A 56,565-nucleotide genomic window follows, 5' to 3' on the forward strand; every position below is an offset into this window, starting at 1 on the left:
TCGCGCAGTACCGACTCGCCGGGGTCGAATTCGCCGGTGACCGGGTGCAGGCAGTAGCCACCCTCGGTGATGGTGAGTGTGACGATCCGGGTGGCCGGGGACGCCATCCGCTCGACGACCGCCTCGGGGTCGTCGGGCGCGAAGAGGTAGTCGACCAGCGAACCGACGACACTGGGCTCCAGCCGGCCGTCGGGGTGCTTGACCACGACGGTGAACAGATGGTCCTGAGCGTCGAGGACCTCCTTCATGTGACGGTCGTGCGGCAGCACGCCGACACCGCAGATGCCCCACTCGGGAACCGTCCCGGCGGACATCAGCCGGTCGAGGTAGACGGCCTGGTGGGCGCGGTGGAAGCTGCCGACGCCGAGGTGCACGATGCCGACGGTGACCGCCCTGCGGTCGTAGCGGGGAACGGGCACGGTCGCGGGCAGATGGAGCAGTGCCTCGGTGCTGAGCATCCGCACGCGCCGGTCCTCCCGGTTGCCTCCGGTCACGACGACACGCCGTCCGCCGCCCCTGTCCGGACCATCTTGCTACGTGGTTTCCAACGTGGTGAGCGGTTATGCGCACGTGCGCGCCGAGACCCGCGAGCGGGTGCAACGCGCGATCGACGAGCTGAAGTACCGGCCCAACGTCAGCGCACGCTCGCTGCGCCGCGGACGGACCGGCCTCATCGCGCTCGCGGTCCCGGAGATCGCCGCCCCCTACTTCGCCGAGCTGGCCAACCTCGTACAGGTGCAGGCCGCCGAACACGGCGTGACCCTGCTCATCGACCAGACCGGCGCCGACCGCTCGCGCGAGCTCCTCGTCCTCGACGGCTACCGGACCCACGTCATCGACGGGTTGATCCTGAGCCCCATGGCGATCACCGCGGAGGACCTGGCGGCGCAGCGGCTGGACATCCCGACCGTCCTGCTCGGCGATCGCCCGCACGGCGGTGGATCGACTGCTGGCCAGGTCGCCGGCGAAACCGTCACTCCCGAGGAGATCGTCTGCGGCTACGAGCTCGTCGTTCGCGTGAGCACGACCTCGTCGTCCGGCCGTCGCCGTACCTGACGCTCAGCGCCGTTCGGCCCATTGGTCGGGTCGTAGGTAGCGGCCGGCGAGGTTCGGTCGGCTTCGACCGCGGTGAGCAGACGGTCGACGCGAGGGAAACGGCGGAGCAGGTGCGGGGCTTTCGCAGCGGTGAAGGCCATAGCAGCGACCGGTAGAGGGCGGACGGCCATGACGACCGCAGCGATGACCCAGGGCGGTATGCCGGCCAGGGCACAAGCGAGCACGGCGGTGCGTGGCGGCCAGGGCAGCAGGGCCAGGGCGGCCAGGGCCCACAGGCCGTACCGGCGGATCTGCCCGGTGACGCCCGCGAGGGCGTCGGGGCCGCCACCGAGGGTGTCGAGCAGCCAGGGGTCGGTGGCCTGCACGGTGGCTGCCACCGCCAGCGCGCCGAGGCCGGCGGCGGTGACGAAGGTGATGGTCAGCGCCCCCCAGCGGCGGGGATGCAGAACGGCCAGGGTGGTGAGCAGGATCTGGTTGGGTAGTACGGGCGCGGCGTAGTCGCTGAGCGGGAAGACGCCTACCGCGGGCAGGAACCACCGTTGGTGCGCGGCCCGGTCGAGCCTACGGAGGACCCGCACGGTGCGGCTGGGGTGCTCGGGTGCGGTCACCGGGTCAGCCACGACGCAAGGTCCGGTATGCCAGGGCCGGTGCCAGCCGCAGCAACGCCGGCAGGAGCCGGGCCTTGCCGATGTACACCTCAGGAGATCCGCGGTGGATGCCAGCGATGATGGCCGTGGCGGCGGCGGCCGCGCTGATCTTGCCGTGGCCGCGTCCGCGGGTCATGTCGGTGTCGACCAGGGGCAGGATCACGTCGGTGACCCGGATGTGGGGGGCGGTGTCCTGGCACTGGTAGCGCAGGGCCCGCGTGAAGGTCCGTACCGCGGCTTTGGTGGCGCAGTACACCGGCGCGGACGCCTTCGGCGCCAGCGCGAGGCCGCTGGTGACGTTGACGATCGCGGCGGACGGCTGCCGTCTCAGCTGCGGCAGTAGACCGGTGCACAGTGCCACGACCGCGTCGAGGTTGACGGCGATCTCAGCTCGCAGGACCGGCCGCATGGCGGCGTCGTCGGCGAACAAGTCGGTGATCGTCTGCACACCAGCGTTGTTGATCACCATGGCCAGGGTGGGGTGCCGCTCAGGCAGTTGGCGCACGAGCACGTCGACGGCGTCCGGGTCCGCGAGGTCGACCGCCCAGGGGGTGACGCGATCGCCGTAGGTGCCGGTCAGGAACGTCAGCTGCTGATGGTCGCGACCGACGGCCACGACGTGCGCGCCGAGACCGAGCAACTGCTCGGTGAGTTCACGGCCGATGCCGCGGGTGGCGCCGGTGATGAGGACCGTGCTGTCGGCCAGATTCATGCCAGGGTCGCCTCTGCTGGTCGAAGGGTGCCGGTTGGCGGCGACGGCGGCGCGAACGCCGACCGGTAAGCCGCCGGAGTCATCGCGGTACGGCGTCTGAAGTCGCGGGTGAAGTGCGGCTGGTCGGCGTAACCGCAGGCAAAACCGATGACGCCCAACGGGTGGGCGGTGGTGAGGAGCAGGTCAGCCGCCCGGTCCGCGCGCACGGCACCGAGCAGCGCGGCGAAACCACCGGCGGGCCGGAGCTGCCGCTGCAGGCTGCGCACCGACATCGCTGTTTCGGCGGCCAGATCGCCAACCGTCCACCGCCGGACCAGGTCGGCGGCCAACACAGCCCGGGATCGACCGCCGAGACCTTCGCCGGTGACGGCAACGACAGTGCCTGCCGGCGGCACCTGCGACGACCACGTGAATCGCCATTGGGAAGTAGCGTGAGACGGTGGCGGCGCGGTGAAGACCCCATCGGCGAACACGACCAGCTCCGGGTCGAGGACAACCGTGAGTCCCCGTGCGCCGGTGTCGTCCACCAGCGCCGCCAGGACCCCGAGGACCAGCGCGTCCTCCGCCGGGTGCGGCGGTGAACCCGGTGGGCCCACATGCTCGGCGACCACGCACGTCGGGGCGGCGTGACGCACGACAACCCGGTGACGGGAGTGGCTGAACCGCTCCAACCGGCTCCACCGACGAAACAGATCGAGCGGGGTGTCGGCGGCCCGCAACGCGGTGATCACCGGGTGCGGCGGCAGCCTCGGCAGCGCCAAGCCGACCCGCAGCAGAGGCAGCAGACCATGGGCGTCGGCGACCTCGGCCAGCAACCGACGCTTGACCTCCAACGACACCAGCGCCCCGGACGGCGGCGACACGGCAGGCGCGAGACCCTCCTCGGCCAGGACCCCTCGCACCGCCGAGACCAGCACCGCACTGGCGAAGTCCTCCACCACCGCTCCCCTCGCCGTCGCGTCGCCCCCACGCTAGGCCGACCAGGGGCCAGCCGTATTGAACGAGTACGCCAAACCGAACCAGGCGTAACGGAAGAATTCACACGTTCGCGGACACCGCCGGGCGTGGCGTGCTGGCAGGATGGCCACGTGGATCTCGACTCCGGCGCCGGCCTGCTGCACCGGCTCACCTCGTACCGACCGGACCGCGAGTGGACCGTGCCCGCCGACGACCCGCGCGTGCGTCAGGACCTCGTTCCCAACGACCCGGCGACGCTGCCGTCGCCGACGAAGGCGTACACCCGGGGTCTGCCCGTCGTCGCCCTGCCGCGCGACCTGCCCGACCCCGGCGTGTCGGCGACGGCCGTGCTCGCCGGCGTCGCGGCCCCGGCCCGGCCGCTCGACGCCGCGCAGCTCGGCCGCGTGCTCTTCCTCGGGGCCGGCGTCGTCCGCACCGCCGAGCGCGACGGACGCCCGATCCTCTACCGCGCCTCCGGCTCTGCGGGGGCCCGCTTCCCTCTCGAGGTGTACGCGAGCACGCGTGGCGTCGCCGGTGTGCCGGACGGCGTGCACTGGTACGACGGGCAGCGACACGCCCTCGTCCAGGTCGCGCCCGCCGCTGTCGGGACGGCCACCACACTCGTCGTCACGGGCGTGCCGTGGCGGACCGGCTGGCGGTACGCCGAACGCGGCTGGCGGCACATCTACTGGGACGCCGGCACCCTGCTGTCCCAGCTGTCCGTCGCGGCGGCCAGCGCCGGCCTCGGGCCACGCCTGCGGTCGCTCTTCCCCGACGCTCAGGTGCGTGAGCTCGTCGGCGCCGACGGCGTCCACGAGTTCCCCCTGGCCCTGCTGAGCCTGGGCGACGGCGAGCCGACGGTCGGCCCCGGGGGGCCGGCCGCGGCCGGTGACCTGCCGCCGGTCGAGCTGCCACTGTGCACCGCCGCGCAACGGGCCGGCGAACGGACCGTCCTGGGTGACCCCTGGCCGGCGGGCGACCCGCTGCCGGAGGTCCCGCCGTCGGACTCCCTGGACGAGGTGGTGCGTCGGCGCGGTTCCCAACGCCGCATGGACCGCTCCGGGACGCTGCCCCGCCGCACCCTGGAATGGTCGATGAGCGCCGCCCTGCGCGGGGTGGCAGTCCCGCACTGGGTGGCGGTGCACGGCGTCGACGGTGTCTCCCCGGGCCTTTACCGGTGGCCGGACCTGTCGACCCCGCTGCGGGCGGGTGACCTCCGTGACGAGCTGCTGCGGGTATGCCTCGACCAGTCGCTCGCCGCCGACGCCGCGTACGTCGTCGTCGCCGCCACCCGGGCGTCCGACCTGGACGACCGCTCCTACCGGGACGCGCAGCTCGCCGCCGGGCTCGTCGAGGGCCGGCTGCACCTGGCCGCGTACGCCCTGGGTGCCGGCGCCTCCGGCATGACCTTCAACGACTCGGAGGTGCCGGGTCTGCTCGGTGAGCCGGACGACCTGGCCGCGCTGCTCTTCACGTGTGTGGGTGTGCCCGAGTACACGTCCCGGCCCGGCGGCCGACCGGGCGCACCGGTGGCGGTCCGCCCGGTCGTGCCCCGCATGGGCAACGCGTGACGGGTCAGCTGTAGCGGACGACGGAGGTCTCCGTCACCGAGGTGCCGTTCCGGGTCGCGTCGACACGCCCGGCTCCGACATGGATACGGTGGCACCGCGTGTTCAGCCACCTTCGCCGCAGTCTTCGACCTCGCGGGACGCGCCGGTGACGGTGCGCAACGGTTCGCCTGATGCGTCGCCCCAGGCGGAGATCTCACTGAGCGTTTCGCAGGTCAGTCGCCATTTCCCGCCTCGCTGTCGCGGTTGCACCTGACGCGGCCGGCGATCACGATCGGGGGCCTGGCGGCGCGGCGGTGACCACGCTGTAGTCGGCGCCGATGGTCGCCGGCAGCCAGGACCGGCATGCCGGGTCCCCTAGGCCTTGAGCCGGTTTCGCCATGACCTTGCTGGTCACGGCATGTGGGGGTAGCCCGACCACGATCGTGCAGGCCATCCTCGTCCTCCACCACACCGAGAACCCGAGCTACCCAGGATGAAATGGCTACAGCCCAACACCCACAGCCGGCTTGACCCTCACGCTGCGGGAGGCTGGAGGGTGGGGTGCATGAGTGACTACTACAACGCGTTTGAGATGAGTCCCGTGCCCGCCCCCGGCCCGGATGCGGTTCCGCCGGAGCCGTTTCGTGGCATCTATGGAATGCCCGCGTTCGTGACGATCCCCACGATCGATTTGGCGGCGTCGGTGGACTTCTGGATTCGTGGGCTCGGATTCTTCGAACTGTTCCGCATCCCCGGCAGGGTTGTGCATCTGCGCCGCTGGGCGTTCCAGGACGTACTCCTCATCCCGGCTGCGAGCGTCCCGGAGCAGACACCCGCGGTCAGCTTCAGTTTCGCGTGCGTGCTTGGCCAGCTCGATTCCCTTGTCGAGGCCTGTGGTGCGTTGCGCCCGAACTCGGTCGTTGGTCCACGGGACACTCCCTGGAACACCCGTGACGTGGCGGTGATCACCCCCGAGAACGCACGGATCGTTTTCACCGCGGCGAAACCCTGGGATCCGTCCAGTCAGGAGGCAGAGAACCTTGAAGCCGTCGGGATCAGCCCATCGGGCATCGGTCGCGACGACAATGACGAGCATGCCTGATGTCGCAGACGCCGATGGCCTGACCGTCGGTCAGGTCTCGGCGCGTCTGGGCGTGACAGTCCGCGCGCTGCACCACTGGGATGAGATCGGTCTGGCGCGACCGTCGCTGCGCACGGCTGCCGGGTACCGGCTCTACACCGCTGGTGATCTGGAACGCCTACACCGCATCGTGGTCTACCGTGAAATCGGTTTCGACCTGGACAGGATCCGGGCCGTCTTGGACGACTCGATTGTGGACGTGCCCGGCGCGTTGCGCGCGCAGCGCACCCAGGTTGCTGAACGGATCGACCGCCTCCAGCAGCTCAGCGCCGGACTGGATCGAATGATCGACGCCCACGAGCGCGGCCTGCTGCTGACCATCGCGCAGCAGGCCGCGATCTTCGGCCCCGGGTGGGACCCGGACCGACACGCCCAAGCTCATCAGCGCTACGGGGACACGACGCAATGGCGGCAGTACGCCGAACGTTCAGCCTCTCGCGGCCCGGAGGAATGGCAGGCCATCTCCCACGCCATTGCCGGCCTCGACCGCGCCCTCCGGGATGCGATGGACGCCGGCGTCACACCTGGCAGCCCAGCAGCGAATCAACTCGTCGAGCGGCACCGCGAAGTCTTTTCCTCGTACTTTCCCCTCACCAGGCAGATGCAGGTCTGTCTCGGTCGCAGGTTTGAGGCCGATCCGGCATTTGCTGCCCACTACGACGGCATCCGCGCCGGCCTTGCCACGTGGTTCCGTCGCATCATCGACGCCAGCCCTCGCGCCCACAGCATCGACCCTGACACCGCGACCTGGCAGTAGAGCGCGGTCCGGAAGGCACCCGCAGGTCGCGAGCCGGGGCTCGCTGATCATCATCCGTGACCGTCACAGCCAGGCCGCTGACGTCACCAACGGCGTCAGCGGCCGTGCCTCATTGCCGCCGTTCGTGCGCTCGGCCTGTTCACCGGCCGTCACTGTTGGGTGGGTTGCGTTGGATCTTCGCCGTAGAGGGCTGCGAAGACGCGGTGCCGGAGGATCTCGTACTGCTGGCGGCATCGCCGAGGTGGGCCCGGCGGGCGTTGCTGGACTTGACCGCCGACAACGACTTCCGGTGGCTGGAACTGGTCAGCGGTCAGGTCGACCTCGCGGCCATCGGCCAATCGATTCCAGTAGTGGTAGCCGACCTTGACGTCTCCGGCGAGGACCTTGCCGAGGATCAGCTCTCCGCCGAGCAGGTCCTGAATGATCAAGGCAGTCACCCCGCATTGGCCACGGGCTGGGTTGCCGGCGTGCCAGTCCTGCACATCGTGCGGGTCGCAGGTATCCGCTCCCCAACCGCCGCGCAGTACCGGCCGCAGCATCTCCAGGTCAATCGCGAGAGGGACTGATCGTTGATCGCGCTTTTCAGACGTCACGCAGGAAGGGTCAGCCCTCAACCGGGTCGAGAGTCAAGAAATACCCCCTTGGCGGCGGGCATGAGAAGGCTTCCGTCACTACAGCTGTGGGCGGCGGTATGCGTTCTTCGAGATCATGGTTGAAGTTCGAGGGTGAGCCGGCGCGTGTAGTGGGCTCGTCGGGCTCGGGCTTGATGCTGGCACCGCCAGCCTGACCAGTGCAAACGGAGGGCGAGGTTGCTGATCGGGCGGATGAGGCAGGCGTTGATCAGGCGGCGGACCTCGTTGACCGTGAGCTTGACCAGTCCGGTGTCGGCCGGGTCCTGGTCGGCGGCATCGCGGTATTCACTGGGAACCGCGGCGCAGATCGGCCACCTCAGCTGACGGCGTGAAGCCGGCCGAGGCGTAGGTAGCTACGGCGCCGACGTTGGCACTGAGGGGAAGACGTGCTGGCAGTTGGCGGAGGCAGGCCGGGTATGCCCGGCCGGACGCGATTCAACGCCTGTTGTACGGGCGGTGTGGGACGCCGACGCCGTCCGCGACGGCCTGCGGCAGCTGATCGCCGACCGGTTCGGTGCTCCGGACGCGGTCCTCGCCGTCGATGAGACCGGCGACCTGAAGAAGGGCAGCCACACATTGGCTACCTACCAGGCACGCCGAGGCCCACGTAGACCGCTACCAAATCCTGAACGTGGCAGTGACGCACCATGATGGAACAGTGGCGGAGAGAAAGAAGATTCTCAGTCTGGTACTGGCGTCGGTGGGCTCTGTCGGTCTGGTCGGGCTGACCTTGTTCCTCACCGTGGGCAGGCTGGACGCCGCGGACAAGTGGGCAAGTGTCGTCTCTGCGATCGTGGGGGTACTGAGCCTGTGCGCGAGCGCGGTGGTACTTCAGCAACGGAAACGCGGTTCCCCTGTCGCTGCCGACGCCTCCCATCAGGTGAGCGATCCGGCCGCTGTGCAGTCCACCAACGTCGCGGTGCCGGCGGTCCTGCGAACGCTCCCCCGCGCGGTCAGCGACTTCACCGGACGGCGGCAGGAGGTGGACGCGCTGGTCAAGGCGGTGCGCGACGGGGCCGGTAGCGGTCTGTCGGTCCACGTCGTCGATGGGATGCCCGGGGTCGGCAAGACCGCGCTCGTCGTGCAGGTGGCGCACATGGTCGCCGACCGCTACCGGGACGGGCAGCTGTTCGTCCGGCTTCACGCACACAGCCCCGAGCGGAGCCGGGCAGATCCCTGCGAGGTGCTCGGTCGGCTCCTCGTGGCGCTGGGCGTTTCGACCGAGCATGTTCCCGCGACCCTGGACGACCGCGCCACCATGTGGCGCAACTACCTGGCCCGTCGCCGGGTACTGATAGTGCTGGACGACGCCGCGACGCACGGGCAGGTCGAGCCCTTCCTGCCGAACTCTGCGGGCTGCCTCGTCCTGGTGACGAGCCGTCATCGGCTGACAGCCCTGTCCGCCACGGGAGTCCTCTCGCTAAGCCCCCTGAGCATGGAGGAGTCCAGGGCGCTCTTCGCCCGTGTGTCGCAGCGTGCCGTCGGACCCGAGCAAGCGGAGTCAGTGGAGCAGTGGGTGGCGTTCTGCGGGTACCTGCCGCTGGCCATCTGCATGGTCGCGAGTCAGTTCCGTCATCACCCGTCCTGGCAACTCGGCGACCGGTTGCACGTCATGCGCGCTGCCCGCGACCGGTCGGCCGTCCTGCGGACGGAGGACATCACGGTCAGCGCGGTTTTCGAACTCTCGTACCGTGACCTTCCGCTTTCCAGGCAGCGCTTGTTCCGGCGGATCAGCCTGCACCCGGGTACAGATTTCGACGCCGGCGCGGTAGCCGCTCTGTGCGACGTTCCTGTCGAGGAAGCAGCCGAGGATCTGGAGATGCTCAGCAACGAGCACCTGCTGCAGGAGCCCTCTGCGGGCCGCTACCGCTTTCACGACCTGCTCCGTGCCTACGCGCAGGCCCGCGCCGCCGAGGACCCCGCCGCAGAGAACCGGAGGGCGGTACGCCGCCTGCTGCACTTCTACCGCGATGCCGTCGTGCGGGCCAACGACCGCATCGCCGCCGCCCACGGCCCGGAGAAGGACGGAGGCGATGGCGGAACAGCATCCTCAGGACCCGGAGAATCCGTCGCGTGGCTGACGGCCGAGCACGCCAACCTGCTCAGCTGTTTCCGGTACGCCCAGGACGAGCGGCTCGATGATCTGGTCATCGACTTGGCCGCAGCCCTGTCCCGGCACCTCGAGTCCGCCGGACCGTGGGAACGGGCGGCCGACGTCCACCGAGCGGCGGTCGCCGCGGCGGAACGGACCGGCGATCATCCGGCCCAGGCCCAAGCCTGGAGCGAGCTAGGCATCATTCTGCGCCTCCGCGGCGAACTCGAAGAGGCCAGCGCAGTACAGCAGCGGGCGTACGAGCAGTTCACGGCCCTCGGCGATCGACAAGGACAGGGTTACGCGCTCAATGAGCTGGGAGTGCTACGCCGTTCGGCCCATGAGTGGACGCAGGCCCAGGCGTTCCTGCAGCGCGCGTACGAGGCGTTCGACCAGGTCGAGGATCGGCGCGGCGCCGCCTATGCCCTCCACGAACTGGGTGTGGTGATGCGTCTCGAAGGTCGCCTCGCCTACGCCGAGTCCTGCTTCTCCCGGGCGCTTTCCATGTTCGAGTCCCAGGGTGATCGTCGGGGCAGCGGATACGCCCAGCACGAGCGGGGAATCCTCCACCGGCTGAACGGTGAGTACCCGCAGGCGAAGGAGGCCTTCACCGCGGCTGTCGGCATCTTCGCCGACCTGGGTAACCGCTCGGGTGAAGCGTGGGCCCGGCACGAGTGGGGCGTCACCTGCCGCCACTCGGGGGACAACATCGATGCACGGAGCAGCCTCGAACGCGCCGCCGCGATGTTCGACGAGCTGGGCGATCGATGTGGCCGGGCCTGGGCGTTGCACGAGCTGGGAATCGTTTCTCGTTGCCTGGACGACTACATGGCTGCGATCCGTGCGCACACCGACGCGCTGGGCCTGTTCACGACGCTCGGAAACGCCGACGGATGCGCCTACGCTTCTCAGGAGTTGGGCATCGCGTTTCGGTGCACGGGCGACATCGATCGCGCCGGCCTCTGTTTCCGCCGCGCCGCCAAGGCGTTCGCCGAATCGGGCGACCGGTCCGGCCACGCCTGGGCGTTGCACGAATCGGGGATCACGTGCCGTTCCGAAGGTGACTACGCGGCCGCGGTCTCGGCGCATACAGCTGCCCTTGCTGTCTTCATCGAGCTCGACGACAAGCGGGGCGAAGGATGGTCGCTGCACGAGCTGTCCATCTCGCAACGACTGCTGGCTGACTACGCCGCCGCACGGAAGAACCGGGACCGCGCCTTGAGTATCTTCGCCATGCTCGGCGAGCAACGAGGATCGGGCTGGGCGTGGCATGAGCGTGGCCTGGAGCACGGACTGCTGGGTGATCGACGGGCCGCCGAGGACGCTCAACGCGAGGCGCTCCGCATCTTCGTCGAGATCGGGGACCGCTGCGGAGAGGCACGGGTAGCCCTGGCCCGGGCCCAGATCATGACCAGGTGGATCGAACGCCGACGGGCGAAGCGGCTGTACCGGCTGGCCCTGTCCATCGCCAAGGACATCGGCGACGAGGCCCTGACCGGCGAGGTGCGACAGGCGATCCGATCGCCCCGATAGCGAATCGCCCGACGGCTGCGCTCAGGTGACGCCATCCATGGGCCCGGCCCTCGACAAGGGTGCCAGGGATTCGCCTCAGCGTCGGAGATTTAGGGGTCGGTCCTGCGCCCCTGCCCATGGCTCTGCTGCTGTTCGCCAGGAGCAGCAGCCCGATGCCAGTGAGGCCGCCGCCAAGCCGCGACCGGCCCGCAGCGTCCGCTCCCCCGAAGCCCGTCCACTACGCCACCTGCGACGTGGTACGCAGGACCGGAGCCCCCTGTATCTGGATGCACTGCTGGCAGGCCCAGCACCGACCTGGCCACCCCCACATTGAGTTCCATCTTATGATCTTCGTTCCGCTAGCTACGTGCTCGGCGCCTCCACCGGGAAGGTGACATGACACCGGACGTCGGGGCGAGCTCACCGGCGCGGGTAATCAGCGGGAGTTGCGAAAGCGGCGCCCTGGGGGGCACCGCTCGCGGCGTTCAGCGGATCGGATCGAGGCTGACGGCCTGACCGACGGCGCGGCGGACGCGGCGCTTGGCGCCGAGCCGGTGGCCGAGCATGATCAGGCCGAAGCCGACCAGGTAGAGGACGAGGTTGACAGCTGCGTAGCCGGCCACGTTCGAGTAGTCGGAGCTCGGGAACGGTCCGCCGAACGCGGCCGTGCTCCCCTCGGTCCAGTCGATGACGAGGCTGAGGGTCTGAAATGTGAACAGCGGGCCGAACGCCGCGACATAGGCGACGACCGCCGTCGTGCGGCTGGCGAGGAAGTAGCCGAGCGGAAACGAGACGAGCAGGACAAAGATGAGGTTCATCGAGGCTCCTCGGTCGGGTACTGACGACGGCGTCCACCGTCGCGCACACGGCGTGGGCTGACATCCAGGCGAGCACGGGTTCCCTTGTACGTGCTGGCACGGATGCGCCGCGGCGGGGGTCTGTTCGATCATTGACCGGTGAGGGTCCGTTCGCGCGTGGCCGCGTTGATTCTGGCGCTCGGCTTGGTGGCCGGCGCCGCGCTGGTGGTCGCCGCCGCCATCGACGGCGTGATCGGTGCGGCTGGCGCCGCGATCACCGTGGTGAGCGCGCTGCCCGCCGTCGTGCTCGGGCTGCTGGTGCTCGCCCGGCGGCCGGACAGCCCGGCCGGTCCGGTGCTGCTGGCGCTGGTCGCCGCGCCGGTGCTCACGAACGGTGTCGAGAACTGGGCCCGGACCGCAGACTCGCCCGATCCGTGGTGGGGTGCTGAGGCGGTAGCCGCCGCCGGCATCGGCATCTGGGTTTTCAATCTGGCCGGGTTCGTACTGCTTTGCATGACGTTCCCGAACGGACTGCTGCCTGGCCGTTGGTGGCGGGCGATGCCATGGCTGTGGCTGCTGGCCGCGCTGTGCGTCATGGTCGCGGTGGCCGGCCAGCCGGACGACCCCGCCGCCGAACAGGCCGGCCCGCCTCCCGTAGCGATCTTCCTCGCCCTGGGGCTGTTCCTCGCCGCGCTGCTCGGTGCGCTCAGTTCGCTGGTGATCCGTTACCGGCACGGCGACGAATTGGTCCGGCAGCAGCTGCACTGGCTACTGCTCGGTGCCGCGTCCGTACCGGTGCTCCTCGCAGCCGGCTGGGTGGCCGAGGTGTTCGGCGCTACGACGGAGGTGGCCTACACCGGCTTCATCCTGGCGATGGTCGTGCTGGTGCCGGCGGCGGTGGCGACCGCGATCCTCCAGCACGATCTGCTCGACATCGACCGGCTGCTCGGCGACACCATGGCCTGGCTGCTTACCACGCTGGTGTCCGCGTGCCTGTTTGCGCTGGTCGTGGTGGGGGTGGCGGAGCTGAGCCGAGATGCGGCCGGTTCGTCGACCGGGATCGGTGTGGCCGCCTTCGTGACCGCACTGGCACTGCTGCCCGTGTACCGACGGACGCACACGGCCACGGCCCACATCTTCGACCGGGAGCGGACCGTCACCGTCGAGACCGTCCGGCGGTTCGTCCAGCGCGTCCGGGATGGCCAGTCGGAGCCGGAGGACGTGGAGGCGGTGCTGCGCCGGGCCCTCGGCGACGAGGAGTTGCGGGTGCTGCTCACCGCGCCAGGATCGGGCGAGCTGGTCGACCTGCGCGGCCTGCCCGCCCCACCTCCGGCAGCGGGGACGGTGGTGCCACTGAGCGCGCGCGAGGCGGACGTCGCCGTCATGGTCCTCGGGCGTACGTCCCGGCGCCGGCTGCGCCTGGCCCGGGAGCTCGCTGTCGAGGCCCGGCTGCCGATCGAGGTGAGCCGGCTGGGACTCCAGTTACGCACGGCGCTGGCGGACGCGCGCGACAGCCGCGCCCGCATCGTCGAAGCCGCAACCGAGGAGCGCCGCCGGCTCGAACGCGACCTCCATGACGGCGCCCAGCAGCGCATCCTCGCCGTCGGCATGCGGTTACGGTCGGCGCAGCGCCGAATGCACTCCCAGGATCCGGTCTACCAGGACCTGGACGCCGCAGTCGCCGCGCTTGAGGCGACCGTGGCGGAGCTGCGCCGGCTGGCACACGGAATCCGGCCCAGCGGCTTGGACGACGGGCTGGAGACCGCCATCCGGTCGCTGGTCGCCGGTGGCCCGGTGCCCGTCGAGGTGTCGGTGGCCGACGTACAGGTCAACGAAGCCGTGGCCACAACGGCTTACTACGTCATCGCCGAAAGCGTCGCGAACGCGCTCAAGCATGCCCAGGCGCGCACTGTCCGCGTCACGGTCGCCCCGGACGGCGAGCGCCTCGCCATCGAGGTCGCCGATGATGGCCGCGGCGGCGCCCGACCCGGCTTCGGGTTGAGCGCGCTGCATGACCGGGTGGCCGCGCTCGGCGGGAGCGTCGACGTGGTCAGCCCCGACGGCGGCGGCACCTCGATCCGCGTGGTGTTGTGATGCACGTGGTCCTGGCCGAGGACTCGGTGCTGTTCCGGGAGGGCCTGCACCGGCTGCTCACCGAGGACGGCCACGAGGTGACCGCGGCGGTCGGTGACGCCGACAGCCTGGTGGCGGCCGTCCGCACGCAGCTACCCGACCTGGTCATCGCCGACGTCCGGATGCCGCCGCGGATGACCGACGACGGTGCCCGGGTCGCCCGCGAGTTGCGGGCTGAGTTCGCATCGCTGCCGGTCCTGCTGCTGTCCCAGCACATCGAGACGCACCAGGTCGTCGACCTCGTGACCGCCGGGTCTTTCGGCTACCTGCTGAAAGACCGGGTGCTGCGTTTCACCGACTTCCTCGACGCCGTACGCCGGGTGGCGGGCGGCGGGTCCGCGCTCGACCCCGCGATCGTCGGGGCGCTGATGGCCCCGGTCCGGCGCAACGACCCGCTGCTCGATCTGAGCGCGCGGGAACGCGAGGTGCTCGCACTGGTCGCCGAGGGCCTGTCGAACACGGCCGTCTCCGTCCGTCTCCACATGTCCGAACGCACCGTGGAGACGCACATGCGATCAATCTTCCAGAAGCTGCGGCTGGTGGACTCGCAGGACACACACCGCCGCGTACTCGCCGTTCTCGCATACCTGACCCGCTGAGCAAGCATCGCGTGTCTACTGCATCAAGTCGGGTGCTTTGACGGTCCTGAGTGGCGTCATTTTCGTACGCGCAGCGTCTGGAGGCCGCCGTCGACAGCCAGGACGGTGCCGGTGGTGGCCGAGGCGAGCGGACTGGCCAGGTAGGTGATGGCCGCGGCGACCTCGGCGGGGGTGACGAGCCTGCCGATGGGCTGGCGCGCGTTGAGGGCGGCGCGTTCGGCGGTGGGGTCGTTCGCCTTGGCGAGCAGACGTCCGATCCATGGAGTGTCCGCGGTTCCCGGGTTCACGCAGTTGACCCGGATGCCGTCGGCGAGGTGATCGGTGGCCATCGCCAGGGTCAGCGACTGAACGGCGCCCTTGGTCGCCGAGTACAGCGCGCGGTGCGGCAGTCCCGAGGTCGCCGCGATGGAGCCGGTGTTGACGATGGCCGCATGCTGTGAGGCGCGCAGGTAGGGCAGCGCCGCACGGGTGATGCGAACCATGCCGTAGACGTTGACGTCGAAGACGCGAGCCCATTCCGCGTCGTCGTTGTCCTCGATGGTGCCCTGGGCGCCGATGCCGGCGTTGTTGATCACGATGTCGATGCCGTCCATGGCGCGAGCCGCCGCGTTGACGGCATCACGCGCGGAGGCGTCGTCGGTGACGTCGCAGCCGATGCCGAGCAGCGGTTCGTCGACGTTGGTGTTCAGGTCGAGGCAGGCCACCACGCAACCGCGTTCGGCAAGCAGCTTGGCGGTGGCCAGGCCGATGCCGGAAGCGCCGCCGGTGACGATGGCTCGTAATCCGTCGAATTCCGTCATGAGATCGCCTTTCAGTATGTTGCCCGGCCGCCGATGTCGTGGACGGCGCCGACGGCAGGGGCGATGGCGTTGACGAGCACGCCGCTGGGCGCGAGTTCGATCGGCCCGATGCGGTGGTCGGCTGCGACGTGAACGGCGGCGGTGTCGTTGACGTCGGCCCCGAGGCGTACGGCGGCCGACTCGCCCAGACCGCTACGGCCGCCGGTGATGACAGCGGTGCGAGACATGTGGCCGCCTTCAGTGGGATTCGCGCGACACCCGGTCGCCGCTGGAACCGAGCAGGAAGTCGAGGTCGGCGCCGGTGTTGGCCTGTCCGACAGTGTCCACGTAGAGCCGTTCCCAGCCACGTGACGGCCGGGCGAAGGCGTTCACGGCTTCTGGCGCCGGTTCCCGGGCGTCGAGTTCCGCTTCCGGGAGGTCGACGTCGAGGCGGCGGTTCGCGACATCGAGGATGATCATGTCGCCGGTGCGGACCTTGGCGAGCGGTCCGCCTGCGGCGGCCTCCGGCGCCACGTGCAGGACCACTGTTCCGTACGCGGTGCCGCTCATCCGCCCGTCGCAGATGCGGACCATGTCGCGTACGCCCCCGGCGAGCAGTTTCGCCGGCAGCGGCATGTTGGAGACCTCGGGCATGCCGGGGTATCCCTTCGGGCCGCAACCGCGCAGCACCAGCACCGAGTCCGGGGTGACGTCGAGGTTCGGGTCGTCGAGGCGGGTGTGCAGGTCTTCGATCGAGTCGAAGACCACGGCCGGGCCGCGATGGTGCAGCAGCTCGGGTGAGGCGGCGGCCGGTTTGATGACGGCACCGTCCGGGGCCAGGTTGCCGTAGAGCACGGCGATCCCCGCTTCCGGCTGCAACGGGCGCTCTCGCGCCCGGATGACCTCGCGGTCGTAGACGACGGCGGTGTCGAGGTATTCGGTCAGGGGCCGGCCGGTGACGGTGAGCGCGGCGGGGTCGAGCAGGTCGCGGACCTCGGCGAGCACGGCGTGCAGGCCGCCGGCACGGAAGAGGTCGTCCATCAGGAAGCGGCCGGCCGGTTGCAGGTCGACCAGTAGAGGCACGTGGGAGCCGACCCGGTCGAAGTCGTCCTGGTTGAGGTCGACGCCGAGCCGGCCGGCGATGGCGAGCAGGTGCACGACGGCGTTGGTGGAGCCGCCGAGTGCGGCCAGGGCGACGACGGCGTTGAGGAAGGATCCGCGGGTCATCACGGCGCTCGGGCGCAGGTCGCGTTCGATGAGGTCGACGGCGAGCACTCCGGTGGCGTGGGCGGCCTCCAGCAGGCGGCTGTCGAGGGCGGGGGTGCCGGCCACGCCGGGCAGGGTCATGCCGAGGACCTCGGCGAGCAGGCCCATCGTGGAGGCCGTACCCATGGTGTTGCAGTGGCCCTTGCTCCTGATCATCGAGGATTCGGATCGGGTGAATTCGGCGGCCGACAGCGTGCCCGCGCGAACCTCTTCACTCAGTTGCCAGACGCCGGTGCCGCAGCCCAGCGGCACGCCGCGGAAGGTGCCGGTGAGCATCGGACCGCCCGGAACCACGACGGCGGGCAGGTCGACCGAGGCGGCGCCCATCAGCAGCGCGGGGATGGTCTTGTCGCAGCCGCCGAGCAGGACCACGCCGTCGATCGGGTTGGCGCGGAGCATCTCCTCGATCGCCATCGCGGCCATGTTGCGCCACAGCATCGCCGTCGGCCGCACCTGCGTCTCTCCCAGCGAGACAACGGGCAGGTTCAGCGGGATGCCGCCGGCATGATAGATGCCGTCGGAGACACTGCGGGCCACCTCGTTGAGGTGGGCGTTGCACGGTGTGAGGTCGGAGGCGGTGTTCGCGATCGCGATGTGCGGGCGGCCGTCGAACGCGTCGGCGGGCAGGCCGCGGCGCATCCACGCCCGATGGATGTAGCTGTTGCGGTCGTCGCCGGCATACCACTGCGCGCTACGGCGTGACATGGGAACTCCTCCCCGGGATTCCATTTAACGGAATTTTGATCAGCTTCATGGAATCGTGGTCGAATAGTAGGGCATGAGGCGGCGCGATGAAACCCCTCTTTCATTTTGGTGGAATGCCGGTCTACTATCCGGAATCATGAAGGAGCAGGAGTTGGATGCCGACAAGCTCGTCGGTTCCGATCGTGTTCTCGCGGTCCTCGCCGAACTGGCGAAACACCCTCAGGGCGTCGGGTTGGAGGACATGGCCCGGGCCGTGTCCAGCGCGAAACCGACGGTTCACCGCGCCCTCGCCTCGTTACGGCGGGCCGGGTTCGCCGCCCAGGACGGGTATGGACGCTACGTACTCGGTGACGAGTTCCTGCGGCTCGCCTTCGCCCACCACGAGGCCCGTCCGGATCATGTCCGCGTCCAGCCCGTCCTCGAGCGCCTCTGCGAGCGATACGGCGAAACCGTCCACTACGCCGCTTTGGACGGCCGTGACGTGGTCTACCGATCCAAACTCGATCCGGTCTCCGGAGCCGTGCGTCTGACCTCCGTGGTCGGCGGGCGGAACCCGGCGCATTGCACCGCCGTCGGCAAGCTGCTGCTGTCCTTCATCCTGAGCACGGAACAGCAGGTCCGCGACTGGGTCGGTGAGCACGAGCTGACCAGACGAACTGAGCATTCCGTGGGCACCGCAGAGCAGTTGCACGCGGCACTGACCCGCACCCGGCAGGACGGCTACGGCGTCGACGACCAGGAGAACGAGCCCGGCGTCAACTGCCTCGCCGTCCCCATCTTCCTGACCTCACCGACCGTGCCCAGCGGCGCGATCAGCATCAGCGGCCTCGCCTACCGCACACCGCTGAAGAAGCTCGTCGACGATCTGCCGGCCATCCAGGCCATCGTCGCCAACCCCGCGGAGAGTTCGTGACGAGATCGTTCATTGCCCGACCGGCCGGCGCCGGCGCCTACACCCTCGGGGAGGGCCCGGTCTGGGATCCCGACAGGCAGCGGCTGCTCTGGGTCGACATCGAGGGCCACGCGGTGCATCAGGGCGAGCTGCACACCGACACCGCGACGATCATCCGCACCGGTTCCTGGCGTTTCGATGCCGAGGCGGCCGCCGTCGCCGTCGCCGCCTCCGGGGAGTTGCTGGTCGCCGAACGCGAGACCCTGACCTGGATCGGGCTCGACGGTACGCGGACGGAGCTGGCCCGGGTCCTCGCGCCCGGCAGCCCTAACCGGCTCAACGACGGCGCCGTCGACCCCGCTGGACGCTTCCTGGTCGGCACGCTGGACCCTGCGCACCGCTCGGGTACCGAGGTCCTCGTCCGCCTTGACAGCGACCAGTTGACCACGATCGACTCGGACCTCATCCTGTCCAACGGTCTGGCCTGGAATCCGGCCGGTGACCGCCTCTACAGCATCGACACCATCCGCGGCGTGGTCCGGATCCGGGACTACGACCCGACCACCGGAGTCACCAGCCGGCGCCGTGAGGCGTTCGCGATCACCGACGGCTACGCCGACGGCATGTGCACCGACGCGGACGGCAACCTGTGGATCGCCATCTGGGGTCGCGGCCGCGTCGAGTGCCGTACCCCTGACGGACGGCTACTGGCCACCGTCACCGTGGACGCACCGCACACGTCCAGCGTCACCTTCGCTGGTCCTGACCTCGACGTGCTGGTCATCACGACCGCCACCGCGGAGTTGTCCCGCGATGACATCGCCAGACATCCCGATTCCGGGCAGCTGTTCACCGCCCGTGTCGACACGGTGGGGCTGCCCACCGCGTACTGGAATCCGAATCCCGCCCTCTGAACCGGAGGCACCTGTGTTTCTCATGCGTATCGGTGCTGCAGGCGCCGAGAAGCCGGCCGTTCGCGTCGACGACACCCACTACGTCGACGTGTCGGACCTGGTCGATGACTTCAACGAGACGTTCTTCGCCGCCGGCGGCGCCAGCACCCTCGCCGACGCGGTCACCGAGCGGATCGCCGCCGGTCAGGTCCGCGCGTTCGGTGACCAGCGCATCGGCGCCCCGATCGCCCGTCCGCACCAGATCCTGTGCATCGGCCTGAACTTCAGCGACCACGCCGCCGAGACCGGTCAGGCCGTGCCGGCCGAGCCGATCCTGTTCACGAAGAGCCCGAACACCCTGATCGGCCCGAACGACGACGTCCGGATCCCGCGCGGCTCCAGCAAAACCGACTGGGAGGTCGAGCTCGGCGTCGTCATCGGCAAGCGCACCTCCTACCTCGACTCCGCCGAGCAGGCCCGCGACCACATCGCCGGCTACGTGCTGGTCAATGACGTGAGCGAGCGCGCCTTCCAGATGGAGCGCGGCGGGCAGTGGGCCAAGGGCAAGAGCGCCGAGACGTTCAACCCGGCCGGGCCGTGGCTGGCCACCCCCGACGAGATCCCCGACGTGCGCGACCTCGGCATGTGGCTCGATGTCAACGGCGTGCGCCGGCAGACCGGCAACACCAAGACGATGATCTTCGACCCGTACTTCATCGTCCACTACCTGAGCCAGTTCCTCGTCCTGGAGCCCGGCGACCTGATCAACACCGGCACACCGCCCGGCGTCGGCATGGGCCTCGACCCGCAGGTGTGGCTACAGCCCGGCGACGTCATCGACCTCGGCATCGACCGGCTCGGCGCCGCCCGCCAGCACGTCATCGGGGCCCGCTGATGCGGGCCCTGGTGTTCACCGGACCCGGCAAGGCCGAGGTCCAGGAAGTCCCCGACCCTGAGGCCGGGCCGGGACAGGTCGTCATCGACGTGGAACGCGCCGGCGTCTGCGGCACCGACGTCGAGCTGTTCACCGGCGAGATGAGCTATCTGCACACCGGCCGGTCCACGTACCCGCTGCGGCCCGGCCACGAATGGGCGGGCACCGTCACCGCGACCGGTTCCGGCGTCGACGAGTCCTGGCTCGGTAAGCGGGTCACCGGCGACACCATGATCGGCTGCGGGCACTGCGTCCGTTGTCGCGCCGGCCGCCACCACGTCTGTGCCGACCTGCGGGAGCTCGGCATCTCCGACGGCATCCCTGGGGCCCTTGCCGAACGGCTCGCCTACCCGGCCGCCTACCTCAAGGCGCTACCCGCCGGCATGGACGCCACTCTCGGCGCCCTGGTCGAGCCGGGCGGCAACGCCCTGCGTAGCCTGCACGCCGCGGCGATCGCACCCGGCGAGCGACTGCTCGTGCTGGGCACCGCGACCATCGGCCTGCTCGTGGCGATGTTCGCCCGTGCCGACGGCGCGGAAGTTCATGTGATGGGCCGAAATGAGAGCAGTCTGCAGCTGGCGCGCTCGCTCGGCTTCGGCGACGCGTGGACCCGCGAGACGTTGCCGGACCTGGCATGGGACGCGGTGGTGGACGCCTCCAACGCCCCCGCGCTTCCGGCTCTCGCCGTAGACCTGGTCGAACCCGGTCGCCGAGTGGTCTACGTCGGCCTGTCCGGTTCTCCCAGCACTGTCGACACCCGCAGGATCGCCCTCAAGGACGTCACCGCTGTCGGCATCCTCGGCGCCTCCGCCGGCCTGGCCGGCACCATCACCGCGTACGCCGGCGGCTCCGTCGACCCGCGCGACCTGGTCGCCGCCACCGTCGGCCTCGAGGAGATCATCGAGGTCCTCGCCGGGCAGCGTCCCGCCGGCGCTGGCGCCGGTCCGAAGATCCTCGTCGACCCACGGAAGTAGTCTCCATGACCACCGTCTCGATGCTGGCCGCCCTCGAAGAGGCCGTCCCCGGAACGCTGCGCCTGCGCCAGCGACCGGCTCAGCAGTACCACTCGAAGGTTGGCCGCTAAATCCTGCCGTCGGCGTGGGCTGTTCGGCCGCGCTCGACCTCAATGGCGATCCCCTTGGCATATCTACAGCGCCGATTGAACGGTAAACCGAACACCCGGCCACCCACCGCCATCCCCGACCCGACGGGTCACCGCCGGCGTCACCGATGCCGCCGAGAGCGAGGGCCTGCTGGACTGCAACCCGGCCCGGCACATCGAAGTCAGCGGCTACCAGCAACCCCACGCCAAGGTGTGGACGGACGCCCGCGTCGAACAATGGGAGCACAACGGTGTCCGGCCGGCGGTGGCGGTGTGGACCGCCGAGCAGCTCGCGGAGTTCCGGGGCGCCGTCACCGACGACTCGCTGTTCGCGTTCTGGTGGCTGACCGCACTACGCGGCCTGCGCTGCGGCGAGATGTCCGGACTACGGTGGGGTGATCGCGACCATGAATCCATAGTCGTCGTCAGGGAAGAACTACAACTGGCGCCCAAATAGCCGCCGCCGACGCTAGACGCTCTGAGATGCGCGTACGAGGTTCGACGTGATGTTGACCTGAGCTGCGCTTCGAGGCGCCGTCTCGCTCGGGTGACAGTAACTCTACGTCGACAGAGCGGGCCCCGGATTCGATCCGGGGCCCGCTCTCGCAAGCCCTACAAGCACTTCTCACCAGCCCGCACAGGACCTTCGGGCATGGCAGCAGCGCTGCCTTCTCTTTCTGCCCGTGAGGACAGGGACATGCGCATCGTTGTGGTTCAAGTTAACGGACGGCTCGTAACTGGGTGAAGGCGTGCCCGGCACCGGGGCGGTGGTCAGCCGGCAAGGATGATGTTGTGGAGGTTGGCGATGCCGGAAGCGGCGTCGGCTAATGTGTGGGCGGCGCGGCGGTAGTCGCGCAGGATTTCGTCGGGTACCGGTAGTGCTTGCTCCGGGTGGCCAAGCGGTGGTCGCGGGTGGGAACCAGGGTGCGGTCGACAATTGCGATTTGCTGGGCGGGCCGCTTTCGTACTGGTGCCAGGGCCAGTAGCCGTGCGAGGGTGTCGATGACCCGGTGCGCCGCGGAGTGCGACACCCCGAACAGCGGACCGATCTGGCGCATCGTCAGGGTTCGTACGCCAGTAGGTGGCCACCAGCAGCACCGTGTCGGCAAGGTCCAGGGCCCACTGCCGTTCCGGCCGGCCGTCGGCAATGCCATCGCTGCTGCGCTCGGCGACCAGCCAGACCAGCGTGCGGAACCGGGCGGGCCGCAGCCCGGTGAGCGGGAAGATCCACTCCGGACGGGCTGTCGTGATCACCTGCACACTGGCATCCTGCCGCACCGTTCTCAACAGATGGGCACAACGGTTACGAGACGTCCCTTGCACGGCAGTCTTGCCCGCCCCCGAGGTCACCTCATTCTTCGGTTTAGTACCAGCCGGTGCAGACGAGAGGCTGGGCGCTTCCCGCGTTTCCGCAGGCACGCATCTTGTATCCACGGTCGTTGTACGCCTGCGTGAATTTCTGGGTGTAACCAGAGCTGATGCTGGTGACGCCCAGTTGAGTCCACGAGGCCCCACCGTTGCTCGACCAGTCAACCCAGATCTGGTCGCGAGGCTGGCCGTTCGAGATACGTCCCCAGGCGCAGCGTGCCCCACTGTGATAGCGAAGCTCGACCTTCCTGCCCGAGAGGTAGACGGCCGGCACGGGCGTGCTGATCAGACTCGGGTCCCACACGGACGGGTTGCTGCCCGACGGACAGTCCCACGCGGCTGCCTGGGCCGGCTGGGCCGTGCCGACGACGACCGTTCCCGCCAACAGAGTTGACGCCGCTACGCCCGTGATTCGCTTCAGTACCCGCTTCGACAACAATGATCCCCCTCAATTCATGGCGCGTCGGCGTCCTCGGATGGTGCTCGCGACGCGTCCCACATGCCGAAGAACGTAGAGGAGGCCCCTACACGTTTGCCTACACACTCCCGTGTAGCCCCGTGTCCCGGGGCGCGGAGGACTGCGTCACGCACGGTTTTCACCGCCCACCACGCTGGGCTTTTCCTCGTTGTGGCCCGCTGGAAGCCGGTGCGGCGCCGTACCGGCGGTTCGGCAACCGAGTGCGGTGTCGCGTGTGGCGGCCGGCGCCTTCTGCTGGAGGGCGGTATGCGGGCGACTGGATCAGGATCCGGCACCCCGTGGGGCTGCGGCGCGGTGTAGCGGTCGAGCAGTCACCGCGTGCTCGGGCGGCGAGCCCACCCTCACCGACCGGGCCGGCGCGAAGACCGCAGCCAAGGGGCACGGATCCGAACCTGGGCCGCCGCACCCGCAGGTGTCCTCCGATTGTCGGCGGGACCGCGGCGCGGCCGACGGGAGCGCGCGGAGGAGGTCACCCGCAGTATCGAGGAGTTGTTGGTGACAACTGCCGACGCCGGCCAACTCGGGCCACAATAGCGCTAGCTACCTCAACCATTCCGAACATCGATCGGGTCAGGGTTGTCGGGGCGCGTCAAGTCCCTCAACTCGCTGAGGAGCGTCGCGTCGGTGTCCTCCTCGACGGGCTCACCGGGGTCGACGAGCGCCAGGGCCGGTGAGGCCGCCAGCCGGCTCAGGATCGCCGGCCGAGCCGCCACGAGGTCGAACGTGGCCGACGACTGTCGCACCGCCGCGATCACTTCCGCGATCGCCTCCGAAGCTCGCAGGCTGGCGGTGAGGAGCCCTCGACAGTCGGCTCCCCGATACACGCTGGTGCGGTCCCCCTGCCATTCCAGCGGATGACCGACCACCATCAGGTCTATCTGCAGTTCCAGAAGGCGGCGGAGGCTGGCCCTGTACTGGCGGCCGGAGCCGTAATAGACCGGAAGTTTCCGGGCGGAGCCCGTGCCTTGCACGCCGTCGCCAGCGATCAGCAGTCGTCGGACCGGTTCGTAGAAGCAGACGCTGCCGGGAGTGTGCCCCGGCGTCCCGACCACTTCGAGGGTGACATCGCCCCGGGTGATCCGGTCGCCCGCGGACACCGGCACGTCGGGCGCGAAGCCGGCGAGGTCACTGTCGTACACGGAGAAGTAGGAAGGCGCACCACTGACCTCGCGGATCGCCGGGCTGCCGCCCGTATGGTCCCGATGCCCGTGGGTGCTGCACACCGCGGTTACGTCCCGCACGTCCTTGCCGAGCACGGCAAGCGCGGGGCTTAGTGCCGCCGGCATGTACTCGGACATTCCGCTGTCCAGGAGAAGCACGCCCTCGGCTCCAGCGTCGATCGCCACCATCGTCACCATGCCGGTGTGGCTCTGCGGTTTGGGACAGCGGGCCATCACCACGCCGGGAGCGAGTCGGGTCGCCGCTTCGGTCTCAGACACTGTTCTTTTTCCCGTCGAGTGGCATGTCCCAACCGTCAGCCAGGGCGGCGAATTCCTCATGGAACTGCGGGAACGTCTTGTCGACGCAAGACGGTTCGTCGAACTCGATTCCCGGTGTGCGCAGGCCGACCACGCTCATGCTCATCGCGATACGGTGATCCGAGCGAGTCTCCACCAGCGCTCCCGTCGGGGTTCCCGGGTCGATCTCGAGCCAGTCCGGACCCGAGCGGGTGGATACGCCGCAGGCAGTGAGCGCGGTGGTGATCGCGTCGATGCGATCCGACTCCTTGACTCGGCAGTTCGCCACATCGGTGATGCGGGTCGGCGCATCGGCAAACGGGGCGATGGCCGCCAGGGTCATCATGGTGTCACTGATGTCGCGCATGGCCACGGTGCCCGGTGAAAGCAGCCGGGCCGGGCCGGTGACGGTGACGCTGTTGTCATCGACGTCAACCCGGCAACCCATCCTCGGCAGAACCTCCGTAGCGAACCGGAGATCGCCCTGACTCGACCGTCGGCCGAGGCCCGGCACGGTCACGGCATTCCCCGTGACGGCGGCTGCGGCAAAGAAGTACGACGCGGTCGACGCGTCCGGCTCGATCCGATACTCCTGAGCCCGGTAGGTGGCCGGCGGAATAGTGATCGTGGAATCCTGCCAACTGGACTCGACCCCGAACTGTCGCATCATCGTCAACGTGAGATGAACGTAGGGCGCCGAAACCGGATTGAGTGCCTGCACCTTGAGGCCGTTTCGCATCGCCGGCGCCGACAGGCACAGCGCTGACAGGTACTGGCTGGAGACGCCTGCATCCACCTCGATCGTTCCGCCAGCGACGCGTGAGCCGCGCACGACCCACGGCAGGCTGTCCCCCGAACTGGCGTCGACTCGTACACCGAGGCCCCGCAACGCCGTCAAGAGGGGTCCCATGGGGCGGGCACGCATCTGCGCGCTGGCATCGATCACATAGCGCCCCAGCCCCAACGCTGTCAGGGCCGGCACGAACCTTGCCGCCGTGCCCGAGTCGTTACACCACACCGTTGCCTCCGTGGCGGGCGGGCCGGCCGGATCACCGGTCACGGACCACACGTCGGGCTCGCGGGTCACCGAAAAACCGAGGCTGCGGAGCGCCTCCGCGAAAGCCACCGTGTCGGCAGCAGCCAGCGGGGCCACAAGGCGGGTGGTCCCCTGGGCCAAAGCGGCGATGAGCAACGCTCTGGCCATGATCGACTTCGAGCCGGGGACGCGCGCAATTACCGTGCGAGGCGCAGAGATCATGCAGGGCTCTCCCAACTCGGCCGACATGGCACCACCAGATTAGTCACGCGCATCAGGGCCTCATTCCCCCCGATAGCGTCGGCCACGCCGTACGCGTCGACGAGCCGATCCGCCATCACCGCCTGCGTCAGCACCGGCGTCAGCCGATCATCAGCTGCGGTCATCAACGCGGGTATCGGGCAAGACACCAGGAAGCCGAGCTGCCGCGCGAACGCCCGGTATCCGGGGTCCTCGCCGGCGGCCCCAGACAGGACGGCGCTGATCCCTCGGCCGGTGCAGTCCTCGGCCAACTTGCCCAGCAGCGCCAGGACCGCTGGGTGCGCCTCATGACGTGCCTTGACCAGGCGAACCGGCTTACGGCGTGGACGTGCCAGAGTGAACTGAGTGAGGTCGTTGGTGCCGATCCCACACAACGCCGGGACAATTCCGTACTCTCGCTCCAGATGGTCGCTCCAGAGTCCAGTACACAGGCACGCCGCCGGAGTCTCGACCTCCCACCCGAATCCCGGCCGAGTGAGGTCCTCGGGAGTCGCTGCGAAGGTGACTCCGCTGCGACCCGCAATCGCCACGGTTTCCGTCAACTCCGCATAGGTTGCCACCAGCGGCATCGCAAACGTGCGCCACGACGCGAGAACCCAGCACCAGCTAGTTGCGCCCTCCGGGGTGACACCGTCTTCTATGGTTGACCGCACCGCCAGCCGCAGAGACGAGACCACCAGGAGGCGCCGTCCATGCGACGAGACACGGCACGGTGGGCCCACCGATGACCGCACCGACGCCGTCTCCAGCGGAGGCCGCCGAACCGGGGTCGGTGCCCCCGACGGTGACCTTGCGGATACTAGCCACCAGTCCGACAGCGCCGTACCGGGTTGAGGTGCGGGTGCTGAACCGCAGCACGATTGTGGACAGTTTCGAGATCACGCCCCGGCCGACCGTCGCGAGTGTGTCTCCATCGACGGCGTCGGTGGCGATATACCCGTCCTCGGACGCGACCCTCACCTTCACCGTCACCCCGGTGCCGCTGGGCGTTCCCGCACCCGGGCCGCGGGTGGTCCCGCACGAGGTGGTGTTCGACGTACGCGGGGAGTTCGGCGGTGGCATCACCCACGCCCGGGTGCTCGCTCCCGGCGGCACCCTGCCGGTGTACGTGCCGTGGACAGAGGAGGCGGGCCAGTCGGTCGCCACCGAGCAGCCGGCGTGGCAACTGCTCAGCGACCATCCGGTGGAGCCGGACGCCGACGTCCTCGATTTCGCCGGCACCGCACGCCGGATGGCCGAGATCATCCTTGGCGCTCGGGCAGCCACCCCATTCACCATCGGCATCCAGGGCGGCTGGGGCACCGGCAAGAGCAGCTTGATGCACATGATCCGGCGCGAGATAGAGGACCGCACCGCCAGGCAGCGCGGCCGGACCCGCGTGGCCTGGTTCAACGCCTGGACCGCGGAGGGCTCCAGCGCGTTGACCGCGCTGATCCGCTCCGTGTTGCAGGAACTGGATCCCAGCGTGCTGCGCCGCCTGCTGCACAGGACCCGGCGCTCGTCCTGGATCCTCGCCCCCATCCTCATCGTCGGTTCCCTGTTGGGGCTGCGCCGGTTCGCCGACGACCTGTGGGCCCGATTCAACGTCGACGCGGCCCAACGCAACGAGGTCAGTAAGGAACTACGCGGTGCCCTCGCAGACTGGGCGGAGCAAGACAGGCCACTAGACGAACGCCGCATGCTCGTCGTGTTCATCGACGACCTGGACCGTTGTTCGCCCGACAACATCGTTCAGGTACTCGACGCGATCCGGCTGTACCTGGACGCGCCCGGACTGATCTTCGTGATCGGCTATGACCACGCCGTGGTCGTCGACGCGCTGTCCCGAGCACGCGGCGCGTCAGCCGGCGTACGCAGCCGCACCTACCTCGAAAAGATCATCCAGGTCGATCACGTCATACCGCTGCCCGACCCGACGCAGACCCGGGAGATGGCTCTGGCCTGTGCTCGGCACTGCGGCGTCGCGGACATCCTCGGCGTCCCCGAGATCAACCTGATCGTCGACCGGACCGACCGCAACCTGCGCCGACTCAAACGCTTCCTCAACACCTTCGTGCTCTCGCGCCAACTGGACGCCACCAGCGTCCGGCTACGCCCGGACGAACACATCAAGATGCTGTTGCTGCGCATGTACTTCCCGGACCTGTTCCGGATCATCTTGCGCGAACCGGAACGCGACGTGCTTGGCCAACTCGTCGAACTCGGGCGCTACCGAGCCGCCGTCACCGCCGGCCAACCACCCGACGAGGAGCAGGTCACCTGGCTGTTCCAGACCAGCGGCGTTGCCCCACCCAAGCCCGACGAGGACGCCGCCACCGCGCTCAACCGCCTGGAACGCCATCTCCCTCGCATGGTCATAAACCTGTCCCTAGACCCCGACCTCTTCTCGCTCGCCTGGAGCCTCGGCACCCCGGACCAACGCCAGAACCTGCTCGAACGGGCTCGCACCCAACTCCGTCCGACCACCGCGCAACCCGCAGCGCGACCGGCGGCCACGGCCGGAGCGCCGACACCAGTTGAACCGTCCGCCGCCACCACGCCATCACCACAAGCCACCGGCGATGCCCAGACGCAGCCACTCGTCTGTCCCATGTGCGGTCACGCGGCGAACCTGGGCGACCAGCACTTCTGCCCGTCCTGCGGCGCCTACCTGGACCGGGCGTAGCGGTCCCCGCCGCGCCTCTACGCCTTTCGTACGGCAATCCGCGACTTGCAGCAACCCATCCCTGGCAGGCTTGAACCTCAGGACACCGGAGACATGCCCGCCGTCATCGGCCTCAGTGCTCGCCACCGACGCCCGCATCGGTGAGATCTTCTCCTACGCCGGGAGGACCTAGATGTGCTGTCCGCTCCCCGACTTCACGCACGCCAGTCCTCCAGCGCATTAATCGATAGATGGCGATATCCGTCCATCGTGACGGCCGACGAGCGTCAGCGTTCGCCGGCCGAACGGGGATTCAGTCGACGCGCTTTCGCGCACGTCCTGCGGTTCCGGAAGGGGTGGTGCAAGCTTGTACAGATCACAGATCACAGATCACAGATCACAAACACCGCGAGCTGGCCACTGCCATGACGTATGGCCGGTCGAGGTCGACGGCGGGCGGCTGGGACAGCATCGGGCCGTCGAGGCTGAGTCCGGCCCGCACCCGCGGGTCGGCGTTCATGACAAGGGCGGCTGCGGTCGCACCCTTCGACCAGCCGTGCACGGCGACCCCGGCGGCGAACGCGGCGGTGAGGAGGTGTCGGCGGGTCAGCGAGATGGTCATCGGTCCTCCGAGGCGGTAGTGGATTCGACTCGTGTGATGAGCAACTTCAGCCGGCGGATCTCGTCGGCCAGTGCGGCGGTGCCGGCGGGGGTGAGCGTGATCCAGGTTCGGCCGCGCCGTCCCTCGTAGCCCTTCTCCACCTCGATCAGGCCGCTGCCCTCCAGCACGCTCAGGTGTTTGGAGAGGTTCCCGGCGGTCAGGTCCAACTGAGTGCGCAGGTAGCCGAACTCAACGCGGCGCGCTTCGTGGGCGATGGTGAGGATGCCGAGGCGGACCCGCTGGTGCACCACGTCGTCCAGCCCGAGGGCGGGGTGGGTGGTATCGGGGTCCGGGGTGGGGGTCACGGCCGTCCCCGGCGCCGTCGTCCGGCCGCCGCGAAGCCGGCCGCGCCCAGCAGGAGCAGCAGCCCGACGGCGACCTGCGGCAGGGCAAACTGCACGCGGAGTCCCCAGTGTGGCGGTCCCCAGCCCTCGTTCGTCGGCAGGATGAACAGCACCGTCACCAGGTAGCCGACGGTGAACAACAGCAACGCGACGTTGCGCTCCAACCGGGCCAGCACCAGCAGCGCGATCCCGAGCATGCCCCAGGGTGAGAACAGCCGGTCCAGCACCAGCCACCAGTACGGCAGAGGGCCGTCGGGTGCGGGGTGGCTCGGGAAGTACAGCGCCGCGGCCCCCCAGGCGGCGGTGAACAGCACGGTCGTGACGCCGCCGCTGATCACGTACGACAGCACGCGCGAGCCCAGCCCCCGCGCCCGGGCGGCCCGCACATACCAGAAGGCGATCGCCGCGTACGCCACGAGCAGCGCCGGCGGCCAGTAGTACAGCACGCCGCGGCGGGCAAACGTGCACGCCCCGGAGGGGTCGCACCGCACCCTCATGCCGAACCAGTCGAACGGGATCCCGATGAGCGTCACCGCGGCCAGCACCAGCAGTGCCGCCCAGGTCATCCGTTGGTCGAGACGTACGCGATGGGCGAGGGTGCGCACGTCGGACAGCAACCGGCGGGGGTCATCACCGGCAGGTATCGATTCTGTCGTCATGCCAACAGGTTTCCATAACAAACCTCTCGGCGCTAGTGCATCGCTGCGTGGTGGTCTTTCTGTACGACGGTGAATGAGGACGACATGCTCAGCGCCGGGGCGGCTGGCCGTCACGGCGCCGGTTGGCAATCGGTGGCCCGGGCTCGCACCTGTCAGAACGCTGCAGGAAGATCCCGCGACTTGGGCTGAATGTGGCGGCCGGACAGGATCACGAGGCCGTCAAGGCGGCCCTGGCCGTCATGGTGCCGATCGGCCGGACGGGCCCGCCCCGAGGAGGTCGCGAGCGCTGTCGCCTTCCTGGCCTCCCCGGAGAGCAGCTTCATCGTAGGTTCGAACATCTACATCGACGGCGGCGTGAATCAGCTGTGAGCCTGCGGGGCGCCGCTCGGCATGCCTGTGAGGCGAGCGGCGCCGACGGGTTCGTCTCCGGCTCGGCCCCAGGGCCCAGGCGAAGTCGTGAGGGGTGTCCGGCTTGAGGTAGCTGGCGTACGCCCCCGACACCCGCCGGCGACTCTGCGGTCACTCCCCCAGTATCCGGCAGGCACCGACCGCAACCAGTGACACCACGTCACATGCGGTCGTGACACTGCGCCACTGACGGGTCGGCCGCTTTCGCGCTGTCATTGGTGTATGTCCACCACACCAGTCATCGCCGTCGACCGGCTGAACCTCACCTACGGTGACTTCCACGCCGTGAAGGACCTCTCCTTCGAGGTGCGGCCCGGGGAGCTGTACGCGCTGCTCGGCACCAACGGGGCCGGGAAGACCTCGACCCTGGAGGTCATCGAGGGACACCGCAAGCCGACCTCCGGCAGTGTGCGGGTCTTCGGGCACAGCCCGGGCGACCGGCGTGCCGTCCGTCCCCGGATGGGCGTCATGCTCCAGGAGAGCGGGTTCTCCCCGGATCTCACGGTGCGGGAGTCCGTCGGTCTGATCGGCCGGCTCAGCGGACGTACCGACGACGTCGACCGGGTGCTCGACGTTGTCGACCTCACCGGCCGAGCCGGTCGGCGGGTGTCGCAGCTGTCCGGCGGGGAGAAACGGCGTCTGGACTTCGCCACCGCCGTCTACGGCACCCCGGAGCTGATCTTCCTGGACGAGCCGACCACCGGTCTGGACATCCAGTCCCGCGACGCCGTCTGGGCGACGGTGGACCGGCTGCGCGAGAACGGCGCCACCATCGTGCTCACCACCCACTACCTGGAGGAGGCGCAACAGCGCGCTGACCGCATCGGGCTGATGCACCAGGGCACCCTCCACCGCGAGGGCACCGTCTCCGAGCTGACCCGCACCCTGCCGTCGGTCATCCGCTTCTCCCTCCCGGCAGCGGCGCCGACGCTGCCGTTGCAGGCCGCGGTCAACGCTGACGGGAAGGTCGTGGTCGAGACCTTCGACCTGCAGAAGGACCTGCACATCCTGCTCCGGTGGGCCCAGGACCACGCCGTCGAGCTGCAGGGCCTGGAGGCCGGGCCGACCCGGCTCGACGACGTGTTCCGCGCCATCAGCAACTGACCCGTCATCCCGACAGGAGTGTCGCCGTGTTGTCCATCGCTTCCAGCGAGCTGATCCAGATCTTCCGCAACCGGCTGGTGCTGATCACCAGCCTCATCATGCCGGTCGCGGTCTGCGTGTTCTTCATCCGCCAGCACGAGACCTTCGCCGCCATCGGCAGCCTCGGCTACATCGCCGCGGTCGTGATGTTCACCGTGGCGGCATTCGGGCTCTACGCCACCGCCGTGACCACCCTGGCCTCCCGACGCCAGAACCTCTTCCTCAAGCGGCTGCGCTCCACCGCCGCAAGCGACGCCCGCATCATCGCCGGCCTGCTGCTGCCCGTCGTCGTCCTCGCCGCGGTGCAGGTGGCCGCGATCCTGACCGCCCTGGCCGTGGTCGCCGGCAAGCCGGCCAACGTCGCCCTGCTCGTGGTGGCGACCATCGCGACCCTGGCCATGATGATCGGCCTGGCCCTGGCCACCGCCGGGCTGACGAACTCACCCGAACACGCCCAGGTCACCACCCTGCCCGTCAGCCTCGGCGTGATCGCCGTGGCCACTTGGGTGGGCATCACCGGCACCGAGGACCTCGCCTGGCTCAAGCGGCTGCTGCCCGGCGGCGCGGCCACCCAGTTGACCGTGAACGCCTGGAACGGCGGCGTCGCCGTGACCGACTCCCTGCTCCTACTCGCACCGACGCTGGCCTGGGTCGCCATCGCCGTCAACCTCGCCACCCGACTCTTCCGCTGGGAGCCCCGCCGATGACCATCGAGCCCGGCAGGCATGCAGACTCACCGACGCTGGTGGAAGATCTCCTGCTGCTCCTGTTCCAACCCGGGTCCGGGACCATCGCGGGGGAGAACACGCTGTTCTACGTCCTCGGCGGAGCCGTCCTCGCGGACCTCGCTCTCGGCGAACACGTGACCACTGTGGACGGCAGTCGGGTCAGGAGCGTGGAGGGTCACCCACCGTCGGACGACCTCCTGCGCCCGGCGTGGGACTACCTCTCCGGAAAGCCGAGGGGCGTGCAGACCGCACTCGCGGCGATCGGCCCCGCCCTGCGCGAGCCGGTGCTGGAGAGGCTCATCGAACGGGGCGACATCGACCAGGAGCCACACAAGGTGCTCGGCCTGTTCCGTACGACGGCCCTCCGGGAGGGTGAGACCGGACGCCGGGAGCGTCTCCTCGCCGACGTCCGGCAGGTTCTCGTGGAGGGCGCGCGGCCACAGACCCGCGTCGCCGCGCTCGCGGCACTGCTCTCGGCGAGCGGGACGCTCCCGCAGTTCCACCGCGAGATCCCCTGGACGTCACCGGTGATCAGCCGAGCCAAGGAACTCGAGCGAGGCGACTGGGGCGCCAACGCCGCGGCGGAAGCCGTGACCCGCACCGTGACGGCCACGGTCGTCAACAGCACCATCGTGGCCCTCACCGTGCTTCCTCGAAGCTAGGGCGTGGGTGAGCCCTCGTCGAGCGGTTCCGGACGGACCTTCCGCTGCCGGTCGCCCATTAGGGCACCTACTACGCCGGCGGCGACGACGACCTCGCCTACCTGGCCTACACCCACCAGAGTCGCACCGCGACGACGTCCGTCTGACGCAGACTCCGTACTTGAAAGGAGGCCCGTGTGACCTCCCCGCCTCCCGCGCATGCTGACATCGAGCGCACCCATCCTCCGCGGCGGCGGTGGCTCCGGATCGTCTCCGGCACTCTCGCCGCCGTGGTGGCCGCCGTCAGCCTCGGCGTCGCCGCCCTTCAACTCGGCCTGCCCTGGCAGATGGGCGAGGGCGACCGCAACCACGTCTACGAAGGCGACGCCGGTTCGCAGCGCTACCAGGTCCACCTTCCACCACAGCACGACGGTACTGCCCGACTGCCGGTCGTCATGGCCATCCACGGCTGCGCAATGACCGGCTACGGATGGAACTCCATGAAATCCACGACGCAGTTCAACCGCCTGGCCGACCGAGAAGGCTTCATCGTCGTCTACCCCACGCAACTGATCTCCCGCAACCTGATCGCCTGCTGGAACTCCACCGACCCCCGCGAGCAGCACCGCAACACCGGCGAACCCGCGCTGCTCGCCGGCGTCGCCCGCCAGGTGGTCGAGAAGTACGACGCGGATCCGGATCAGGTGCACGTGGCGGGAGCCTCGTCGGGCGCAGGAACCGCGGTCATCCTCGCCGCGACTCACCCCGACGTCTTCGCCACGGCGACCTCAGTCGCCGGCGGCGAATACGGACTCAACCAGGTCGACCCCAACGACCCGGACGCAACGTCACCGCTGGACACGGCACGCCAGGCCTGGGCGCAGATGGGCGATCGCGCCCGGCGGGTGCCGCTGCTCGTCATCCAGGGCGAGCAGGACGAGGTCGTGCCGCCCCTGGTCGCCACCCGACTCGTCGAACACTGGACCGCGGTGAGCGACCTCGTCGACGACGGGCTGCCCAACGACAGCCTCCACCCGACCGAGGAAACCGTGTCCGTGCCGGCCGCCGCGGGCCGCCACGGGTACACGCACACGACGATCACCGCGCCGGACGGCACGTCGATCGTCGAGTCGTACCGCGTCCAGGACATGGGGCACTCCTGGCCGGGCCCCGACGGCGACGGCCGCTACACCGATCATGCGGGCCCCGACGCCAGCGAAATCGTGTGGGAATTCGCCGAGCGCCATGCGATGACGTGACGGGCCCACTGGGGCGCCGGCATCACCGGCGGGCCAGCGCTCTTCCCCGGCTGGCCGGCCCGACTTCGGGTACGTCATCTTCGGCCGGATCACCGGCGCGCGGTTGGTCGAATCGCCGCTCTCGCAGCCCTGTCCGCCGCCGTCGGGCACCGGACCGGATCGACTCGTGCTTGCCCCGCCGCACGAGCTGCTGCAACCGGCGGCCCTCCTCATCACTGAACCGCCGCGCCCTCACCGGCTCGGCCATCCCCACGCACCTCACTCCCGACAGCGGGTGGCGTGTTCGTAGGCCAGGACGTGTCCGGTTACTGCGTTCCGGATGAGCACTTGCGCATTGAGCACCACTATGCGCAGTGAGAACGGGCCTCGACCATGTCGAAAGACGCTCCGTCAGACTCACCACCGCAGCCCGGCTCTTCTCGTTCCACTCCGGCACACCCGCCTGAGAGCAACTGGATAGCACTGACCGCAGACCGCCCTGCGGTATCTGTACTAGGTGCCTGCCTGGTCGAGCGCTTCAATGACGCGCGCGCTGATTTTGCCGAGGGCGGCGGTATCAGCTGGGCCCAGGCTATCGAAAAGGGCGTCTCGAATTTCTGTGCGTTGCGCGCGTAGCACCCGCACCACGAGCAGCCGACCTTGCGGGGTCAGGGTGGCCTCGTAGGCACGTCGTCCCGTTGGTACACGACTGCGGGTGACCAGACCTTGGCGTTCCAGGACGTTCAGCGTGTGGCTGACGCGGCTGGGCGAGAAGCGCAGCATGTCGGCGAGCGCTTTCAGGCCCAGCGTCTGGTTCTCCGCGGCGCTAAGCAGGACCAGCAACTTGAAGTGCCCGTGCGAGATGTTCCCGTCACGCTGGGATTGTCGTTCCAGCGCGGCCTCGAGGAGATGGGCCGCCAGCACGAAGTCGTGCCATACTGCGGCCCGGTTGAGGTCGTCGTCACGTCGCACCGTCACGGTGCATATCTTTGCGTCGACGCATCGGCATGTCGACCTGCATGGCTACACCATGGGGTTGCCGTTGGCGGAGGCTTCGGGGGCGACGATGTCTTGGACGACGTCCCAGTGTTCCACGATGCGTCCGTCTTCCAGCCGGAAGATGTCGACGATGGCCACTGGCCACCGGGAAGATGCATCACCGCATCCGTGACCGCACATGCTGGCGCGAGTTCCTGGCCTTCGTCAAGACCCTGCGTTGCCGCGAAAGCCACGAGGCCGAGCCATACCCGTGGACGGATGCGCAATGTCGTCGAGCCGGCGTTGTTGGAGCCCATAAAGCCATACATTCTTTCTGGTGCCGGACCGCGTCTAGTGGATGTCGACACGGTGCGGCGTGAATCGGATGAGCCGGATAGCTGAGGTCGCCGACGCCGCCACCGGCGTGGTAGCTGTCACTGCGGTCACTGTCATCGCCGGATCGCGCAGGCGAAGTTGAGAATCAGAGCTGTTCGGGGGATGCCATCCGGTAGACGAACTGGCCGAGCCCCGACTGGGCGATTGCGATAAGAGTGCCGGCAAGACCTTCCTGGGTTGAGGCCATGCTCAGCCCGCCCAGACGGACCGCTTCGTACCCGGCGTCGAGACTGAGTTGCTCGACAAGGCTTTGGGCTTCGCCGTCACCGGACCACAGGTTGCTCGGCCGTGCACGGGCATCGGCGATCTGCCCGAAGAGAGAGGCGAAGTTGGTGTTGAACGCCTTCGCCGTCGGCCCGCCCGTCACAGACTTGACATACTCGGCATTCGAGGAGAACCCGGCCGGAGGCCGGGCACCGCCATAAAGGTTCGTGGCGTCGAGCACCGTCTTGCCCTCGAGCCCGACGACGGACGACAGTGCCACCTGCACGGCGGTTCCCGGGACGGCGAGCAGCACCGCTTCCGAGGCGCCGACGTCGCCTCCTCCACGCCCGAGCCGCCTCACCTGATGCCCCGCACGTTCCCAGAGGTCGGCCAGCCCGCCACCTATGTTGCCCCGTCCGATCACGGTGATGTTCATTCGCTCTCCATGCCAGGCTGATGCGCGTTGGAACGTCTTCGGGTCTTGCTCTTCCGGCGCACCTACGGGTGAGGGTGGTGGGTCAGCCCCGCGGTGTCTGACCGCAGGGCCCTGAGTGGTCGCAGTACGGCTGAAGCCGGCTCTGCCCGCAAGCACACAGGACGACCCTGCTCTCGGCGCGCGGGCCTTCCGGCGTGTCCACGCTCAACTCGCCGCGCACGACCAACTGTCCGAAGGAGTTGCGCACAATCTGCGTGGGCCGGTCCGGGGTCTCGACCCCGCCGTCCACGAGTTCGTACTGCAGCGCCCCCGACGGGCAGCGCCGCACCACTTCGGCCAAGCGCTCGGCCTTGGCACCGTCGGGCCGAATCCACGGACGCTGACCCGTGTCGAAGACCTCCGGCAAGCCGCGGACGCACTCGGCGGCGTGCAAACAGCGCCTGGCCTCGAAGGTCACGGTGATCTTCTGGCCCTCGTACGCCTTCTTCTCGGTTCCGCTGCTCATACCGGCCTCCGTCGCTGCCATCCCCGGCTGCTCAGTCGCTGACTCTGCTGCGGGACTGGTACACCAGGTCCTGATACTCGGGGTGCCGGGCGATCCACCCCGCGATGAACGGGCAGGTGGCCAGGACCAGCAGGTTCGCGGCGCGAGCCTCGTCGAGGGCGGTGCGGGCCAGTGCCGCCCCGACTCCCCTGCCCTCGTACTCCGGCGAAACCTCGGTGTGTACGAACGCGACGAGTTCCGCGGTACGGATGTACTGCGCGACGCCCGCGACCTTCGACTCTCCCTCGACCCGGGCCTCGTACTGCTTGGCTTCGGGAACGTCACTCACTGTCACTGCCATGTGTCCTCCATGAACCTTTCGCGACCTGTCAATTGCCTGGTCATGACATGTCCTTCCTGCTCAGGCGGTGCGACTCACTCCTGACTTGAACTCTCAACTCAAGGGCGCGTTTCCGCAAGCCTCTGCGAGATAGGTCACGCGCGCACCCCCGTGCAGCCCCTGGCCCGGGTTCGCCGCCAGCACGGTGGGCTTGAAGATCATGCCGCGTCCCGTACGCCTCGATGATCCGCGCGCCGAGGATCGACTGAACGGTGTGCCCGCCCCAGGAGTGTCCGGCGGCGGCCACGCTGCGGTGCCCCGTCGAGTTGGTCGAGGATGCGCTTTCATGTCCGCGATGCGCTGAAGCCAGATGTCGGAGAAGCAGGAATCGCCTCCGGCGTACGGGAAAGGTCCTTACCGCGGTGTCGGCCCGGCACGGCACGCCGGGCCTTCTTCCGCTCGCGGCCCGGATCGACGACGTGGGTGAGCGAGGCGTCGCACGTTCCTCCACGCAGGATGACGGCGATGTCGGAACGCGCCTTCTGGAGGCGCTCGATCTCCGCCAGGTGGCCGGCGTCTACCTGTCGCAGCACCTCCGGGCCGAGCGCGTCGTCCGGCCCCAGAGCGACAATCTGCGAGAGGGGTACGCCCAGCTCCACGAGCCGCCGGATATGCAGGAGACAGATGAGATGGTCCGCGCCGTACTCCTTGTATCCGCTCGGCCGGCGCTGCGGGTGCTCGAGCAGGCCGAGCCGGTGGTAGTGCCGGACCGTGTTCACTGTCGTGCCGGCGAGCTCGGCCAGTTCGCGGGTGCTCCAGGCCACGTCGGTTTCCTTTCGTCGGAGTGGGCAGGCGGATCAGCCGGCCGGATCCCCCAGGGGCTGCGCTGTGACTTGGAGAGCGTCGCCGGCACCGGCGGGTGGGCGCATCGGCCCGCGGCCGGGTATCCCCGCCGCCGGGTCTGCCTTTTGGCCGATCCGCCATCTCCGCCCAACTGGCTACGCTGGGTCACCATGAGCACGCCGGATCTTCGACGCTGGTGGGTACGCCTGGCCCAGGCCGCCGGACTGGTGGCCATGGGGCTGCTCGCCCTCTTCGACCTGCGGCTCGGCGCGCCTGGGGAGTCGGGCCGCTCCGCTGCTCCTGATGGTGCGCGGACGGCCCGCAGGTGCGGCAGGGCGGCTCGGGAGGTGAAGTAGACCCCGCCGACGTTCACGCTCATCATGGCGTGGTAGTCCCCCGTCGAGGCTCTCGACCATGCCGGGCAGGGCCAGACCCGCGCAGTTGACCAACACGTCCAGCCGGCCGAGACGCGCGGCGATCGCGTCCATCACCGCGATAATCCCGGCCCACCGCAAGATCTGATGTCGTGTCCACAACGCACAGACGATCACGCGGTAGCCGCCTCGCGTCCACCCCGATTCACCAGCAAGATCGCAAACGGCGGCTGCCGTACTAGGCACAGTGATGCGATCGGGCCGAGCGAGACCGCTCCGAGGACTTCCGCGGGATCGCGCTCACGCTACTGACTGTTGCTTCGGAGCCAACCATTGCGTTCAGCACACTGCCGGGCGGAGGCCAGGACGCTCGCCATGGCCGGCGACGGATCGTTCGAAGCCCACGTCAACGAAAGCTTGGCCATAATGGACGGTTCGACCACATCCCGCCGAACGATTTCGGTGCCGGCTCGTGCTGCGTGTTCTGCGAATGCCGACGGGGCCAACCCGACCTCATGGCCGCTGGAGAGGCGGGCGAGCCATGCGCTTACGGGTGGCTTGTCGAAGGCGCGGATGTCAGGCGGGAAGCCCGCTTCCTGGCAGGCGGCGACGATGTCGTCGTAGTACGCGGGCGCAAGCTGGCGAGGGAAGAGCAGCAGTGTCTCCTCCTGCAGGAGCCTCAAAGGGATGATCGGCGCGGCAGCTAGGCGGTGGTGTGCGCTGAATAGCGCTGACACCGGCTCTTCGCGGAGGACTTCGCTGCCGACTCCCTCACGGTGCGGCGGCGACAGCGCCAGGCCGAGGTCCAGCTCCCCGTTGTTCAGAAGCTCGGGGATCTCGGCGCTGAACGCCTCGGTAGGTATGAACGTGAATGTGGGGTGGTCCGCCTGGAGGGCATTCAAGAGCGTGGACAGCGTCTCGAAACTGGAGACCGGGGTGTAGCCCAAACGAACAGTCGTCTCCGTCCCCGATCCAACGAGGCGGGTCAGTTCCAGGGCGCGGGCCAGCGCGCTGAGCGCGACCGGCGCCTCGAGTGCCAATGTCCGGCCTGCGGCGGTGAGCTGCACTCGGCGGCTGGAACGGATGAACAGCGCAGTTCCGAGGGATTGCTCAAGTTTGCGGATCTGCTGACTCAGCGACGGCTGCGAGACGTGCAGGCGCGTGGCTGCACGGCCGAAGTGCAGCTCTTCGGCCACGGCCACGAAGTAGTGCAGGAGGCGAGGGCTTACATCCATAGGCAGAGCCTATCGAACCATGGTCAAACGGGTCTTGGACACCTGCGGCGGGATGCACCTAGTCTCGTTTTCACGCCACGAACGCCGTTCCGGTGCGCTCGCCGGGGTGGGTCAGCACCCCCGTCGCACCCCGCTCCATACCCTGAAGAGAGACGTTCCGTGACAGCCTTGATCAAGGTCCCGTACGCGCTGATCATCGCGGAAGTGCCCCTCACCTAGGCGGTGAGACCGCATTCCCCTGCACATCAAGCCCACCCTGCGCCGCATCGAGCACTTCGCGTACGGACCGACGACTTCCGCGGCGCCGACGGACCGATGATCGTCGCTCCGCCATCTGAAACCAAGCCTGCTGTTTCCTGCTTGCAGCCGGTGAGCGCGTCGAGCTGCCCTGCAGCAGCTATTTCGGCCACTTCGCCGGAAGTCATCCCGCCTGAGCTGAATTCCATTCCACTCGAAAAGGAGCACGCCCATGACCAGCGAAATGATCCGCAATCCCCAGACCGACCATCTTCTTACGCCCGAGAACTCGGCCCTCATCATCATCGATTTTCAGCCGGTCCAGGTCTCTTCAATTCGTTCGATGCCGCGTGAGGAACTGGTCTTCAACATTGTGAGCACCACCAAGGCGGCGCTCAACTACAACCTTCCGATCATCCACTCGACGGTCAACGTCGAGACTGGCCGCAACAAGCCGCCGATCCAGGAACTGCAGGACATCATCGGACACCTGCCGACCTACGACCGGACTACGGTCAACGCCTGGGAAGACGTCGAATTCAAGCAGGCGGTCAAGGCGCTCGGACGCCGCAAGCTCATCATGACCGCACTGTGGACCGAGGTGTGCCTGGCCTTCCCCGCGCTCGACGCCATTCAGGAAGGCTATGACGTCTATGTCCCCGTCGACGCCGTAGGTGGCACGTCGGTCGCGGCGCACGAGGCGGCGCTACGTCGTATGGAACAGGCGGGCGCCAAGCTGAGCAGCCGCGTCCAGGTGTACTGCGAACTCCAGCGCGACTGGACGCGCGAGGCGACCATCCCCGGCTTCATGGGCGTCTTCGAAAGCTCCGACGGCTTCAACCCGGAGAAGGCCATGGAATCGAGCGCGACATGAACGACGCCTGACGGAGACGGCGATCGCACATCTTCTCGCCACCCCTCAAACGTTTGTCGCACGGGCAAAGCCTGAGGCTTTGGTTCCCGGAATTTGTTGATGACGCTGGGCGGCATCAGTCGCCGCGTCGGAAGGAGTTTCGCTGTGAATGTCGAAACGCGCCGGCCGAGCCGCCGGGCTCTGTTGGCGGCGATGGCCGCTGCCCCGGCTGCCGGGCTGCTGATCCCGGGTGCTGCGAGCGCTGCCGAAGCCGGGCTTCCCGCCTATCTGCCCATCCCGGCAGGCTCCGCCGGGCCGCCGCTCAATGCCGACGGCTACTACGTCGGCCGGATCAAGGGCGACCTGCACTGGGTGACCGACGGCTTCTACCAGGCGATGTTCCTGACCACCCGGGACGGAGTCGTGCTCGTCGACGCACCGCCCACGATCGGCGGCAACCTGCAGCGGGCGATCGACTCGGTCACCCGGCCGGCAGGACGGCCGAGCCGTGTCACGCACCTGGTGTACTCGCATTCGCACGCCGACCACATCGGCGCCGCGGGCCTGTTCGGGCCCAAGGTCGAGCGGATCGCGCACGCGGAGACACGCCGTCTGCTGCGCGAGGCCGGCGACCCGAACCGACCGCTGCCGACCATCACCTTCGAGGACCGGTTCGTGCTGCGGGTCGGCGGTGAACGGCTGGTCCTGTCGTACCACGGGCCGAACCACTCCCCGGACAACATCCTCATCCACGCGCCCGCGCAGTCCACGCTGATGGCGGTCGACGTGCTGTACCCAGGGTGGGTGCCCTTCAAGAACCTCGGCGTATCGCAGGACATCGCCGGTTGGAAACAGACGCACGACGTCATCATGAGCGAGCCCTGGACCACGTTCGTCGGCGGCCACCTGGGCCGGCTCGGCACCCGCGCCGACGGACAGCTGCAGCAGCACTACATCACTGACCTGGAACACAGCGCTCGCGAAACCCTGCTCACCCTCGATCCGACGCCGTTCTTCGACGAGTACGGCCCACAGGGCAACGCGTGGGCCGTCTTCAAGGCCTACCTCAACGAAGCAGCGACCCAGGCCGCGCGCCCGGTGATCGACAAGTACGCCGGAAGACTCGGCGCGGTTGACGTGTTCACCCCCGACAACGCGTTCGCGATGCTGGAGTACCTGCGTATCGACGTGGGCCTGCTCGGCCCATTCAGTATCCGGCCCTGACCGCGGGCTGGCGCCGGGGAGCGATGACGGCCCGGTCGGTGGCTACGCCGACCGGGCTGGCTACTCTTCTACTGCCCGCCGCCGCGTTCCCGCTCGCCCTGATCGTCCTCATCGCGGCTGAACTCGCGGTGCTGCCCCTGTCGTAGGCATGATCCGGGGGTGTTGTCGCCGGGTCGGGTGGCATCGGCGGAGCGCCGATAGGAACACGGCCACTCGTGTCGGGGTAGGTCTCTTCGGAACGTGGCTGCCGGCAGTCCGACGCCTGCACCGGCGGCCGAGGCCACGGAGCGATGCGTCGAGGCGGGTCTGGTGAACAGAGGCTGCACGACGCGGCGTTGCCGAATACCGAGGCCCGCACTCTGCCCCCACGCTGTGCCCGGTCGACGTAAGCGATGAGGCCCTGGCCGAACTGGAGGTCCTCGCGGGCTTTGACGACGACTTCGCTGGCGAAGCCGCCCGCGTGTCCAACCGGATCCGTGGCTTGCTGACGCAGATCCATCCCGCGCTGGAACGAGTCCTCGGCCCCAAGGTCCACCACAAGGCGGTCCACGCAACGTCCAAACGCCGCCGCTGCAACTCACGACGACGAGGCTGGCGACGACGGAAGGACCGCGATTCCCGACAGTGCCGTAGCCGGCACCGAACTCATGTGCCGGAGACAAAGCGCGTCCCGCATCCTGCACCGGTCACCGTTCGGAGCGGTGCGCTGGCCAACGACACTCGTGGCCGCCCCCACGGAGGGGTAGGCCTACGACTTGGCGACGCGCGGCACCGGTGACCTGGCGGCTTCAAGCGTCGTACCCGCCTAGGTAGTCAGCCCGAACCGTTCGACGATGCCCGGCAGCCACTCCGGCTCGCCGAACTGCAGGCCGTAGCGCTCCGCGAGGTCGCCGCCCTGCCCGGCCGCCGCCGGCCCGGCCGCGATCAGCTCCGCCACCTCGCGGAAGAAGTGCTCGAAGCCGGCCGGGCTGATGATCTCGATCATCCGGGCGGGTACCGCGCCGGCGTTCCACATCGCGTGCAGCTCACCGCGCGGCTTGGTGATGTAGCCGCCGGGCCCGAGCACCACCTCCCGGTCGCCCGAGCGGAAGCCGATCTCGCCCTCGGTGACGATCGAGTACTCGTCCTCCCGGGTGTGCAGGTGCGGCGCCACCAGAGCGCCGACCGGGAACGGATGCTCGACGATTGCCAGCGCGCCGCCGGTGTCCTCACCCCACAGCTTGAAGTGCACGCCGATGTCGCCGAGTTCGCCCACGCGCCCGCCGCCCGGCTGCACCACGGTCAACGGCGGCGGCTCCCATGTCGTCATGCGACGTGCTTACCGCATCCCGACGGCCGTCGGCCAGCACATTCCGGGAACGCGACGCTGGTTGTCCGCCCGCGAATCCTGACGCCTGCGCGGGCGGCCCTCACAACGTCTTGAACAGCGACGCGGACCACCCACCACCCACGCCGCGTTCTCAGCCCCCACACGCCGACACGTACTCACCTGCCGCATCCCACGCGCATGTCTGTCACGTGCGGTAGCGGATGACGAAGTTGACGTAAGCGTTGTCGGGACGTGTCTCTGCGTCCCCGCCGGAGGTGATGACGTGCTGGTGTGAGCCGGCAGAGCCGGTGTTCCCGCCGTCGTCGTTCCAGATGGTGCGGTCTGAGCCGGCGATGGGAGTGGACGACTTGTCCTGGGGCACGCCGTAGACCTCGTGGCTGTGGTCGCCGTCGCTGTCCAGGGTGAACGCCTGTCGGGGCCGGCCGGTGGCGTGTTTCTGCGTGGAGCCGCAACGGTCACCGGCGGCACCGCCGGGTGCCGGCTCGCTCCGGTTGCCGGCGTCCGGGTCGCGCCCCGCGCCGTCGTCGACACCGCGCAGCAGGTAGCCGCGGTAGTCGGGCAGGTTGAACGTGGTCGTGCCGTCCCCACCGCCGTGCAGAGTGCCGATCACCGCGAAGAGATCAGGGTAGTCGGCCCGGCCGATCAGCCGCCCGTCGCAGTACATCCACCCCTGCTCCTCAAGCCCGTACTGGTCGAGTGGGTTGCCGGCGCCGTAGGCCAGCACGGTCCCGATGACGAAGTGGCCGGTCGGCACGACGGGCATGTCCTGTTCGCTCATCTGGTGCTCCTCACGAACGGGTGCCGTAAAAGATCAGGTAGTTCTGGTAGAGGTTCACCGGGCAGCTGTCCTGGTCGCCGCCGCTGAGCCCATGGGTGTGCCAACCGTTGTTGCTGGTGTTGCGGCTGCCGTCGTTCCACCCGGCGTAATGCGATCCGGCGGCCCAGGGGTGGGAGTTGTCGTCCGGCAGGTTCGGCACCCAGTGGTGGTGGTCCTGGCTGTGGTCGGTGGCGAAGGAGTCGCCGGCTGGTAGGCCGGTGGCCCTCGGTTGGACCGAGCCGACCCGGTCGCCGCTGAGCCCTCCGGGGTTCGCCGGGGTGCGGTTGCCGGCGTCGGGGTCGCGGCCGCTGCCGTCGTCGACGCCGCGCTGGAACCGGCCCCGGTAGTCGGGCAGGTTGAAGGTGCTGGTGCCGTCCCCGCTGCCGTGGATGTCGCCGAGGACGCTGTAGAGGCAGGCGTACGTGCTGCGGGACACGGCGCTGCCGTCGCACAGCAGCCACCCCTCTGGGGCGGGATCGTTGCCGGAGACGACGGCGCCGTAGCCGACGACGGTACCGACGAGCACACCGGCGACGCCGATCACCCCGGCCGGTTCTGTTCGTGAACTGGTTGTCATACTCGCCTCATCCGTCGAACTTGATGACGAAGTAGACGTACGCGTTGACGGGGCGGGTCTCGGCGTCTCCGCCGCCGTCGACGGAGTGGGTGTGCGCGCCGGTGCCCCAGATCCACCGGCTGTCCTGCCAGATCCCGTAGTGGCTGCCGGCTACCGCCGCTCCCGTCGCGTCGGCCGGCATGTGCTCGACGGGGTGCGTGTGGTCCCCGCCGCCGTCGACCGGGAACGGTTTGCCCGGCAGGGCGGTGTACCAGTCCTGCGCGGAACCGGGATTGTTGCCGGCGAGCCCGCCGCGCCCGGAAGGGGCGCGGGTGTTGGCGTAGGGATCCCGCCCGGCGCCGAGGTCGACGCCCCGGGCGAACCGCCCGCGCAGGTCCGGGAGGCGGAACCTGCCGTTGCCCGCGCCGTAGTTGCCGCCGATCACGGCGTGCAGAGCGGGATAGTCCGCCTCGTCCAGTTCGGCGCCGTCGCAGTAGAGCCAGCCCTGCGGCCGCAGCCACGAGACGTCGAGCCGGCCGGCGAAGGCGGTGATGGTGCCGATGGGCACCGGTGACGGGTCAGCTGGCATCCAGGAGTCCTCTTCTCACGCTTGGTTCGGCATCCGCTCGCCGATGGTCGTGGCCCACAACTGCAGCAGCGTGGGAGAACGCACCCACAGCGGCGGGTGCAGGCCCGCCTCCCGGAGCACGCTGTTGGCGTAGGTGGTGCAGTTGTTGGTGAAGACCGAGAAACGGCCCTCCGCCAGTGCGCTCCTGGCCGCGAACTCGTCGGCGGCCTGCACGTTCTGTCCGGGCAGGTGGATGCGGCGTACGTAGCGGCGGGGGATGCCGTTTCCGCTCATGGGCTCGTAGGGCTTCTCTTGGACGTTGATCGTGGTGCGCTGCCCGCCGCGGAAGGTCGCCTTGAGGTTGCCGAGCTCGGCGTTCAGGTCGCTGATCCTGGTGGTGGCAGCGCGCGGTGCGCGCGTGCCGATCTGCGCGTGCCAGACGCTGCCCTGGTCGTAGTTCATGACGTAGACGGCCCCTGCTTCGCCGGCCGCCTCTGCCCGACGGCCAGCGCTCACCGTCATCCGCGTGCGCAGCATGTTGCCGCGGCCCAGGACACCGCCGATGGCTCCGCCGACGGCTCCACCGAGCGCGCCCAGCGCGGTCGACAGGCCGGCGCCGGCGCCGAAGTCCTGGCCCTGGAGGTGGTTGGAGACGCCGTTGCTGATGAAACCGTCGAGGGCGCCGAGTCCGGTGCCGATGAACGTCTCGATGCCGAGCGACGCCGCCACGCTGGTGGTGGCCGCCGCCGAGACGAATCCCAGTCCGGCGGCCGCCAGGCCGAACGCTGCTCCCAGCCCGACCGAGATGCCCCACTCCTTCCAGGTGGCCTGCGGTCCTTCGGCGTTGGCGTGGCCCAGTCCGTAGGCGGCGCTGGCGATCCCGCCGCCGATGAGGAGGCCGCCGAGCAGGGTGCCGCCCACCATGAGCGGCCAGGCGAGGCCGGCGGTTCCGATCGTGAGCGCGAATCCGGCCAGGGTGACGGCGACGCCGCCGAGGACCGCGCCGAACGCCGGCCAGGACCAGGCGAACCCGCCGCTGGGGTCGTACCCGTTGACGGGATCTCCGCCGGCGTAGAGGTAGGGACTTGGATACTGCCCGGCCGGGTCCATGCTGAGGAACCGTCCGGTGTCCGGGTCGTAGAGGCGCTGCGGGAAGAGGTAGAGGCCGGTGCCCGGGTCGCGCTCGGCGCCGGTGAACAGGTACGGGTAGGTGGCGCTCGCGCCGCGGTCCAGTGGGGTGCCGAGGAATCCACCGGTGGGCAGGTAGGTGAACGCGCCGATGAGGCCGGTCGAGTCGTAGACGCCTCGGGTGGAGCCGAGCCGGCCGCGCATGATGTACGCGGTGCCTCGCGGGGACCAGACGGCGACGGTGCCGCCGGGCCCCGGGATCAGGTAGCCGGCCCGGCGGGTCCCGTCCGGGTCGACGTGGTGCAGCGCGAGCGGCGCCGCGTCAGGGCCCGGTACGGAAAGCCGTTGCCGGTCGGGGGTGGTGCGCAGGAGCAGCGTGCCGTCGGCGTCGCGGGTCAGGCGAAGTGCTCCGGCGGCCCCGGTCAGGCTGGTGGGAAGTCCGGAGACCGCCTCGTAGCGTAGGTCGCGCACGTTCAGCGGTGCGGCGTCGGTGACGTTGCCGTCCCGGTCGTAGCCGAACGCCTCGCCTGCCACGTCGTCGTCGCCGATGGTGCACAGCTGGTTGGTGCCGTGGCGGTAGTGCAGGCGCTGGGACACGCCGGCGGTGCGGGTCGTCAGGTTGCCGTTCGCGTCGTAGGTCAGTCGGCTCACTCCGAACCGCTGCCCCGCGCTGCAGTCGGCCACGGCGAGGCGGCCCAGCGGGTCGTAGCCGTAGCGGACGGTGACATCGGGCAGGAAGCCGTCCTGGCGTACGTCGGTGAAGCGGGTGTCGGTCCGGGCGGCGCGGCCGTCGTGGTAGCCGCCGTCGTCGTATCCGCCGCTGGTGTAGTCGGTGGTCTCGGTCAGGTAGCGGTCCTCGACGCGGGTCAGCCATCCGGGTGGGGTGTAGTGGTAAGTGCGGGTCAGCTCCGCCACGGTCCCGGGGGCGAACACCTCGGTGGCCAGCGAGCCGCCGGGGGTATAGGTGAACCGGGCCAGGTCGGTGTCCTGTCCGGCGTGCTCGCCGGTGACCGCGACCAGGTTGTTGAAGCCGTCGGTGGCGAGTCGGGCGGTGAACGCGTTCGTCCCGAGCTGGGCGTCGTAGGTGATGGCGGTGACCGCGCCGGTGGCGTCGTGGTCGAAGGCGAGGGTGTGCGGGGCGTCGTCGTCGTAGGAGGCGACGTGGATCGTGCGGGTGTTGACCAGGCCGCGCTGGTCGTAGGTGTAGGTGCTGCGGGTCGATGCCGCGTCGTCGGCGGCGGGGCCGGAGCAGGTCTGCCAGAGCCGGCCGTACAGCAGCGGGTCGGTGCCGTCGCCGTCGTAGCGGTAGCGGGCCAGCCAGGTGCCGGTGGCGGGCAACCAGGCGGGATCATCGGCGTGTCGTTGCAGCTCGTCGCGGTTCCATGCCGCGACGCAGGTGCCCTGCTCCACCAGGCGGCTCAGGCTGTCGTACCGCCGGTAGCTGAGACAGCCCTCGCTGGCGGCCTGCGGGCCTTGACTGAACCGCAGCCGCCCGAGGGTGTCGTAGACGTGGTTGACAATGCCGTCGAGGTCGGGTCCGGTGACCGAGACCGGGTTGCCGACGAAGTCGTAGGCGAATCGTTCGACGAAGCGGTCCCGGTCGGGCACCCGGGTGTCGGTGACGTTGGGTTGGTCCCGGCGCACGAGGTTGCCGTAGGGGTCGTAGTGGTTGCGCACGAGCGCGAAGGTTGCTGGGCCGCCGGTCAGGTCACCGTGGGCGGCGGCGACGGTTCGGCCCAACCGGTCGCGCCACAGCCGCATCACCCGGCCGTCAGGGTCGGTGCTGACCTCGAGCGGGTACTGCCCGGCGGGCAGCTTGGGCAGGAGCGGCTGCTCGGTGTTCAGGTGGTATGCGGTACGGGCGGTGTGCCGCTGTCCGACGGGGATCGATTCGACGATGGCGAACGCCTGGCCGGGCCGCCCGGATTCGACGGGTCGGCCCAGTGGGGAGGGTTCGAAGAGCGTGCGGGAGAACGGGTAGCCGCCGTCGTCGGGGTAGGCGCGGGTCAGCTCGCAGTCGCCCATCGCCCCGGTCTCGGGATCCAGGTCGGTCATCAGGCCGGGTCGGTAGCCGATCAGCTCACCGTCGACTTCGACGGTCTTGGTGGTGATCGCTGCCCGGCCAGCAGCGTCGTAGCCGGTGGCCGACAGTCGCACGCGGGTGTCGTCGACGTGGTGTAGCTGCCGGGGGCGGCCGGCGTTGTCGGTGAAGCAGATCCCGACCACCGGGACGGTCCCGAACGCGATCCAGCGCAGCGCCAGCGGGCCGTCGGTGGCGAAGGCCACCGGCCCGGCGAAACCGTCCGCACTGACCCGCTGGAGCAGCAGCTCACCGTCGACGTACCAGAGCATGCGGTGTGGCCAGACGATGAGCATCAGGTCGGTGCCGGGTTCCGCCGGCACCGCAGCCGCCGTCTCACCGTCGGGCTGGTGCAGCGTCCAGCAGCCGTCGGCCCAGCGTACGCACCACTCGCCGAGGGTGAGCCGTACCGGCCGCCGCACGGCCGGGTCGGCGGCCAGGGCGAGACGCAGCAGGTAGCTGCCCTCGGGCGTCCCGGTGAGGGCGAGCGTGCCGGTGCCGTCCTGCGCGTAGCGCAGCAGGCCCGGATCCTGCTGCCAGCCGGCGTCGGCGCGCCACTGCGCGCGCCACTGCGCGCCCTGACGAAAGTCGGTGAAGGTGCCGGGGCCGCGCAGCGACGCCACCAGGGTGGCGTTCGGCCGCGCGGGGTCGAAGGTGTCCCGTCCGCAGCGCCAGACGTACTCGGCGGTGGCCGACAACGGCCAGTCATCGAAGCCGACGTCCAACACGGGTCGGGTCAGCAGGTCGTAGCCGATGCGGCGGGTGTCGCTGAGCATGTCCACCGTGGCGCGCAGCTCCTGCCCGTCCGGGGAGTACACCGAGGCCTGCAGACTGGCCGCAACCGGGGCGAACGCGAGGTCGTCGACCAGGAGGTACCGCCGGTCCTGGCGGCTGGTGAGGGTGATCGTCACCGACGCGATGGCGCCCAGGTCCAGCGCCTGCGGGTCGATCGGCTGGTGCAGCCAGCGCCATCGGTCGTCGGTGGCAGGAATGGACAGCACGAGTTCCGCCGTGCGCCCCTGCTCGTCGCGGACCGTGGTGCGCAACGCGGCGAGATCCGGGTCGTCGACGAACCCCGGCTGGGTGCAGACCCAGCACGACAGGTGATAGGGCCGGTCGCCGCGGGCCGGGGTGAACGCGTTGGTGATGCCGATGGCGCAGTCGGGGTCACCGGGGATGGCCAGTCGCCGTGAACCGGAGTGCGCCGGGCCCTCGGTGATGTATCCGGTCGGGTCGAGGCCGGCGGGGGTGAGCGTCCAGCCGCCGTCGTCCTCGTACTCCTCGAAGCCGTACCAGCAGACCTCGCCCTGACGGGGGTCGGCGTTGGCGGTGGTGGCGACCGCGAAGCGGCGCTCGCGGTCGTAGATGGCGGCGGCGACGTGCCCGCTGGCGTCCAGCGCCGCCAGTGGCTGGGCCCGCTCGGTGACGTCGAGGACCTGACGTGCGCAGAGCCAGCCCGGTCCGGGTTCGGCCTCCGAGCCCCAGGACGGGAAGGTCGGATCGTCGACGCCCATCCACTGGTAGCCGCGCGCAGCGGCCCAGGGCCCCCACTCGTTGCGGTAGGTGGTGACCTCGCTGGCGGTGACCACGTCCGCGGTGACGTCGGTGCTGGTGACCTGGCTGGTCGGGACAAGGCAGTTGAGCTCGCGCAGGCCCGGATAGGTCTGCCAGGCGTAGGAGGTGTCGCGGCGCAGCCGCCGCCGCACCCCCTGGTCGTCGACGTTGTCGTTGATTTCGCGGCACGGCTGCCCGTGGTCGTTGTACTCGTGTTCGGTGGTGTCGACCAGCCACCCGTACACGGTGAGCCGTGTCCCGTCGGCGACCACCTGGTAGTTCGCGCCGTTGGCGTCGGTGAGCCGCCAGCGCCGGTCGGGCTGCTCCTCGTGCACCGTCAGCGGGTCGGTCAGTGGTATCCCGTGTGCGGTGAAGTGCGGCCGTAACGTGGCCTGCACATCGTGCTCTCGGGTCTGCGCGCGGTCGGTGTCGGCGGTGAACAGCTCCCCCGCGGTCGCCTGCGTCTGCCTGCGCACTCTGGTGTAGGTGCCGACGACGGACGCGCTGTCCTGACCGGAGTAGGTGTAGGGATAGCTGACGCTCTCGCTGACCTGGCGGCCGTCGGCGTCGAAGGCGCGGGTGCGGTACAGCTGCCCGTTGAGCTTGCTGAAGTACGCCCGGGCGTTGCTGTACTGGTCGGATACCGGGTAGAGCACGCCGGGCACGCTCGGGCTGAGCCCGTTGAAGAAGACTCGTTCGACGCAGCCCTGGTCGCCGTTGCCGGGCGTGGCACGGACCGTCACGTACTGGGTGACCAGTCCGTACGGGTCGTAGGTCGCGGTGGCGAGGTCATAGTCCAGCGTCGTGTGCCGGGCTTGGTAGCCCGTGTCGCTGCCGACCCGGACCACCGGGTAGGCCACGAGCCGGGTGGCGGTCCGGCCGCCGACGACGCGGTACAGGGCAAGGCTGGTGGCGTGGTCGAAGTCGGAGCCGCGGTAGGTGACAACGGTCTCCGGGCCGGTGAGGATCTGTCCGGGCTGCGGGTCGGGGACCACCACGCGTTCGCCGGGCAGCGCGACCGACTCCCCCACCGCGGCGTCGACGAGTGTGACCAGGTGAGCGGAGCCGCTGCGGTCCTGGTAGCTCAGGTAGGCCGGCGCGGCGTTGGTCAGGGTCGCCAGGTCCGCGTCGGCCGGCAGGGCGTACGCGGTGCTCCAGGCGCCCTCGGGCGTGCGCCAGAGCAGGTCGCGGCCGACCGTGCGGTAGCCCTCGGCGAGGGTGGGCAGCCCGGAGGTGGCGCCGTTGATCCGGGTGGGTGTACGCCACGCGTTGCGGTAGGGGTCGTACTCGTACAGCTCGGCCGTCCACTGGCCGCTGTCCTGGACGGTGATGGCGTAGGCGGTGTCGGCGGCGTAGTGGTAGGTGTAGCGGGGGCCGACGATGGGCCGGGTTGCGGTGACCTGCTGCCAGCGGGCGCCGTCGAAGCGGAACAGGTGCCCGCCGTTGGCGGCGGTCGACCCGTTCACCGTCGCGTATCCGACCGGGTTGCGGACGTCCAGCGGTTGACTGCCGTCCACCTTCAGGACCTGCCCGAACCGGTATGACGTCGACCAGGTGACCAACCGGCTGGCGTACCGGACGGTCCCGGCCGTGTCGTCAAGGACGGTCACGAAGCCGAGCACGGCGAAGGACGCGCCGATGGCGAGCAGCCGATCGGTCGAGGTGGCTGTCCAGTCGACGTCGACGGTCTCGCTGATGGTGTCGCCGCGGCGCCAGTGCCGCTTCGCGTCGCAGTGATAAACGGCGATGCTCAACGTCCGGCTCTGCTCGGCGTAGGTGGCGGCGACACAGACGCCGGCGCCGCTGGCCAGCGCCACGCGGTCCACACCGCTCAACCCGAAGCCCTGCTCGATCCAGCGCCGCTCGACCGGATCCCAGGTAACGGTCTTCAACTGCCCGGCCCGGGCGTCCGCAACGGCGACGAAACCGCCGCCGACACTGATCGCCGGTTCGGTCAGCGGCTCATCGAGCGTGACCGGATACGTGTCACGTTCCCACTCGCCGAAGCGAAACGGCTCCGCGCGGACCAGGTGGACCCGGTACTGGCCGCTGTACGCGTCCTCGTACCAGACGGCGAAGAATCCCTCGGTGGTGAGCACCCGCAGGGTGGCGGGTGTCGCCGCCCACTGGCGGGTGTCCTGCTGGACGGACCAGCTGCCGTTCCACGAGTACACGCCGGTGGTGATCTGACCGGTGGCGCTGTTCTCCCAGGTCAGAACGGTGTAAGTGGGACCGTGCCAGACCCGTGGCGTACCGCCGGCGGCCGGTCGTTGGACCGGGACCCGCAGCGCGGTATCGGGCAGCTCGGCCGCGCGGTAGTCGTATCCCGACTGCCCGCCCTGCGGCGTGCGCGCACCGGACATCGCACCCGGGTTCGAGCTGTCCGCGCCGTGATAGTCGAACTCCAGCTCCGGCAGGGCTCCGCCGGCGGCCACCTCCTGCCCGACGGCAACGAGATAGCGCTTGAGGTACCGGCTGTCGTCGGCGTGCCGGGAGTGATTGTGCAACGCGTAGCGCAGCTGTGTGGTCAGCACGGTGGCGCCGGCGCTGTCGCGCACGACGATCTGGTCGAGGTAGTGGTCCTCCACCTGGAACTGGTAGGCGTTCTGGCCGCCGTGCGGTGGCACATGCGGAGGCGGCGCCTCGCAGGGCTCCTTCAGCAGGTGACGGAAGTCGACGCTCTGCCCGAACACGTCAACGATCCGGCTGAGCCGACACGAGCGCGTGCAACGCGCCTGCGGGCTCGCGCCGATCAGCACGTCGTCGATGTCGTACTCGAACGACACGGCGTCGCCGGCCAGCGAGCGGATCCGCAGGAGGTTCCACGCCAGCGGAAAACTCACCCCGCCCGCAAGTGTGGACGGGCCGATCCAGTTGCCCCAGCGCACGCCGCGCTGCACCGCCCCCAACCCGTAGGTAGAGGTGCTGCCGTCCTCCCGGACGATGGTCCAGTACTCGGACTCCGGTGAGATGGGGTCAGGATGGTAGGTGATCTGCCAGAACGGCTGGTCGACAAGTTGGAAACGCTGCACCGGCCCGTCGACGTCCACCAGCACGAGTTGTCGCGGAGCACCGCCGGTGACCAGGTAGAACACGTCGTCGACCGTCGTGCCGCTGGTCTGGGACTCGACGACGACGCGTTCGTACGGCAGGGACCAGCCCAGGCCGAGCACCCCGGTGGGTGCGGTGAGGTTGGACCGTTGCACCGAATGGTGCACTCCACTGCCGTAGAAGGCGGTGACGGTGACGTCCAAGCCGCCGCGGCCGGTCAGCGAAATCAGGTCCAGGGGCAGGTTCACCTCTCCGCGGAACATGTTCACCACGTCAGCGACGTCACCACCGACGAGCAGCTGTGACGTTCGTACCCCTGGCGCGGCCGCTGCTTGCGCCATCCCCATCGCGGCCACCCCCGTCCGCACTGCCCGCCAGCCGACTGCTCGTGTCACCCCGACCCGGCGACGCGCAAATCCGATGATATTGCCGTTTCTTCGCAGACAGGCACGAACAAGGCATCAGCCCCTCGATGAGGGGACGTCACGGCGTTCACGGCCGGCCCTGGCGTCAGCTCATCCCTGTTGCACAACGCCGCGTAGATCGGTCTCCGAGCGGGTGCACGAGATGAGGCAGGCTTTCGAGAAGCATGTGCCCCGGCCCACCGGACCCTGTCACGGCGGCTACAACCCGGCCGACCCACTCGCCTCCCGGTTGCGGCTGGCCGGCGGGGACGAGCTGACCCTGGGCGAGCTGCTCGACGGGCAGCTGTTGCGAGACGCCCGGCTGGTCGTCGCGTCGGCCTGCCAGACCGCGATCACCAACGTCCTGCGCCTGCCGGACGAGGCGGTAGGCCTGCCGGCGGGGTTCCTGCGTGCCGGCGCGGCAGGCGTCATCGGCACGCTCTGGCCGGTCGCCGACCTACCGACGGCGCTGCTGATGCGCCGCTTCTACGTCCACCTGCTCGGCGAAGGCGAGGCCCCGCCGCTGTCGCCGGCCGCCGCGCTGCGCGCGGCTCAGCAGTGGCTGGTCCGCTTGAGCGACGCCGAGCTCGCCGCGCTGTTCAGCGGGGCCCCCGCTCCCCCTCCAGGTCACAGTGCCGGCCCCTTCGCTCACCCCTACTTCTGGGCCGGCTTCGTCGTCGCCGGCCGATGAGCGGTCAGGGTGTGGACCGCGCGGGACCGTCACCACGCGGCGCCGACACACAGGATCGTCAGCGATCAGCACCTCCGGGCACTTGCGAGGGCGCCCCGGGCCGGGCTCGTTGACCCAACCCCACACAGGGGTCTTCGGGGGTGAACGGGGGCAGGCCGACAGGACGTCGTCAGGAATCGAGGCTTCGGGTAGCACGGTCAGCAAGCCGTCTCAACCGGACCCGCCCCCGGATGCGGATGGCACCATCGAAGAATGTCTGTGCAGCTCCTCGAGCGCCGGTCCGCGCTGACCACGCTGCGGACCGCCGTCGACGCCGCGCTGGGCGGCGCCGGCTCGGTGGTCCTGCTTACCGGCGAGGCGGGGATCGGCAAAACCAGCGTGGTGCGCCAGCTGCTCGCCGAGGTCGATCCGGCGGTGCGGGTGCTCTCCGGCGGCTGCGACGATCTGATCGCCCCTGCTCCTCTGGCGCCGTTGCGCGAGGCGGTGGCGAATCATGACGGTCCTCTGGCGGCCGCCCTGGCCGCGCCGCACCTACCAACCGCGCCGAGCGCCGCGGCCAGGGCGTACCCGTTGGTGGCTGTGCTGCCCGTGATGCTGGCTGAGCTGCGCGGCGCCCCCGCGACGCTCCTCGTGGTGGAGGACATCCACTGGGCAGATGAGGCGACCATCGACGTGTTGATCTACACCGCCCGGCGGATCGGGCCGCTGCCGGCCGTCCTGCTGCTGACCATGCGTGACGATGTGGACGACGCTCACCCCGTCCACCGCCTGCTGGGATCGTTGACCGCGGCGCCGGTGGTCCGAGTCCCGCTGGCCGCGCTGTCCGCGGCCGCGGTGGCCCGGATGGCGGCCGGCACCAACCACGACGGCGCCGCGCTGCACGCCCTGACCGGCGGCAACCCGTTCTTCGTCAGTGAGTCGCTGGCGTCCGACGGCTCGGCCGCCTCGGGGGCGGTGCGCGACGCGGTGCGCGCCCGGTGCCGCCGCCTCGCACCCGCCTGTCAGGAGGCGTTGGCGCAGCTCTGCGTGATCCCGCGGGCGGTCGGGGTGGACCTGGCCGCCATCCTCCTCGGGCCGCAGGCGCTGGCCGCGCTGGCCGAGGCGGAGCAGAACGGGGTGATCGAGGTACGGCCGGACGGTCTGGCCTTCCGACACGAGCTGGCCCGACGGGCGATCGAAGCCGACCTGCCTGAGCTGCGTCGGCGACTGCTGCACCGCCGGGTGCTGGCAGCGCTGCGGGCCCAGTCGTCGCCGGACCGGGGACGCCTGGTGCACCACGCGGTCGCCGGGGACGATCCGGCGACCGTGGTCGCGGTCGGCCCGAGCGCGGCCCGAGCCGCGGCGGCAGCGGGCTCGCACCGGCAGGCACTGGTGCTCCTCGAGTCGGTGCTGCCCTACCGCGACCGGCTGGGGGGCGCGGAGAGCGCCGCACTGTTGGACGAGTACGGCTGGGAGCTCTACAACGCGCACCGGTTCCACGAGGCGGTGCGGGTCGGCGAGCAGGCCGCCCGGGAGTACGCCGCCCTCGGCGACGAGCCGGCCCGGGGGCGCTGCCTGATCCGCGTCTCCCGGCACCAGTTCATGGCCGGCGAGACCGACGCCGCTGAGCGGACCGCGGGCGAGGCCGTGCGGATCCTCGACAACCGGGCCGACGACGCGGCGGCGGCACACGCACTCCTCTATCAGGGCGCGATCCTGGCGTTGACCGACGACTTCGCGCGGGCGGTCACCGCCCTGGAGTCAGCCCGCAAGCGCGCCGGCCGGGCCGGCCGCACCGACCTGGACACACTGTGCCTCAACTATCTCGGCATCGCCCGGATCGAGGTGGGTGACGCCGGTGGGCTGGCCATGCTGCGCCAGAGCGTGGACACGGCCCGCGAGGACGGCTTGCTGGAGTATGTCGCGCGCGGCTACACCAACCTCGGCGAGATGCTCTTCCGGATGGGCGCCCTGGCCGAGGCGGCCGGGTGCGTGCGCGCCGGGCTGGAGTTCGCGGAGGAGCACGGCTTCTGGTCGCACGCCTACAACATGCGGGTGCATCACCTGCTGGTCGAGGTGCGCCGCGGCGGCTGGGACCACGCCGAGCCGGGGCTGCGCGCGCTGGCGCAGCGCCAGAACCACCCGGACATGCTGTACGTCTACAGCGTCCCCTGGTACGCCCGGCTACGCGCCCGCCGAGGTGATCCGGCCGCCGCGCCGCTGCTGGCGCAGGCATGGGACCGGGCCCGTCGCGGCCGGCTGTTGCTGGGCACGGCGTACGCCGGCCTCGCCTACCTGGAGTGGGCCTGGCTCACCAACGACCGTCAGCGCGCGGAGGAGGTCGCGGCCGAGCTGCTGCCCCGCCTCGCGCACCCGGGTGCCGCGCCGTTCCGGGCCGAGGCGGTGCGGTACCTGGTCCGCCTGGGCGTCATCGTCGACCCGGTCAGCAGCACGGTGACCGATGCGGCGGGCATGCAGGCGTCCGAGCTGGTGGTGACCCAGGCGTATGCGGCCGGTGTCCGGGGTGACTGGGCCACCGCGGCGGCGCAGTGGGCGACCCACGGCGACCCGTACGAGCAGG

50 protein-coding genes and 4 pseudogenes (1 of these 54 only partly in view) are annotated in these 56,565 nt (G+C 69.6%); 25 read left to right on the forward strand and 29 right to left on the reverse strand.

What is annotated here, in order from left to right; genetic code table 11:
• Positions 1 to 494 (reverse strand): annotated as a pseudogene (locus ACTMSW_RS28905) (hypothetical protein); the annotation flags it as partial.
• A gap of 43 nt (positions 495 to 537) precedes the next feature.
• Between ACTMSW_RS28905 and ACTMSW_RS28910 the strand changes: the two are divergent.
• Complete coding sequence (locus tag ACTMSW_RS28910; RefSeq protein ID WP_441183899.1) at positions 538 to 1,056, forward strand: LacI family DNA-binding transcriptional regulator; 519 nt, start codon at positions 538 to 540, stop codon at positions 1,054 to 1,056.
• Here the strand turns inward: ACTMSW_RS28910 and ACTMSW_RS28915 are convergent.
• The 3 genes from ACTMSW_RS28915 to ACTMSW_RS28925 are packed head-to-tail and all read right to left on the reverse strand — an operon-like array spanning position 999 to position 3,230.
• Positions 999 to 1,664 carry a hypothetical protein gene (locus tag ACTMSW_RS28915; protein ID WP_441183900.1) on the reverse strand — a complete coding sequence of 222 codons (666 nt, stop codon included), beginning with the start codon at positions 1,662 to 1,664 and terminating at the stop codon, positions 999 to 1,001. The genes ACTMSW_RS28910 and ACTMSW_RS28915 overlap by 58 nt on opposite strands.
• Before the next feature lie 4 nt (positions 1,665 to 1,668).
• The gene (locus ACTMSW_RS28920) at positions 1,669 to 2,415 is read right to left on the reverse strand and encodes an SDR family oxidoreductase (protein WP_441183902.1); all 747 of its coding nucleotides are present in this window, start codon (positions 2,413 to 2,415) and stop codon (positions 1,669 to 1,671) included.
• On the reverse strand, positions 2,412 to 3,230 hold the full coding sequence (locus ACTMSW_RS28925) for a helix-turn-helix transcriptional regulator (RefSeq protein ID WP_441183903.1): 819 nt from the start codon (positions 3,228 to 3,230) through the stop codon (positions 2,412 to 2,414). The genes ACTMSW_RS28920 and ACTMSW_RS28925 overlap by 4 nt, the downstream gene beginning before the upstream one ends.
• A gap of 273 nt (positions 3,231 to 3,503) precedes the next feature.
• On the opposite strand from ACTMSW_RS28925, the gene ACTMSW_RS28930 reads away from it, so the two are divergent.
• From ACTMSW_RS28930 to ACTMSW_RS28940, 3 genes are all read left to right on the forward strand, one after another.
• Positions 3,504 to 4,943: a SagB/ThcOx family dehydrogenase gene (locus tag ACTMSW_RS28930; protein ID WP_441183904.1), complete on the forward strand. Its 1,440-nt coding sequence runs from the start codon at positions 3,504 to 3,506 to the stop codon at positions 4,941 to 4,943.
• A 544-nt stretch (positions 4,944 to 5,487) separates the two neighbouring features.
• Positions 5,488 to 6,024, forward strand: coding sequence for a hypothetical protein (locus ACTMSW_RS28935; RefSeq protein ID WP_441183905.1), 537 nt, complete (start codon positions 5,488 to 5,490; stop codon positions 6,022 to 6,024).
• A complete protein-coding gene (locus ACTMSW_RS28940) occupies positions 6,017 to 6,820 on the forward strand; it encodes a MerR family transcriptional regulator (RefSeq protein ID WP_441183906.1) in 804 nt (267 codons plus the stop codon). The genes ACTMSW_RS28935 and ACTMSW_RS28940 overlap by 8 nt, the downstream gene beginning before the upstream one ends.
• A gap of 149 nt (positions 6,821 to 6,969) precedes the next feature.
• On the opposite strand, the gene ACTMSW_RS28945 is transcribed toward ACTMSW_RS28940, so the two are convergent.
• Positions 6,970 to 7,413 (reverse strand): YunG family protein, encoded by a 444-nt coding sequence (locus tag ACTMSW_RS28945; protein WP_441183907.1) that lies wholly within the window; start codon positions 7,411 to 7,413, stop codon positions 6,970 to 6,972.
• A gap of 414 nt (positions 7,414 to 7,827) precedes the next feature.
• Here ACTMSW_RS28945 and ACTMSW_RS28950 point away from each other — a divergent pair.
• Together ACTMSW_RS28950 and ACTMSW_RS28955 are read left to right on the forward strand one after the other, a co-directional pair.
• Positions 7,828 to 8,088: pseudogene (locus tag ACTMSW_RS28950) on the forward strand (transposase); the annotation flags it as partial.
• Between the two features lie 22 nt (positions 8,089 to 8,110).
• Complete coding sequence (locus ACTMSW_RS28955; RefSeq protein WP_441183909.1) at positions 8,111 to 11,077, forward strand: ATP-binding protein; 2,967 nt, start codon at positions 8,111 to 8,113, stop codon at positions 11,075 to 11,077.
• A gap of 464 nt (positions 11,078 to 11,541) precedes the next feature.
• On the opposite strand, the gene ACTMSW_RS28960 is transcribed toward ACTMSW_RS28955, so the two are convergent.
• Complete coding sequence (locus ACTMSW_RS28960) at positions 11,542 to 11,874, reverse strand: hypothetical protein (protein ID WP_441183910.1); 333 nt, start codon at positions 11,872 to 11,874, stop codon at positions 11,542 to 11,544.
• Between the two features lie 138 nt (positions 11,875 to 12,012).
• Between ACTMSW_RS28960 and ACTMSW_RS28965 the strand changes: the two genes are divergently transcribed.
• On the forward strand, positions 12,013 to 13,947 hold the full coding sequence (locus ACTMSW_RS28965; RefSeq protein ID WP_441183911.1) for a sensor histidine kinase: 1,935 nt from the start codon (positions 12,013 to 12,015) through the stop codon (positions 13,945 to 13,947).
• Positions 13,947 to 14,585, forward strand: a complete 639-nt coding sequence (locus ACTMSW_RS28970; RefSeq protein ID WP_441183912.1) for a response regulator transcription factor — start codon at positions 13,947 to 13,949, stop codon at positions 14,583 to 14,585. The genes ACTMSW_RS28965 and ACTMSW_RS28970 overlap by 1 nt, the downstream gene beginning before the upstream one ends.
• A 56-nt stretch (positions 14,586 to 14,641) precedes the next feature.
• On the opposite strand, the gene ACTMSW_RS28975 is transcribed toward ACTMSW_RS28970, so the two are convergent.
• From ACTMSW_RS28975 to ACTMSW_RS28985, 3 genes are read right to left on the reverse strand one after another with little or no spacing between them, the layout of a single operon-like run.
• Complete coding sequence (locus tag ACTMSW_RS28975; protein ID WP_441183913.1) at positions 14,642 to 15,385, reverse strand: SDR family NAD(P)-dependent oxidoreductase; 744 nt, start codon at positions 15,383 to 15,385, stop codon at positions 14,642 to 14,644.
• Positions 15,386 to 15,396: 11 nt separating this feature from the next.
• On the reverse strand, positions 15,397 to 15,612 hold the full coding sequence (locus tag ACTMSW_RS28980) for a hypothetical protein (protein WP_441183914.1): 216 nt from the start codon (positions 15,610 to 15,612) through the stop codon (positions 15,397 to 15,399).
• Between the two features lie 10 nt (positions 15,613 to 15,622).
• A complete protein-coding gene (locus tag ACTMSW_RS28985) occupies positions 15,623 to 17,335 on the reverse strand; it encodes an IlvD/Edd family dehydratase (RefSeq protein ID WP_441183915.1) in 1,713 nt (570 codons plus the stop codon).
• A gap of 136 nt (positions 17,336 to 17,471) precedes the next feature.
• Between ACTMSW_RS28985 and ACTMSW_RS28990 the strand changes: the two genes are divergently transcribed.
• The 5 genes from ACTMSW_RS28990 to ACTMSW_RS29010 all read left to right on the forward strand — a co-directional run bounded on the left by ACTMSW_RS28990 (position 17,472) and on the right by ACTMSW_RS29010 (position 21,613).
• Positions 17,472 to 18,248, forward strand: a complete 777-nt coding sequence (locus ACTMSW_RS28990; protein ID WP_441183916.1) for an IclR family transcriptional regulator — start codon at positions 17,472 to 17,474, stop codon at positions 18,246 to 18,248.
• Complete coding sequence (locus ACTMSW_RS28995) at positions 18,245 to 19,141, forward strand: SMP-30/gluconolactonase/LRE family protein (RefSeq protein WP_441183917.1); 897 nt, start codon at positions 18,245 to 18,247, stop codon at positions 19,139 to 19,141. Before ACTMSW_RS28990 ends, ACTMSW_RS28995 begins: the two co-directional genes overlap by 4 nt.
• Positions 19,142 to 19,163: 22 nt before the next feature.
• Positions 19,164 to 20,015, forward strand: coding sequence for a fumarylacetoacetate hydrolase family protein (locus ACTMSW_RS29000; RefSeq protein WP_441183918.1), 852 nt, complete (start codon positions 19,164 to 19,166; stop codon positions 20,013 to 20,015).
• The gene (locus tag ACTMSW_RS29005) at positions 20,015 to 21,028 is read left to right on the forward strand and encodes a zinc-dependent alcohol dehydrogenase (RefSeq protein ID WP_441183919.1); all 1,014 of its coding nucleotides are present in this window, start codon (positions 20,015 to 20,017) and stop codon (positions 21,026 to 21,028) included. Before ACTMSW_RS29000 ends, ACTMSW_RS29005 begins: the two co-directional genes overlap by 1 nt.
• Positions 21,029 to 21,367: 339 nt before the next feature.
• Complete coding sequence (locus tag ACTMSW_RS29010; protein ID WP_441183920.1) at positions 21,368 to 21,613, forward strand: hypothetical protein; 246 nt, start codon at positions 21,368 to 21,370, stop codon at positions 21,611 to 21,613.
• 406 nt (positions 21,614 to 22,019) lie between these two features.
• Here ACTMSW_RS29010 and ACTMSW_RS29015 read toward each other — a convergent pair.
• The 4 genes and pseudogenes from ACTMSW_RS29015 to ACTMSW_RS29030 all read right to left on the reverse strand — a co-directional run.
• Positions 22,020 to 22,416: pseudogene (locus ACTMSW_RS29015) on the reverse strand (helix-turn-helix domain-containing protein); the annotation flags it as partial.
• A gap of 1,131 nt (positions 22,417 to 23,547) precedes the next feature.
• Complete coding sequence (locus ACTMSW_RS29020) at positions 23,548 to 24,441, reverse strand: MBL fold metallo-hydrolase (protein WP_441183921.1); 894 nt, start codon at positions 24,439 to 24,441, stop codon at positions 23,548 to 23,550.
• On the reverse strand, positions 24,434 to 25,744 hold the full coding sequence (aroA, locus tag ACTMSW_RS29025) for a 3-phosphoshikimate 1-carboxyvinyltransferase (RefSeq protein WP_441183922.1): 1,311 nt from the start codon (positions 25,742 to 25,744) through the stop codon (positions 24,434 to 24,436). Before aroA ends, ACTMSW_RS29020 begins: the two co-directional genes overlap by 8 nt.
• Positions 25,714 to 26,433 carry a putative PEP-binding protein gene (locus ACTMSW_RS29030; RefSeq protein WP_441183923.1) on the reverse strand — a complete coding sequence of 240 codons (720 nt, stop codon included), beginning with the start codon at positions 26,431 to 26,433 and terminating at the stop codon, positions 25,714 to 25,716. Before ACTMSW_RS29030 ends, aroA begins: the two co-directional genes overlap by 31 nt.
• Positions 26,434 to 26,831: 398 nt before the next feature.
• Here ACTMSW_RS29030 and ACTMSW_RS29035 point away from each other — a divergent pair, with 398 nt between their 5' ends.
• Positions 26,832 to 28,421: a KAP family P-loop NTPase fold protein gene (locus tag ACTMSW_RS29035; RefSeq protein WP_441183924.1), complete on the forward strand. Its 1,590-nt coding sequence runs from the start codon at positions 26,832 to 26,834 to the stop codon at positions 28,419 to 28,421.
• Between the two features lie 376 nt (positions 28,422 to 28,797).
• Here the strand turns inward: ACTMSW_RS29035 and ACTMSW_RS29040 are convergent, their stop codons facing one another.
• From ACTMSW_RS29040 to ACTMSW_RS29055, 4 genes are all read right to left on the reverse strand, one after another.
• A complete protein-coding gene (locus tag ACTMSW_RS29040; protein WP_441183925.1) occupies positions 28,798 to 29,022 on the reverse strand; it encodes a hypothetical protein in 225 nt (74 codons plus the stop codon).
• Positions 29,019 to 29,366: a transcriptional regulator gene (locus ACTMSW_RS29045; protein WP_441183926.1), complete on the reverse strand. Its 348-nt coding sequence runs from the start codon at positions 29,364 to 29,366 to the stop codon at positions 29,019 to 29,021. Before ACTMSW_RS29045 ends, ACTMSW_RS29040 begins: the two co-directional genes overlap by 4 nt.
• On the reverse strand, positions 29,363 to 30,064 hold the full coding sequence (locus ACTMSW_RS29050) for a hypothetical protein (protein WP_441183927.1): 702 nt from the start codon (positions 30,062 to 30,064) through the stop codon (positions 29,363 to 29,365). The genes ACTMSW_RS29045 and ACTMSW_RS29050 overlap by 4 nt, the downstream gene beginning before the upstream one ends.
• 152 nt (positions 30,065 to 30,216) lie before the next feature.
• Positions 30,217 to 30,387 carry a hypothetical protein gene (locus tag ACTMSW_RS29055; RefSeq protein WP_441184037.1) on the reverse strand — a complete coding sequence of 57 codons (171 nt, stop codon included), beginning with the start codon at positions 30,385 to 30,387 and terminating at the stop codon, positions 30,217 to 30,219.
• On the opposite strand from ACTMSW_RS29055, the gene ACTMSW_RS29060 reads away from it, so the two are divergent.
• The 5 genes from ACTMSW_RS29060 (at position 30,362) to ACTMSW_RS29080 (ending at position 34,243) form a co-directional block, all read left to right on the forward strand.
• A complete protein-coding gene (locus tag ACTMSW_RS29060) occupies positions 30,362 to 30,433 on the forward strand; it encodes a hypothetical protein (protein ID WP_441184032.1) in 72 nt (23 codons plus the stop codon). The two genes, ACTMSW_RS29055 and ACTMSW_RS29060, sit on opposite strands and share 26 nt — an antisense overlap.
• 261 nt (positions 30,434 to 30,694) lie before the next feature.
• Positions 30,695 to 31,576 (forward strand): ABC transporter ATP-binding protein, encoded by an 882-nt coding sequence (locus tag ACTMSW_RS29065; RefSeq protein WP_441183928.1) that lies wholly within the window; start codon positions 30,695 to 30,697, stop codon positions 31,574 to 31,576.
• A gap of 26 nt (positions 31,577 to 31,602) precedes the next feature.
• Positions 31,603 to 32,322: an ABC transporter permease gene (locus ACTMSW_RS29070; RefSeq protein WP_441183929.1), complete on the forward strand. Its 720-nt coding sequence runs from the start codon at positions 31,603 to 31,605 to the stop codon at positions 32,320 to 32,322.
• Positions 32,319 to 33,005 (forward strand): GOLPH3/VPS74 family protein, encoded by a 687-nt coding sequence (locus tag ACTMSW_RS29075; RefSeq protein ID WP_441183930.1) that lies wholly within the window; start codon positions 32,319 to 32,321, stop codon positions 33,003 to 33,005. The genes ACTMSW_RS29070 and ACTMSW_RS29075 overlap by 4 nt, the downstream gene beginning before the upstream one ends.
• 269 nt (positions 33,006 to 33,274) lie before the next feature.
• Positions 33,275 to 34,243, forward strand: a complete 969-nt coding sequence (locus ACTMSW_RS29080) for an extracellular catalytic domain type 1 short-chain-length polyhydroxyalkanoate depolymerase (protein WP_441183931.1) — start codon at positions 33,275 to 33,277, stop codon at positions 34,241 to 34,243.
• A 492-nt stretch (positions 34,244 to 34,735) separates the two neighbouring features.
• Here the strand turns inward: ACTMSW_RS29080 and ACTMSW_RS29085 are convergent, their stop codons facing one another.
• The 6 genes from ACTMSW_RS29085 to ACTMSW_RS29110 all read right to left on the reverse strand — a co-directional run bounded on the left by ACTMSW_RS29085 (position 34,736) and on the right by ACTMSW_RS29110 (position 37,884).
• Positions 34,736 to 35,200, reverse strand: coding sequence for a MarR family winged helix-turn-helix transcriptional regulator (locus ACTMSW_RS29085; RefSeq protein WP_441183932.1), 465 nt, complete (start codon positions 35,198 to 35,200; stop codon positions 34,736 to 34,738).
• 45 nt (positions 35,201 to 35,245) lie between these two features.
• The gene (locus ACTMSW_RS29090; RefSeq protein WP_441183933.1) at positions 35,246 to 35,359 is read right to left on the reverse strand and encodes a nuclear transport factor 2 family protein; all 114 of its coding nucleotides are present in this window, start codon (positions 35,357 to 35,359) and stop codon (positions 35,246 to 35,248) included.
• A gap of 322 nt (positions 35,360 to 35,681) precedes the next feature.
• Positions 35,682 to 36,236 carry an NADPH-dependent F420 reductase gene (locus ACTMSW_RS29095; RefSeq protein ID WP_441183934.1) on the reverse strand — a complete coding sequence of 185 codons (555 nt, stop codon included), beginning with the start codon at positions 36,234 to 36,236 and terminating at the stop codon, positions 35,682 to 35,684.
• 82 nt (positions 36,237 to 36,318) lie between these two features.
• Positions 36,319 to 36,741 (reverse strand): (4Fe-4S)-binding protein, encoded by a 423-nt coding sequence (locus ACTMSW_RS29100; RefSeq protein ID WP_441183935.1) that lies wholly within the window; start codon positions 36,739 to 36,741, stop codon positions 36,319 to 36,321.
• Between the two features lie 31 nt (positions 36,742 to 36,772).
• Positions 36,773 to 37,081, reverse strand: coding sequence for a GNAT family N-acetyltransferase (locus tag ACTMSW_RS29105; protein WP_441183936.1), 309 nt, complete (start codon positions 37,079 to 37,081; stop codon positions 36,773 to 36,775).
• A 323-nt stretch (positions 37,082 to 37,404) separates the two neighbouring features.
• Entirely contained in the window at positions 37,405 to 37,884 is a 480-nt protein-coding gene (locus ACTMSW_RS29110) for a MerR family transcriptional regulator (protein WP_441183937.1), read from the reverse strand.
• Between the two features lie 189 nt (positions 37,885 to 38,073).
• Here ACTMSW_RS29110 and ACTMSW_RS29115 point away from each other — a divergent pair, with 189 nt between their 5' ends.
• A complete protein-coding gene (locus ACTMSW_RS29115) occupies positions 38,074 to 38,259 on the forward strand; it encodes a hypothetical protein (protein ID WP_441183938.1) in 186 nt (61 codons plus the stop codon).
• Between the two features lie 323 nt (positions 38,260 to 38,582).
• Here ACTMSW_RS29115 and ACTMSW_RS29120 read toward each other — a convergent pair whose 3' ends face one another.
• Positions 38,583 to 39,512: a LysR family transcriptional regulator gene (locus tag ACTMSW_RS29120; protein ID WP_441183939.1), complete on the reverse strand. Its 930-nt coding sequence runs from the start codon at positions 39,510 to 39,512 to the stop codon at positions 38,583 to 38,585.
• Positions 39,513 to 39,981: 469 nt separating this feature from the next.
• Here ACTMSW_RS29120 and ACTMSW_RS29125 point away from each other — a divergent pair, with 469 nt between their 5' ends.
• From ACTMSW_RS29125 to ACTMSW_RS29135, 3 genes and pseudogenes are all read left to right on the forward strand, one after another.
• Positions 39,982 to 40,623 (forward strand): hydrolase, encoded by a 642-nt coding sequence (locus tag ACTMSW_RS29125; RefSeq protein WP_441183940.1) that lies wholly within the window; start codon positions 39,982 to 39,984, stop codon positions 40,621 to 40,623.
• 99 nt (positions 40,624 to 40,722) lie between these two features.
• A complete protein-coding gene (locus tag ACTMSW_RS29130; RefSeq protein ID WP_441183942.1) occupies positions 40,723 to 41,826 on the forward strand; it encodes an MBL fold metallo-hydrolase in 1,104 nt (367 codons plus the stop codon).
• A gap of 287 nt (positions 41,827 to 42,113) precedes the next feature.
• Positions 42,114 to 42,373 (forward strand): annotated as a pseudogene (locus ACTMSW_RS29135) (IS110 family transposase); the annotation flags it as partial.
• A 258-nt stretch (positions 42,374 to 42,631) separates the two neighbouring features.
• Here the strand turns inward: ACTMSW_RS29135 and ACTMSW_RS29140 are convergent.
• From ACTMSW_RS29140 to ACTMSW_RS29160, 5 genes are all read right to left on the reverse strand, one after another.
• Positions 42,632 to 43,135: a cupin domain-containing protein gene (locus ACTMSW_RS29140; RefSeq protein ID WP_441183943.1), complete on the reverse strand. Its 504-nt coding sequence runs from the start codon at positions 43,133 to 43,135 to the stop codon at positions 42,632 to 42,634.
• Positions 43,136 to 43,340: 205 nt separating this feature from the next.
• Positions 43,341 to 43,934 carry a phage tail protein gene (locus tag ACTMSW_RS29145; protein ID WP_441183944.1) on the reverse strand — a complete coding sequence of 198 codons (594 nt, stop codon included), beginning with the start codon at positions 43,932 to 43,934 and terminating at the stop codon, positions 43,341 to 43,343.
• A gap of 10 nt (positions 43,935 to 43,944) precedes the next feature.
• Positions 43,945 to 44,550, reverse strand: coding sequence for a phage tail protein (locus ACTMSW_RS29150; RefSeq protein WP_441183945.1), 606 nt, complete (start codon positions 44,548 to 44,550; stop codon positions 43,945 to 43,947).
• A 7-nt stretch (positions 44,551 to 44,557) separates the two neighbouring features.
• Positions 44,558 to 45,118 (reverse strand): phage tail protein, encoded by a 561-nt coding sequence (locus tag ACTMSW_RS29155; protein ID WP_441183946.1) that lies wholly within the window; start codon positions 45,116 to 45,118, stop codon positions 44,558 to 44,560.
• A 15-nt stretch (positions 45,119 to 45,133) separates the two neighbouring features.
• Positions 45,134 to 53,173, reverse strand: coding sequence for an RHS repeat-associated core domain-containing protein (locus tag ACTMSW_RS29160; protein WP_441183947.1), 8,040 nt, complete (start codon positions 53,171 to 53,173; stop codon positions 45,134 to 45,136).
• 304 nt (positions 53,174 to 53,477) lie between these two features.
• Between ACTMSW_RS29160 and ACTMSW_RS29165 the strand changes: the two genes are divergently transcribed.
• Together ACTMSW_RS29165 and ACTMSW_RS29170 are read left to right on the forward strand one after the other, a co-directional pair.
• Positions 53,478 to 54,005 carry a CHAT domain-containing protein gene (locus ACTMSW_RS29165; protein ID WP_441183948.1) on the forward strand — a complete coding sequence of 176 codons (528 nt, stop codon included), beginning with the start codon at positions 53,478 to 53,480 and terminating at the stop codon, positions 54,003 to 54,005.
• 252 nt (positions 54,006 to 54,257) lie between these two features.
• Positions 54,258 to 56,565: the 5' portion of an AAA family ATPase gene (locus ACTMSW_RS29170; protein WP_441183949.1), read on the forward strand. It continues 395 nt past the right edge of the window; only the first 2,308 of its 2,703 coding nucleotides appear in the window; its start codon is at positions 54,258 to 54,260; the stop codon falls past the right edge of the window.

Source organism: Micromonospora sp. BQ11 (assembly GCF_052068135.1).
Lineage (GTDB): Bacteria > Actinomycetota > Actinomycetes > Mycobacteriales > Micromonosporaceae > Micromonospora.

What these genes read in the sequence shown, in the direction of transcription:
- ACTMSW_RS28920 (WP_441183902.1), bottom strand. Translation starts at nt 2,415, where the DNA reads ATGAATCTGGCCGACAGCACGGTCCTCATCACCGGCGCCACCCGCGGC.
- ACTMSW_RS28935 (WP_441183905.1), top strand. Translation starts at nt 5,488, where the DNA reads ATGAGTGACTACTACAACGCGTTTGAGATGAGTCCCGTGCCCGCCCCC.
- ACTMSW_RS28940 (WP_441183906.1), top strand. Translation starts at nt 6,017, where the DNA reads ATGCCTGATGTCGCAGACGCCGATGGCCTGACCGTCGGTCAGGTCTCG.
- ACTMSW_RS28960 (WP_441183910.1), bottom strand. Translation starts at nt 11,874, where the DNA reads ATGAACCTCATCTTTGTCCTGCTCGTCTCGTTTCCGCTCGGCTACTTC.
- ACTMSW_RS28970 (WP_441183912.1), top strand. Translation starts at nt 13,947, where the DNA reads ATGCACGTGGTCCTGGCCGAGGACTCGGTGCTGTTCCGGGAGGGCCTG.
- ACTMSW_RS28975 (WP_441183913.1), bottom strand. Translation starts at nt 15,385, where the DNA reads ATGACGGAATTCGACGGATTACGAGCCATCGTCACCGGCGGCGCTTCC.
- ACTMSW_RS28980 (WP_441183914.1), bottom strand. Translation starts at nt 15,612, where the DNA reads ATGTCTCGCACCGCTGTCATCACCGGCGGCCGTAGCGGTCTGGGCGAG.
- ACTMSW_RS28985 (WP_441183915.1), bottom strand. Translation starts at nt 17,335, where the DNA reads ATGTCACGCCGTAGCGCGCAGTGGTATGCCGGCGACGACCGCAACAGC.
- ACTMSW_RS28990 (WP_441183916.1), top strand. Translation starts at nt 17,472, where the DNA reads ATGAAGGAGCAGGAGTTGGATGCCGACAAGCTCGTCGGTTCCGATCGT.
- ACTMSW_RS29000 (WP_441183918.1), top strand. Translation starts at nt 19,164, where the DNA reads ATGCGTATCGGTGCTGCAGGCGCCGAGAAGCCGGCCGTTCGCGTCGAC.
- ACTMSW_RS29005 (WP_441183919.1), top strand. Translation starts at nt 20,015, where the DNA reads ATGCGGGCCCTGGTGTTCACCGGACCCGGCAAGGCCGAGGTCCAGGAA.
- aroA (WP_441183922.1), bottom strand. Translation starts at nt 25,744, where the DNA reads ATGTCGGCCGAGTTGGGAGAGCCCTGCATGATCTCTGCGCCTCGCACG.
- ACTMSW_RS29040 (WP_441183925.1), bottom strand. Translation starts at nt 29,022, where the DNA reads ATGACCATCTCGCTGACCCGCCGACACCTCCTCACCGCCGCGTTCGCC.
- ACTMSW_RS29050 (WP_441183927.1), bottom strand. Translation starts at nt 30,064, where the DNA reads ATGACGACAGAATCGATACCTGCCGGTGATGACCCCCGCCGGTTGCTG.
- ACTMSW_RS29055 (WP_441184037.1), bottom strand. Translation starts at nt 30,387, where the DNA reads ATGAAGCTGCTCTCCGGGGAGGCCAGGAAGGCGACAGCGCTCGCGACC.
- ACTMSW_RS29065 (WP_441183928.1), top strand. Translation starts at nt 30,695, where the DNA reads ATGTCCACCACACCAGTCATCGCCGTCGACCGGCTGAACCTCACCTAC.
- ACTMSW_RS29075 (WP_441183930.1), top strand. Translation starts at nt 32,319, where the DNA reads ATGACCATCGAGCCCGGCAGGCATGCAGACTCACCGACGCTGGTGGAA.
- ACTMSW_RS29095 (WP_441183934.1), bottom strand. Translation starts at nt 36,236, where the DNA reads ATGAACATCACCGTGATCGGACGGGGCAACATAGGTGGCGGGCTGGCC.
- ACTMSW_RS29100 (WP_441183935.1), bottom strand. Translation starts at nt 36,741, where the DNA reads ATGAGCAGCGGAACCGAGAAGAAGGCGTACGAGGGCCAGAAGATCACC.
- ACTMSW_RS29105 (WP_441183936.1), bottom strand. Translation starts at nt 37,081, where the DNA reads ATGGCAGTGACAGTGAGTGACGTTCCCGAAGCCAAGCAGTACGAGGCC.
- ACTMSW_RS29115 (WP_441183938.1), top strand. Translation starts at nt 38,074, where the DNA reads ATGAGCACGCCGGATCTTCGACGCTGGTGGGTACGCCTGGCCCAGGCC.
- ACTMSW_RS29120 (WP_441183939.1), bottom strand. Translation starts at nt 39,512, where the DNA reads ATGGATGTAAGCCCTCGCCTCCTGCACTACTTCGTGGCCGTGGCCGAA.
- ACTMSW_RS29125 (WP_441183940.1), top strand. Translation starts at nt 39,982, where the DNA reads ATGACCAGCGAAATGATCCGCAATCCCCAGACCGACCATCTTCTTACG.
- ACTMSW_RS29130 (WP_441183942.1), top strand. Translation starts at nt 40,723, where the DNA reads ATGACGCTGGGCGGCATCAGTCGCCGCGTCGGAAGGAGTTTCGCTGTG.
- ACTMSW_RS29140 (WP_441183943.1), bottom strand. Translation starts at nt 43,135, where the DNA reads ATGACGACATGGGAGCCGCCGCCGTTGACCGTGGTGCAGCCGGGCGGC.
- ACTMSW_RS29145 (WP_441183944.1), bottom strand. Translation starts at nt 43,934, where the DNA reads ATGAGCGAACAGGACATGCCCGTCGTGCCGACCGGCCACTTCGTCATC.
- ACTMSW_RS29150 (WP_441183945.1), bottom strand. Translation starts at nt 44,550, where the DNA reads ATGACAACCAGTTCACGAACAGAACCGGCCGGGGTGATCGGCGTCGCC.
- ACTMSW_RS29155 (WP_441183946.1), bottom strand. Translation starts at nt 45,118, where the DNA reads ATGCCAGCTGACCCGTCACCGGTGCCCATCGGCACCATCACCGCCTTC.
- ACTMSW_RS29160 (WP_441183947.1), bottom strand. Translation starts at nt 53,173, where the DNA reads ATGTTCCGCGGAGAGGTGAACCTGCCCCTGGACCTGATTTCGCTGACC.
- ACTMSW_RS29165 (WP_441183948.1), top strand. Translation starts at nt 53,478, where the DNA reads ATGAGGCAGGCTTTCGAGAAGCATGTGCCCCGGCCCACCGGACCCTGT.